At 62.8% G+C, this 55,495-nt stretch carries 57 protein-coding genes (1 of these 57 running past the window's edge); 22 read left to right on the plus strand and 35 right to left on the minus strand.

The features are described 5' to 3' along the window. Positions 1-78 precede the first annotated feature (78 nt). The gene (locus B3M58_RS14975; protein ID WP_296220255.1) at positions 79-2,223 is read right to left on the minus strand and encodes a 3-hydroxyacyl-CoA dehydrogenase NAD-binding domain-containing protein; all 2,145 of its coding nucleotides are present in this window, start codon (positions 2,221-2,223) and stop codon (positions 79-81) included. A gap of 164 nt (positions 2,224-2,387) precedes the next feature. After that, positions 2,388-3,593: an acetyl-CoA C-acetyltransferase gene (locus tag B3M58_RS14980; RefSeq protein ID WP_296220257.1), complete on the minus strand. Its 1,206-nt coding sequence runs from the start codon at positions 3,591-3,593 to the stop codon at positions 2,388-2,390. Positions 3,594-4,431: 838 nt separating this feature from the next. Between B3M58_RS14980 and B3M58_RS14985 the strand changes: the two genes are divergently transcribed. Together B3M58_RS14985 and B3M58_RS14990 are read left to right on the plus strand one after the other, a co-directional pair. Beyond that, positions 4,432-4,791 carry a rhodanese-like domain-containing protein gene (locus B3M58_RS14985; protein ID WP_296220258.1) on the plus strand — a complete coding sequence of 120 codons (360 nt, stop codon included), beginning with the start codon at positions 4,432-4,434 and terminating at the stop codon, positions 4,789-4,791. 2 nt (positions 4,792-4,793) lie between these two features. After that, on the plus strand, positions 4,794-5,609 hold the full coding sequence (locus B3M58_RS14990; RefSeq protein ID WP_296220594.1) for a cytochrome c: 816 nt from the start codon (positions 4,794-4,796) through the stop codon (positions 5,607-5,609). A gap of 9 nt (positions 5,610-5,618) precedes the next feature. Here B3M58_RS14990 and B3M58_RS14995 read toward each other — a convergent pair whose 3' ends face one another. The 5 genes from B3M58_RS14995 to B3M58_RS15015 all read right to left on the minus strand — a co-directional run bounded on the left by B3M58_RS14995 (position 5,619) and on the right by B3M58_RS15015 (position 11,091). Further along, positions 5,619-6,353 carry a proteasome-type protease gene (locus tag B3M58_RS14995; protein WP_296220259.1) on the minus strand — a complete coding sequence of 245 codons (735 nt, stop codon included), beginning with the start codon at positions 6,351-6,353 and terminating at the stop codon, positions 5,619-5,621. 78 nt (positions 6,354-6,431) lie between these two features. After that, positions 6,432-7,229 (minus strand): transglutaminase family protein, encoded by a 798-nt coding sequence (locus B3M58_RS15000; protein ID WP_296220261.1) that lies wholly within the window; start codon positions 7,227-7,229, stop codon positions 6,432-6,434. Beyond that, positions 7,226-8,176: an alpha-E domain-containing protein gene (locus tag B3M58_RS15005; RefSeq protein WP_296220263.1), complete on the minus strand. Its 951-nt coding sequence runs from the start codon at positions 8,174-8,176 to the stop codon at positions 7,226-7,228. Before B3M58_RS15005 ends, B3M58_RS15000 begins: the two co-directional genes overlap by 4 nt. A 2-nt stretch (positions 8,177-8,178) precedes the next feature. Beyond that, on the minus strand, positions 8,179-9,588 hold the full coding sequence (locus B3M58_RS15010; RefSeq protein ID WP_296220264.1) for a circularly permuted type 2 ATP-grasp protein: 1,410 nt from the start codon (positions 9,586-9,588) through the stop codon (positions 8,179-8,181). A gap of 870 nt (positions 9,589-10,458) precedes the next feature. After that, positions 10,459-11,091: a TetR family transcriptional regulator gene (locus B3M58_RS15015; protein ID WP_296220265.1), complete on the minus strand. Its 633-nt coding sequence runs from the start codon at positions 11,089-11,091 to the stop codon at positions 10,459-10,461. A 241-nt stretch (positions 11,092-11,332) separates the two neighbouring features. On the opposite strand from B3M58_RS15015, the gene B3M58_RS15020 reads away from it, so the two are divergent. From B3M58_RS15020 to adeC, 3 genes are read left to right on the plus strand one after another with little or no spacing between them, the layout of a single operon-like run. Then, positions 11,333-12,487: an efflux RND transporter periplasmic adaptor subunit gene (locus B3M58_RS15020; protein ID WP_296220266.1), complete on the plus strand. Its 1,155-nt coding sequence runs from the start codon at positions 11,333-11,335 to the stop codon at positions 12,485-12,487. A 3-nt stretch (positions 12,488-12,490) separates the two neighbouring features. After that, on the plus strand, positions 12,491-15,625 hold the full coding sequence (locus tag B3M58_RS15025; RefSeq protein ID WP_296220267.1) for an efflux RND transporter permease subunit: 3,135 nt from the start codon (positions 12,491-12,493) through the stop codon (positions 15,623-15,625). Next, entirely contained in the window at positions 15,622-17,073 is a 1,452-nt protein-coding gene (gene adeC / locus B3M58_RS15030; protein ID WP_296220268.1) for an AdeC/AdeK/OprM family multidrug efflux complex outer membrane factor, read from the plus strand. The genes B3M58_RS15025 and adeC overlap by 4 nt, the downstream gene beginning before the upstream one ends. Positions 17,074-17,142: 69 nt before the next feature. Here adeC and B3M58_RS15035 read toward each other — a convergent pair whose 3' ends face one another. The 5 genes from B3M58_RS15035 to B3M58_RS15055 form a co-directional block, all read right to left on the minus strand. Further along, complete coding sequence (locus B3M58_RS15035; RefSeq protein ID WP_296220270.1) at positions 17,143-17,850, minus strand: type 1 glutamine amidotransferase; 708 nt, start codon at positions 17,848-17,850, stop codon at positions 17,143-17,145. 127 nt (positions 17,851-17,977) lie between these two features. Continuing rightward, positions 17,978-18,319 (minus strand): ribonuclease E inhibitor RraB, encoded by a 342-nt coding sequence (locus tag B3M58_RS15040; protein WP_296220271.1) that lies wholly within the window; start codon positions 18,317-18,319, stop codon positions 17,978-17,980. A 325-nt stretch (positions 18,320-18,644) separates the two neighbouring features. Beyond that, a complete protein-coding gene (locus B3M58_RS15045) occupies positions 18,645-19,406 on the minus strand; it encodes an SDR family oxidoreductase (RefSeq protein ID WP_296220273.1) in 762 nt (253 codons plus the stop codon). Next, positions 19,406-20,335, minus strand: coding sequence for an alpha/beta hydrolase (locus tag B3M58_RS15050; RefSeq protein ID WP_296220275.1), 930 nt, complete (start codon positions 20,333-20,335; stop codon positions 19,406-19,408). Before B3M58_RS15050 ends, B3M58_RS15045 begins: the two co-directional genes overlap by 1 nt. Beyond that, positions 20,319-21,794, minus strand: a complete 1,476-nt coding sequence (locus B3M58_RS15055) for a flavin-containing monooxygenase (protein WP_296220277.1) — start codon at positions 21,792-21,794, stop codon at positions 20,319-20,321. The genes B3M58_RS15050 and B3M58_RS15055 overlap by 17 nt, the downstream gene beginning before the upstream one ends. 125 nt (positions 21,795-21,919) lie before the next feature. Between B3M58_RS15055 and B3M58_RS15060 the strand changes: the two genes are divergently transcribed. Both B3M58_RS15060 and B3M58_RS15065 read left to right on the plus strand, forming a co-directional pair. Further along, entirely contained in the window at positions 21,920-22,984 is a 1,065-nt protein-coding gene (locus tag B3M58_RS15060; protein WP_296220278.1) for an AraC family transcriptional regulator, read from the plus strand. Positions 22,985-23,192: 208 nt separating this feature from the next. Continuing rightward, positions 23,193-23,456 (plus strand): hypothetical protein, encoded by a 264-nt coding sequence (locus B3M58_RS15065; RefSeq protein ID WP_296220279.1) that lies wholly within the window; start codon positions 23,193-23,195, stop codon positions 23,454-23,456. Between the two features lie 130 nt (positions 23,457-23,586). Here B3M58_RS15065 and speE read toward each other — a convergent pair whose 3' ends face one another. Next, positions 23,587-24,447: a polyamine aminopropyltransferase gene (gene speE, locus B3M58_RS15070; protein ID WP_296220281.1), complete on the minus strand. Its 861-nt coding sequence runs from the start codon at positions 24,445-24,447 to the stop codon at positions 23,587-23,589. A gap of 193 nt (positions 24,448-24,640) precedes the next feature. Between speE and B3M58_RS15075 the strand changes: the two genes are divergently transcribed. Both B3M58_RS15075 and B3M58_RS15080 read left to right on the plus strand, forming a co-directional pair. Further along, positions 24,641-25,528: a DNA-3-methyladenine glycosylase family protein gene (locus B3M58_RS15075; RefSeq protein ID WP_296220282.1), complete on the plus strand. Its 888-nt coding sequence runs from the start codon at positions 24,641-24,643 to the stop codon at positions 25,526-25,528. A 4-nt stretch (positions 25,529-25,532) separates the two neighbouring features. Further along, complete coding sequence (locus B3M58_RS15080; protein WP_296220283.1) at positions 25,533-26,030, plus strand: methylated-DNA--[protein]-cysteine S-methyltransferase; 498 nt, start codon at positions 25,533-25,535, stop codon at positions 26,028-26,030. Positions 26,031-26,082: 52 nt separating this feature from the next. On the opposite strand, the gene B3M58_RS15085 is transcribed toward B3M58_RS15080, so the two are convergent. The 7 genes from B3M58_RS15085 to aroC form a co-directional block, all read right to left on the minus strand. Further along, on the minus strand, positions 26,083-26,646 hold the full coding sequence (locus B3M58_RS15085; protein WP_296220284.1) for a histidine phosphatase family protein: 564 nt from the start codon (positions 26,644-26,646) through the stop codon (positions 26,083-26,085). Between the two features lie 4 nt (positions 26,647-26,650). After that, complete coding sequence (locus B3M58_RS15090; protein WP_296220285.1) at positions 26,651-26,842, minus strand: PLD nuclease N-terminal domain-containing protein; 192 nt, start codon at positions 26,840-26,842, stop codon at positions 26,651-26,653. 337 nt (positions 26,843-27,179) lie between these two features. Further along, positions 27,180-27,863, minus strand: a complete 684-nt coding sequence (gene mtnC, locus B3M58_RS15095; protein WP_296220288.1) for an acireductone synthase — start codon at positions 27,861-27,863, stop codon at positions 27,180-27,182. Between the two features lie 52 nt (positions 27,864-27,915). Continuing rightward, on the minus strand, positions 27,916-28,464 hold the full coding sequence (locus tag B3M58_RS15100) for a 1,2-dihydroxy-3-keto-5-methylthiopentene dioxygenase (RefSeq protein WP_296220290.1): 549 nt from the start codon (positions 28,462-28,464) through the stop codon (positions 27,916-27,918). A 24-nt stretch (positions 28,465-28,488) separates the two neighbouring features. Then, the gene (locus tag B3M58_RS15105) at positions 28,489-29,103 is read right to left on the minus strand and encodes a methylthioribulose 1-phosphate dehydratase (protein WP_296220292.1); all 615 of its coding nucleotides are present in this window, start codon (positions 29,101-29,103) and stop codon (positions 28,489-28,491) included. Then, complete coding sequence (locus B3M58_RS15110; protein ID WP_296220294.1) at positions 29,100-30,251, minus strand: MFS transporter; 1,152 nt, start codon at positions 30,249-30,251, stop codon at positions 29,100-29,102. The genes B3M58_RS15105 and B3M58_RS15110 overlap by 4 nt, the downstream gene beginning before the upstream one ends. A 127-nt stretch (positions 30,252-30,378) precedes the next feature. Next, positions 30,379-31,470 carry a chorismate synthase gene (aroC, locus tag B3M58_RS15115; RefSeq protein WP_296220295.1) on the minus strand — a complete coding sequence of 364 codons (1,092 nt, stop codon included), beginning with the start codon at positions 31,468-31,470 and terminating at the stop codon, positions 30,379-30,381. Between the two features lie 173 nt (positions 31,471-31,643). Here aroC and B3M58_RS15120 point away from each other — a divergent pair, with 173 nt between their 5' ends. After that, complete coding sequence (locus B3M58_RS15120) at positions 31,644-32,633, plus strand: alpha/beta hydrolase (RefSeq protein ID WP_296220297.1); 990 nt, start codon at positions 31,644-31,646, stop codon at positions 32,631-32,633. Between the two features lie 52 nt (positions 32,634-32,685). Next, entirely contained in the window at positions 32,686-33,483 is a 798-nt protein-coding gene (locus B3M58_RS15125; RefSeq protein WP_296220298.1) for a hypothetical protein, read from the plus strand. 85 nt (positions 33,484-33,568) lie between these two features. Here B3M58_RS15125 and prmB read toward each other — a convergent pair whose 3' ends face one another. Together prmB and B3M58_RS15135 are read right to left on the minus strand one after the other, a co-directional pair. Continuing rightward, positions 33,569-34,489 (minus strand): 50S ribosomal protein L3 N(5)-glutamine methyltransferase, encoded by a 921-nt coding sequence (gene prmB, locus B3M58_RS15130; RefSeq protein ID WP_296220595.1) that lies wholly within the window; start codon positions 34,487-34,489, stop codon positions 33,569-33,571. A 97-nt stretch (positions 34,490-34,586) separates the two neighbouring features. Further along, positions 34,587-34,721, minus strand: a complete 135-nt coding sequence (locus B3M58_RS15135; RefSeq protein ID WP_296220299.1) for a hypothetical protein — start codon at positions 34,719-34,721, stop codon at positions 34,587-34,589. Positions 34,722-34,879: 158 nt separating this feature from the next. Between B3M58_RS15135 and B3M58_RS15140 the strand changes: the two genes are divergently transcribed. The 4 genes from B3M58_RS15140 (at position 34,880) to folE (ending at position 37,178) form a co-directional block, all read left to right on the plus strand. Next, positions 34,880-35,476, plus strand: coding sequence for a cysteine hydrolase family protein (locus B3M58_RS15140; protein ID WP_296220300.1), 597 nt, complete (start codon positions 34,880-34,882; stop codon positions 35,474-35,476). A gap of 118 nt (positions 35,477-35,594) precedes the next feature. After that, positions 35,595-35,915, plus strand: coding sequence for a hypothetical protein (locus B3M58_RS15145; RefSeq protein WP_296220301.1), 321 nt, complete (start codon positions 35,595-35,597; stop codon positions 35,913-35,915). A gap of 57 nt (positions 35,916-35,972) precedes the next feature. Then, entirely contained in the window at positions 35,973-36,545 is a 573-nt protein-coding gene (locus B3M58_RS15150) for a Smr/MutS family protein (protein WP_296220303.1), read from the plus strand. 84 nt (positions 36,546-36,629) lie between these two features. Beyond that, positions 36,630-37,178, plus strand: coding sequence for a GTP cyclohydrolase I FolE (gene folE / locus B3M58_RS15155; RefSeq protein ID WP_296220305.1), 549 nt, complete (start codon positions 36,630-36,632; stop codon positions 37,176-37,178). 57 nt (positions 37,179-37,235) lie between these two features. Here the strand turns inward: folE and B3M58_RS15160 are convergent, their stop codons facing one another. Then, on the minus strand, positions 37,236-37,466 hold the full coding sequence (locus tag B3M58_RS15160; RefSeq protein WP_296220307.1) for a DUF3820 family protein: 231 nt from the start codon (positions 37,464-37,466) through the stop codon (positions 37,236-37,238). Between the two features lie 169 nt (positions 37,467-37,635). On the opposite strand from B3M58_RS15160, the gene B3M58_RS15165 reads away from it, so the two are divergent. From B3M58_RS15165 to B3M58_RS15175, 3 genes are all read left to right on the plus strand, one after another. Beyond that, positions 37,636-38,007, plus strand: a complete 372-nt coding sequence (locus B3M58_RS15165; RefSeq protein ID WP_296220309.1) for a glutaredoxin family protein — start codon at positions 37,636-37,638, stop codon at positions 38,005-38,007. 207 nt (positions 38,008-38,214) lie between these two features. Continuing rightward, positions 38,215-39,480 (plus strand): tetratricopeptide repeat protein, encoded by a 1,266-nt coding sequence (locus B3M58_RS15170; protein WP_296220311.1) that lies wholly within the window; start codon positions 38,215-38,217, stop codon positions 39,478-39,480. A gap of 67 nt (positions 39,481-39,547) precedes the next feature. Continuing rightward, positions 39,548-41,908, plus strand: coding sequence for a bifunctional diguanylate cyclase/phosphodiesterase (locus tag B3M58_RS15175; protein WP_296220313.1), 2,361 nt, complete (start codon positions 39,548-39,550; stop codon positions 41,906-41,908). Between the two features lie 33 nt (positions 41,909-41,941). Here the strand turns inward: B3M58_RS15175 and B3M58_RS15180 are convergent, their stop codons facing one another. From B3M58_RS15180 to B3M58_RS15215, 8 genes are all read right to left on the minus strand, one after another. Continuing rightward, positions 41,942-42,265 carry a copper-binding protein gene (locus B3M58_RS15180; protein ID WP_296220314.1) on the minus strand — a complete coding sequence of 108 codons (324 nt, stop codon included), beginning with the start codon at positions 42,263-42,265 and terminating at the stop codon, positions 41,942-41,944. 86 nt (positions 42,266-42,351) lie between these two features. Beyond that, a complete protein-coding gene (locus tag B3M58_RS15185) occupies positions 42,352-42,855 on the minus strand; it encodes a cupredoxin domain-containing protein (protein ID WP_296220315.1) in 504 nt (167 codons plus the stop codon). Positions 42,856-42,948: 93 nt separating this feature from the next. Next, a complete protein-coding gene (locus B3M58_RS15190; protein ID WP_296220318.1) occupies positions 42,949-44,361 on the minus strand; it encodes a multicopper oxidase family protein in 1,413 nt (470 codons plus the stop codon). Between the two features lie 16 nt (positions 44,362-44,377). Then, complete coding sequence (locus B3M58_RS15195; protein ID WP_296220319.1) at positions 44,378-45,784, minus strand: TolC family protein; 1,407 nt, start codon at positions 45,782-45,784, stop codon at positions 44,378-44,380. A gap of 9 nt (positions 45,785-45,793) precedes the next feature. Beyond that, positions 45,794-46,105: a hypothetical protein gene (locus B3M58_RS15200; RefSeq protein WP_296220321.1), complete on the minus strand. Its 312-nt coding sequence runs from the start codon at positions 46,103-46,105 to the stop codon at positions 45,794-45,796. 157 nt (positions 46,106-46,262) lie between these two features. Continuing rightward, on the minus strand, positions 46,263-46,598 hold the full coding sequence (locus B3M58_RS15205) for a hypothetical protein (protein ID WP_296220323.1): 336 nt from the start codon (positions 46,596-46,598) through the stop codon (positions 46,263-46,265). Positions 46,599-46,700: 102 nt separating this feature from the next. After that, entirely contained in the window at positions 46,701-47,303 is a 603-nt protein-coding gene (locus B3M58_RS15210) for a glutathione S-transferase family protein (RefSeq protein ID WP_296220325.1), read from the minus strand. A 15-nt stretch (positions 47,304-47,318) separates the two neighbouring features. Next, the gene (locus B3M58_RS15215) at positions 47,319-48,503 is read right to left on the minus strand and encodes a PLP-dependent aminotransferase family protein (RefSeq protein ID WP_296220327.1); all 1,185 of its coding nucleotides are present in this window, start codon (positions 48,501-48,503) and stop codon (positions 47,319-47,321) included. 82 nt (positions 48,504-48,585) lie between these two features. Between B3M58_RS15215 and B3M58_RS15220 the strand changes: the two genes are divergently transcribed. After that, positions 48,586-49,065: a MarR family winged helix-turn-helix transcriptional regulator gene (locus tag B3M58_RS15220; protein WP_296220328.1), complete on the plus strand. Its 480-nt coding sequence runs from the start codon at positions 48,586-48,588 to the stop codon at positions 49,063-49,065. Here B3M58_RS15220 and B3M58_RS15225 read toward each other — a convergent pair. Beyond that, on the minus strand, positions 49,034-49,555 hold the full coding sequence (locus B3M58_RS15225; RefSeq protein WP_296220330.1) for a hypothetical protein: 522 nt from the start codon (positions 49,553-49,555) through the stop codon (positions 49,034-49,036). The two genes, B3M58_RS15220 and B3M58_RS15225, sit on opposite strands and share 32 nt — an antisense overlap. A 278-nt stretch (positions 49,556-49,833) precedes the next feature. On the opposite strand from B3M58_RS15225, the gene B3M58_RS15230 reads away from it, so the two are divergent. Further along, on the plus strand, positions 49,834-50,448 hold the full coding sequence (locus B3M58_RS15230; protein ID WP_296220332.1) for a LysE family translocator: 615 nt from the start codon (positions 49,834-49,836) through the stop codon (positions 50,446-50,448). After that, positions 50,448-51,644 carry a benzoate/H(+) symporter BenE family transporter gene (locus B3M58_RS15235; protein ID WP_296220333.1) on the plus strand — a complete coding sequence of 399 codons (1,197 nt, stop codon included), beginning with the start codon at positions 50,448-50,450 and terminating at the stop codon, positions 51,642-51,644. Before B3M58_RS15230 ends, B3M58_RS15235 begins: the two co-directional genes overlap by 1 nt. Positions 51,645-51,750: 106 nt before the next feature. On the opposite strand, the gene B3M58_RS15240 is transcribed toward B3M58_RS15235, so the two are convergent. Then, positions 51,751-52,635, minus strand: a complete 885-nt coding sequence (locus B3M58_RS15240) for a bile acid:sodium symporter family protein (RefSeq protein ID WP_296220334.1) — start codon at positions 52,633-52,635, stop codon at positions 51,751-51,753. A 151-nt stretch (positions 52,636-52,786) separates the two neighbouring features. Beyond that, on the minus strand, positions 52,787-53,548 hold the full coding sequence (locus tag B3M58_RS15245) for an SDR family oxidoreductase (RefSeq protein WP_296220335.1): 762 nt from the start codon (positions 53,546-53,548) through the stop codon (positions 52,787-52,789). 226 nt (positions 53,549-53,774) lie between these two features. On the opposite strand from B3M58_RS15245, the gene B3M58_RS15250 reads away from it, so the two are divergent. After that, complete coding sequence (locus B3M58_RS15250) at positions 53,775-54,782, plus strand: NADP-dependent oxidoreductase (RefSeq protein WP_296220337.1); 1,008 nt, start codon at positions 53,775-53,777, stop codon at positions 54,780-54,782. Positions 54,783-54,956: 174 nt separating this feature from the next. On the opposite strand, the gene B3M58_RS15255 is transcribed toward B3M58_RS15250, so the two are convergent. Beyond that, on the minus strand, positions 54,957-55,495 hold the final stretch of the coding sequence (locus tag B3M58_RS15255) for an efflux RND transporter permease subunit (RefSeq protein ID WP_296220338.1). Its footprint extends 2,527 nt past the window's final position; only the last 539 of its 3,066 coding nucleotides appear in the window; the start codon falls outside the window, past its right edge; the stop codon is at positions 54,957-54,959.

Here is a 55,495-nt window from a genome sequence, read left to right on the forward strand (position 1 = left end):
GGTCTGCATCAACATTTAACGGGCACATCGCCATAAAAAAACCGGCTCACCAGGAGCCGGTTTTTTCGTTAGACGCGCTTAGAAACCCTGGTTTTTCGCCGCTTTTTCCAGCAGCAGCGCCGGCGGCAGGAAGCGCTCGCCATACTGCTCGGCCAGGTACTGGGCGCGGGCAACGAAGTCCTGCACGCCATACTGGTTGATAAACTGCAGCGCACCACCGGTCCAGGCGGCAAAGCCGATGCCCATGATCGAGCCGATATTGGCGTCGGCAACCGACTTCAGCACGCCCTCTTCCACGCAGCGCACGGTTTCGATGGCCTGAATAAACAGGATGCGATCACGTACGTCGATCTGCGAGATCTGCGCATCGCGCTTCTCGAAACGCGCCTTGAGTTCTGGCCACAGATGCTTCTTGCCGCCTGCAGGGTAATCGTAGAAGCCGCTACCTGCCGCCTTGCCCGGCCGCTTGTACTCATTGAGCATCATGTCGACTACCGCGAATGCCGGGTGCGCAGGGATCTGTTTGCCCTCGGCGGCTAGGTCCTTGATGGTCTGCTGACGGATATGGTTCATCAGACTCATCGACACTTCGTCGCTGATCGCCAACGGGCCGACCGGCATACCGGCCTTGCGCGCCTCGTTCTCGATCATCGCCGCCGACACGCCTTCGCCCAGCATGGCCAGGCCTTCGTTGGTGAAGGTACCGAACACCCGCGAGGTGAAGAAGCCGCGACTGTCGTTGACCACGATCGGAGTCTTCTTGATCTGCATCACGTAGTCGAAACCACGTGCCAGGGTTTCGTCGCTGGTGTATTCGCCCTTGATGATTTCCACCAACGGCATCTTGTCCACCGGGCTGAAGAAATGCAGGCCGATAAACTTGTCCTGCTTCTGCACCGCGTTGGCCAGGCCGGTGATCGGCAGGGTCGAGGTGTTCGAGGCAATCACCGCATCGCTCAGCGCCGCGCGCTCGGCTGCCGCGGTGACGTTGGCCTTGAGGTCGCGATCCTCGAATACCGCTTCGATAATCAAATCACAACCTTCGAAGTCGGCATCGCTGACAGTCGGTTTAATCCGCGCCAGGATGCCATCGCGCTTCTCGGCGCTCATCTGGCCACGGCCGACCTTCTTCTCCAGCAGCTTGGCCGAGTAATCCTTGCCCTTCTCGGCCGCCTCGATGGAGATGTCCTTGAGCACCACCTCGATCCCGGCAACCGCCGACACATAGGCAATACCCGCGCCCATCATACCGGCACCGAGCACACCGACCTTCTTGGTCACATAGGGCTCGAAGCCTTGCGGACGGGAGCCGCCGGCGTTGATTTCATTGAGCTGGAACCAGAAGGTGCCAATCATGTTCTTCGCCACCTGGCCGGTGGTCAGCTCGGTGAAGTAGCGTGCTTCGATGATCTGCGCAGTGTCGAAGTCGACCTGGGCACCCTCGACGGCGGCGCACATGATCTTCTCCGGCGCTGGGAAGCAGCCCTTGGTCTTGTCGCGCAGCACGCTCGGGGCGATGGCCAGCATCTGCGCCACGTTCGGGCTCGACGGCGTGCCGCCGGGGATCTTGTAGCCAGACACATCCCACGGCTGTTTCGCCGTCGGGTTGGCGGCGATCCAGGCGCGGGCCTTGGCCAGCAGGTCATCCTTGTCGGAGGCCAGCTCATGGATCAAACCGGCCTTGAGCGCGGCATCCGGACGGACCTTCTTGCCTTCAGCCAAGTACGGCAGAGCCTTTTCCAGACCGAGCAGGCGCACCATACGCACCACCCCGCCACCGCCTGGCAGCAGGCCGAGGGTTACTTCCGGCAGGCCCAGTTGCACGCTGGAGCTGTCCAGGGCGATGCGATGGTGGCAGGCCAGGGCAATTTCCCAGCCGCCGCCCAGGGCCGCACCGTTGATGGCAGCCACCACCGGCTTGCCCAGGCATTCCAGGCGGCGCAGTTGGCCCTTGATATTGAGGATCATCTGGTAGAAGGCCGGCGCGTCGGCCTTGGTCACCTTGATCAGCTCATTCAGGTCGCCGCCGGCGAAGAAGGTCTTCTTCGCGGAGGTGACAATCACCCCGGCGATGGCGTCCTTCTCGGCTTCCAGGCGCTCGACAATCTTGCCCATGGCCTCGCGGTACACCGCGTTCATGGTATTGGCGCTCTGGCCAGGCATGTCCATGGTCAGAACGACGATATTGTCCTGGCCTTTTTCGTAACGGATGGCGTCAGTCATTTTAAATTCTCTTCCCAAATGTCGGGGGAGCGCTTCAGGGGCGTAGCGAGCGAAGGTCAGGCAAGGCGGAAATCATTCGGGAAGCGGAGTTTGCTGGTGCAAATGAGCATTCCCGGAGGATTTCCAACGCTGCATGGCCGAGCGCAGTAGCCCGTGATAGCTCCTTAGATTCGTTCAATGATGGTGGCGATACCCATGCCGCCACCCACGCACAGGGTGGCCAGGCCGTAGCGCAACTGGCGCTTCTCCAGCTCGTCGAGCAGGGTGCCGAGGATCGCGCAACCGGTCGCGCCCAGCGGGTGGCCCATGGCGATGGAGCCGCCGTTGACGTTGACCTTGTCTTCGCTGACGCCCATGTCCTTCATAAATTTCATCACCACCGAGGCGAACGCCTCGTTGACCTCGAACAGGTCGATGTCATTGACGTTCAACCCGGCCTTGGCCAGCGCCTTGCGCGTGGCCGGCGCAGGGCCGGTGAGCATGATGGTTGGGTCGGTACTGGTCACGGCGGTGGCAACGATGCGTCCACGCGGCTTCAAGCCCAGCTCCTTGCCCTTGGCGGCGCTGCCGATCAGCATCAGGGCCGAGCCATCGACGATGCCGGAGCTGTTGCCCGGGGTGTGCACGTGGTTGATCTGCTCGACATGGCTGTAAACCCGCAACGCAGTGCTGTCGAAGCCCATCTGGCCCATCATCTCGAAGCTCGGCTTGAGCTTGCCCAGGCCGTCGAGGGTGGAGTCACCGCGGATAAATTCGTCGTGGTCGAGCAGGACGATGCCGTTCTGATCGGCCACTGGAATCAGCGACTTGTTGAACGAGCCGTCCTTGCTGGCACGGGCGGCTTTCTGCTGTGAGCGCAGGGCAAAGCTATCGACATCAGTACGGCTGAAGCCTTCCAGGGTGGCGATCAGGTCCGCGCCGATGCCCTGCGGGGTGAAGTGGGTGTGCATATTGGTCGCTGGGTCCATCACCCAGGCGCCGCCGTCGGAACCCATGGGAATGCGCGACATCGACTCGACGCCGCCGACCACCACCAGGTCCTCGAAACCGGAACGCACCTTCATCGCGCCGAGGTTCACCGCTTCCAGGCCCGAGGCGCAGAAGCGGTTGAGTTGCACGCCCGACACGCTGACATCCCAATCGGCGACCATGGCCGCGGTCTTGGCGATGTCCGCGCCCTGATCCCCCACCGGCGTCACACAGCCGAGCACGATGTCATCGACCTGGCTGGTGTCCAGGTTGTTGCGCGCTTGCAGCGCCTTGAGCAGGCCGGCGATCAGGTCGACAGGCTTGACGCTGTGCAGCGCCCCGTCCTTCTTGCCTTTACCGCGGGGCGTGCGCACCGCATCGAAAATAAATGCTTCGGTCATGGCGTCCTCAGACCTCCAATGGAGGGTGGCTGGCGGCGCGTTGATGCCTCGCGCCGGTTCTTGTCGAGAGCCCCTACCATACGCCCCAGCCGGCCAGGCTCAATGACCGAAGCGCTCAGGGCCATTGACCACTGTGCTCAGACGAACGGTCGCTTGCTGGCGTTGTACTGGCACATATGAGAACGAGGTGTCTGGCTCAAGGGCTGCTGCCGGCTTTTGCGCTGCGCGGCATAACCCAACGTTGCAAACCCTCATAAGCTAACAACCAAGTCATCTAAAGGATCTGTGACGCGGGCCCTAGAGTTACTCGTAGCTGCAGTGACGCAGCGAATGCCGCCGCCGGGTTTTGCCGGGGCGGTTTTTCAGTCCACGCCCAGGCGTGACGCTGAGCCCGACAGGCCTTGAGAGCGGGCATTCGACGCCACACCAACAAGAACAAAAGGCATACGGCCATGTTTAAACAGCCCAAAGTCCGTCAAGCAAGCCTGATAGTGTTTGCCACCGCAGTCATTTTGATCCTTCCCAATCTGACCCGTTTGGTCGGCTGATCGTCCATCTCCTGTCGCTGCGTACCGCGCTGAAGCGGTCAACGCAGCGCAGGCAACCACCACGGCAATAAACCGAAGGCCAGCGCCGGAGAACAGCAGCGTTTACAGTTTCGGTGCCTGCCGCGCAGACCCAGCCATCGCCAATTCAGCCGCGCTCAATGTCGGCGCCACTGCCGCGAACCACTCAGCCAGCATGACCGGCACCTATCGGCAAAACAGCCTACTAGCCCTCTGCGCCGGGCCTAGGCAATTGTGCTAGGGTGCCATCGACATGACCTGAGGAGACGGCAATGCGCGGATTGATCGCCGCTTCGATCCTGTTACTGAGCCTGCCATTGACTGCCGCCGAGACCGATATGGCAGCGGCTGTCGCAGCGCTCGACAACCCCGCCAGCCAGTTGCTCGACGTGCGCAGCGCAGACGAATTCGCCAGCGGCGCCCTGCCCGGCGCCAAACGCATCGAGCACTCGCAGATTGCCGCGCAAATCACCAGCGTGGTACCCGACAAAGACACCGTCATCGTGCTCTATTGCCGCAGTGGCCGGCGCTCAAGCATGGCCCAGGACAGCCTCGCCGACCTGGGCTATCGCAACGTGATCAATGGCGGTGGCTACGACGAGCTGAGCGCGGCCCTGGAGCAACAGCAGTGAAGCTGCGTGCACTGCTATGCAGCCTACTGATCTCTGCCGGCGTTGCTCAGGCCGCCGAGCTGCAACTGGACATCGGCGCCTCCAGCCGTTCATGGACGACCGCCGAACTGCTTACCCATCCCCAGGCACAACGCATCGAAATTGCCGATGACGTCAGTTACCAACGCACCATGCACTACCGCGCCGTACCAGTGGCGGCGCTGCTCAGCGGCGTGCAACCCGGCGATCACCTGCAAGCGGTGGCGCTGGACGGATTTGCCGCCGAACTGCCGGCGGCGCCACTGCTTAGCCAGAGCGGCGCACAAGCGTGGTTGGCGGTGGAAGACCCAGATCAACCCTGGCCGCCCTTGGCCGCCAACAAACCCAGCGCGGGGCCCTTCTACCTGGTCTGGCAGCAGCCCGCGGCCAGCCAGATAGGCCCAGAACAATGGCCCTATCAGGTGGTGCGCATGCGCACACTGGCACCGGTGAACGAACGGTTCCCTGAGCTGCTGCCGGCGGCCGATGCCCAGGTACAAGTCCAGGCCGGCTTCGCGCAGTACCAGAAACACTGCATGGCCTGTCATCGCCTGAATGCGGCGGGTGATTCACAGTTCGGCCCGGACCTGAATACTCCGTACAACCCAACCGAGTATTTCGCCGGCGATTTTCTGCGCCAGTACATCCGCGATCCGCAACGCCTGAGGCGCTGGCCACAGGGTCAGATGCCAGGGTTTAAGCGCGAGGTGCTGAGTGACCAGGCACTGGCGCAGTTGCTCGCGTACCTGCACCACATGGCCGCCCGCAAGGTCGCCTCGCACGAGGCGGCCCCGCACTAAGCGCCGCGGCTACTTCCAGTAATCGTCCGGCGGCGCCGGCAACTGCCCAAGCAACTCGCGCAGCCCAGCGCACCATTGCTGACGGATACCTTCGAAGTAAGGATCGCCCTCCTGCACGCGGAAGCCGCGTGGCACCTCCAGGCTGTCGGCCTTGTACACCAACAGGTCCAGCGGCATACCGACCGAGAGGTTGCTGCGGATGGTCGAATCGAAGGAAATCAAGGCGCAGCGCAAGGCCTGCTGCAACGACGTTTGATGGCTGAGCGCACGGTCGAGAATCGGCTTGCCGTATTTGCTTTCGCCGATCTGGAAGTACGGCGTGTCGTCGGTAGAGGCAATGAAATTGCCCTGCGGATAGAGGTTGTAGAGCGCTGGCGCATCGCCGCGTATCTGCCCTCCGAGCAGGAAGGAGCAGCCCAGTTCGACGCCCTGAGTCAGCGTGGCGCCGCCGTCGCGGGCCAGCACTTCGCGCAGGGTATCGCCCACCAGCGTGGCCGCCGCGAACAAGCTGGGCACGCCATGCAGGTGCTCGCCCGCGCTGTTCAGGCGCTGACGCAGCAAGCTGATCACCGACTGTGAAGTCGCCAGGTTGCCGGCACTTTGCAGCACGATCAAACGCTCGCCGGGCACGCCGAAGACATGCTGCTTACGGAACGTCGCAATATGGTCGACGCCCGCATTGGTGCGCGAGTCGGAAACAAACACCAACCCCTCGACCAGGTTCATGGCAACGCAATAGGTCATGTTCCACCTGTATAACAAACACGCCCGGAGCAGCTGAAAACTGTTCCGGGCGCCGTTGGATATCCTGCTAACGCAGTGCTACTGCTGTTGTACCCGCAACAGCGGGGCCACTTCCACCTGCGCATGCATTTTTTCGCTACCGCCGCCACGGCGCATACCACGCACCGGGCACGCATCCAGGTAATCCAGGCCGACCGCCAGCTTCAGATGGCGCTCGGGTTTGGCCAGGCAGTTGGTCACATCGAAGCTGTACCAGGCACCATCCAGCCAGGCCTCGGCCCAGGCATGGCTGGCCAGGTGGTCGATGCTGTCGGTGTACAGGTAGCCGGACACGTAACGCGCCGGCACGCCAAGGCTGCGGGCGCAGGCGAGAAACGCATGGGCGTGATCCTGGCACACGCCCTGACGCCCAGCGAAGGCCTCGACAGCGCTGGTTTCGACCAGGGTGGAACCCGGTTGGTAACCGATGTGTGCATGCAATGCATGCATCAACTCGATCAGGCCACTGCGGTCGTTGCGGTTCTTGCTTTGCTCACGGGCGAACGCGCGCAGTGCCTCATCCGGCTCGGTCAGGCGGGTAAAACGCAAAAACGGCAGGGCCGACTGGCTTTCATGTTCGGCCTCGCGCAGTTCATCGATCTCGACCTGACCACTGGCGCCGATGACGATGGATTCATGCGGTTCATCCAGGGTCAGCACGTGCAGGATATTGCCGTATGGGTCGAGCTGAGCGCGCACCGGACGCGGCAGGTTGAGCTGCCAGCTGAGTACCTGTTGACGTTCGCTGTCGTGCGGCGTCAGGCGCAGGTACTGGATACTGGCACGCACCTGGTGTTCGTAGTGGTAGGTGGTGTCGTGACTAATTGACAGTCTCATGCGACCTCCAGGTAAGAACTGTGGATGGCTTGACCGAGCTGGCGCACCAGCAGAATGAAGTCGGTCAACCAGGCATGTAGGCCCTCATCCAGGACCTCGTTGATGCTGGTGTAACGCAGGCGCGCCTCCAACTCGGCCGCCAGACGCTGCGCCGGGCGGCCGTTCTCGCCCGGCAGACTGGAGAGCATCAGGTTCAGCTCATCCATGCAGGCACGCAACGAACGCGGCACATCGGCGCGCAGTAGCAACAATTCGGAGACTTTGCGGGTGCCCGGCGAGCCCCGGTAGATCTCGGCGAAGGCCTCGAACGAGGACAACGCACGCAACAGGGCATTCCACTGGTAATAACTGCGCGCCGGGCGGCCGTCGATTTCGTCGATGTCCTCGCCGAGCATTTCATAACGCGCATCGAGCAGGCGCAGGGTGTTGTCGGCGCGCTCGATAAAGGTGCCCAGGCGGATAAAGCGGTACGGGTCGCCGCGCATGATGGTGCCGAAGGTGGCGCCGCGAAACAGGTGCGAACGTTCCTTGACCCACTCGCAGAAGCGGCTGATGCCGTACTGCCCGAGCCCCTGCTCGGCGATGCCACGAATCTCCAGCCAGGTGGCGTTAATGTTTTCCCACATGTCCGCGGTAATCCGCCCGCGCACCGCATGTGCATTGCTACGCGCCACACCCAGGCAGCTGTAGATACTCGCCGGGTTCTCCGCATCCAGGGCGAAAAAATGCAGCATGCGCTCGGCATGCAGCGGGCCGTGGCGACTCAGGTAATCGTCCAGGGTGCCGGTGATCAGCAGTGGCATGGCCAGCTCTTCCAGACCATCGCCACGGCCATCCTGCGGCATCAAGGACAGCGAATAGCTGACGTCGAGCATGCGCGCGAGGTTCTCCGCACGCTCCAGGTAGCGCGACATCCAGTACAGGTCAGAGGCAGTTCTACTTAACATGATTAGTCCTCCACCACCCAGGTGTCCTTTGTACCGCCGCCTTGCGACGAGTTGACCACCAGGGAGCCTTCGCGCAGTGCGACGCGGGTCAAGCCGCCGGGGACGATGCGGGTTTCCTTGCCGGACAGCACGAAGGGCCGCAGGTCGATATGGCGTGGCGCGATGCCGTTTTCGACAAAGGTCGGGCAGGTCGACAAACACAAGGTCGGTTGGGCGATATAGGCCTCGGGTTTGGCGATCAGGCGCGCGCGGAAGTTTTCGATCTCCGCCTTGCTCGCCGCTGGCCCAACCAACATGCCGTAGCCGCCGGAGCCCTGGGTTTCCTTGACCACCAGGTGTTCCAGGTTGGCCAGCACGTGGTTTAACTCCACTGGCTTGCGGCACTGGAAGGTCGGCACGTTCTTCAGGATCGGCTCTTCATCCAGATAGAAGCGGATCATCTCGCCGACATAGGGGTAAATCGATTTGTCGTCCGCCACGCCGGTGCCAACGGCGTTGGCCAGCACCACGTTGCCGGAGCGGTAGGTCGAGAGTAACCCCGGCACGCCGAGCATCGAGTTGGGGTTGAACGCCAGTGGATCGAGGAAATCATCGTCGAGGCGCCGGTAGATCACATCCACCTGCTTGGCGCCGGCGGTGGTGCGCATGTACAGCTTGTCGTCACGCACGAACAGGTCGGCACCCTCCACCAGCTCCACGCCCATCTCGCGGGCCAGGAAGGCATGCTCGAAGTAGGCACTGTTGAAACGCCCCGGCGTGAGCACCACCACGTTGGGGTTATCCAGCGGGCTGGAGGTTTTCAAGGTGTCGAGCAACAGGTTCGGGTAGTGATCGATCGGCGCAATACGCTGGGCGGCGAACAGCTCGGGGAACAGGCGCATCATCATCTTACGGTCTTCGAGCATGTAGCTGACGCCGCTCGGCGTGCGCAGGTTGTCCTCCAGCACGTAGTAGCTGCCATCGCCATCACGCACCAGATCGACCCCAGCGATGTGCGCATAGAGGTCGCGATGCAGGTCCAGGCCCTGCATCGCCAACTGATAACCCTCGTTGGCCAATACCTGCTCGGCGGGAATGATCCCGGCCTTGATGATGCGCTGGTCATGGTAGAGGTCGGCGAGAAACAGGTTCAGCGCTTGCACACGCTGGATGCAACCGCGCTCGACAATCCGCCACTCGCTGGCCGGAATGCTGCGCGGGATAGTATCGAAGGGAATCAGCCGCTCGGTGCCCTGATCGTCGCCATACAGCGTGAAGGTGATACCGGCACGGTGAAACAGCAGATCAGCCTCGCGGCGACGCTGGGCCAGCAACTCCTTGGGCGTGTCGGCCAACCAGCGGGCAAATTCCCGGTAGTGCGGGCGACATTCGCCACTCGCCTGGTACATCTCGTCATAAAAGGTGCGGGCCATGCCGTACTCCTTGTCACCCGGATGCACCAAAGCATTGCAAGGCCCGAGCCAGCGTAATTATTCTTTATAAATCAAATAATTAAATAAACCCGAAAAACAAAGCGCACCACTGTAGAGCAATCCCCTGCGCGCCACGCCACCTCGCGCCCTATGCCGTTGCAAGCCTGGTGCAGCCTATCGGAGGCATAGTCAGGCTCGATTTCCCTCAGGGCTCGCTGACGCGCACACTCCACCGCAATTCAGCAGACTTGCCGCGCACTGACGGCGTTCGACCTGCTTGCCATGGATGCCGACAACGCCAGAAGAGCCACACCGAACCGACCTTCAAGCAGTTGAACAGGGCAAAGGGACGTCTTGCTGTATGGCAACCTGGGATACCAGCGGCGTTCGGACGATGTGGGACGCGCCCGGTTTATTGCCGGTGCGGATAACCCAGAGGAAACGCTACGTGTCTTCGACGCTCTGCACACCGTCGAGTCATGGTCTTACCCGCAACCGCCACACTGTTTTACCCGCACGGCTCACAAGGCTTAGCGGCGCTCCACTCTCCTTCGGCCGATGCCTCCCCTTGTCGGCCATTTGCACAAGACCGCCCACAAGGCGGTCTTTTTTTGGCTTCTGCGGCCGTCAACTGTTGCTGCGCTCCAGCGCCTCAAGCGGCTTTGAGCGCAAAAGAGCGGCAGGTAATCCGCACGCAGAAGCCGTGCGCGGGCTGGGTCAGAGGGGCCTTGGCCGTGCGCTCTTTGGGCCGCCTCGATTCAACTGCGCTGCGTCGTGCCTGAACAGCTCGCGGTCAACAACGCCCCACAGCAGCCTGACGGCTGATGCAACACATCATTCGGGCAACGCGTTGCCCGGCAAGCAGCCCGCTCACCCGCACAGGCTCGGGCTGTGCCGCAGCATGTCCAAGGCTACATCGACCAGACGCTCGGCATCGTCATGCAGCGAGAAGCTTTCTGGAAGCAACAGCCACTGGCCGAGCATGCCGTCAATATAGGCATGCAGGCAGATTGCCGCGCGCGCTGCGTTCAAGGTGGGCGGCAGTTGTCCGCGGTGTACCGCATTGCGCAACGACAACTCGACCCGCCCATTGCAGTCCACGCAGGCCGATTGCCGCTGCTGACGCAGGTCGCACATTTCATCGGTGAACTCGCACTTGTGGATCAGGATTTCATTGATTCGGCGAATTTTCGGGTCCAGTGCAACCTGACGAAACAATTCAATCAACAGCGTGCGCAAACACCCCAGAGGGTCCACTTCGTCTTCGCTTTCGCTGGCCTTGGCCAGCGCCTCAAACGGTTCGTGCAAGCTGTCGAGCATGGCCTGCACCAAATCGGCCTTGTTGCTGAAATGCCAATAGATCGCCCCGCGGCTCACCCCCGCCATCACCGCGATATCCGACAGCGTGGTGCGTGACATGCCGCGTTTATAAAACGCTTTCTCGGCGGCTTCAAGTATCTGACTTCGCGTGCGTTGGGCGTCCTCTTTAGTGCGACGAACCATGGCAGTGAACCTCTAACTAGATGGTCAAGTCGATCACGCAAGCCCCCAGGCCATGCCCTGGGTGAAGGCTTGCACAAGCCTTGAACCGGAATATTTTTCCGCTTCGGCGCAGCAAGGGATGCCGAAGGGTATTTACAAACAATCATGAACGTAAGTATATTTCTTAGCATACTACTTATTCACGTATCGTCTCACTCATACGCCGTGAAGCGCTCTAGCGCGCTCCTGACCGAGGATATTCATGCAATTCAAGCCCGCTTTTTCCGCTCTGGTTACCGCTGTCGCCTTAGCCGCGCTACTCAGCGGCTGCGAACAGCAAGAGGCGGCGCCTGCCGCACAACCCCCTAAAGTCGGCGTGGTAACCCTGCAATCGCAAGCCTTCACCTTGACCTCGGAACTGCCAGGGCGCACCACCGCCTACCGCATGGCCGAGGTTCGCCCACAGGTCAACGGCATCATCCTCAAGCGTCTGTTCACCGAGGGTGGCGAAGTCAAAGCCGGGCAGCAGCTGTACCAGATCGACGCCTCGGTCTATGAAGCGACGCTGAAGAGCGCGCAAGCCACCTTGCAGTCGAGCAAGTCCTTGGCCGAACGCTACAAGCTGCTGGTGGATGAACAGGCGGTCAGCCGCCAGGAATTCGACGAGGCGCAAGCCAAGCGACTGCAAGCCGAAGCTGCTGTGCAAAGCGCGCAGATCGATCTGCGCTACACCAAGGTTCTGGCGCCGATCTCCGGGCGCATTGGCCGTTCGGCAATCACCGAAGGTGCGCTGGTCAGCAATGGCCAGAGCAACGCCATGGCAGTGATTCAGCAGTTGGACCCAATCTATGTCGACGTCACCCAGTCGGCGGTGGAGATGCTCAAGCTGCGCCGTGAACTGGCCAGCGGGCAGTTGCAAAAAGCCAGCGAGAACGCCGCCCAGGTCAAACTGATCCTGGAGGACGGCAGCGAATACGCCGAGCAAGGGCAACTCGAATTCTCCGAAGTCTCGGTCGATGAAGGCACCGGCTCGGTCACCCTGCGCGCGGTGTTCCCTAACCCGAATCACAACCTGTTGCCGGGCATGTTCGTTCACGCGCAATTGCAGGCTGGGGTCAACAGCCAGGCCATCCTCGCCCCGCAACAAGGCATCACCCGTGACCTGAAAGGTCAACCCACGGCGCTGGTGGTAAACCAGGACAACAAGGTCGAGCTGCGTGAGCTCAAGGCCGACCGCACCATTGGCAATCAATGGCTGATCAACGAAGGCCTGAACAGCGGTGACCGCCTGATCACCGAGGGTTTGCAATACATCAAGCCAGGCGATGAAGTCAGCGTCAGCGAAGCGAGCAATGTCCAGGCAGCCACTCCGGCCCCGGTTCCAGCCACCGAAGTTGCTGGCGTCCAAGGGGAATAAAGCATGTCGAAGTTTTTTATTGATCGGCCGATTTTCGCCTGGGTGATCGCCCTGGTGATCATGCTGGTCGGCGCCTTGTCGCTGCTCAAATTACCGATCAACCAGTACCCGAGCATCGCCCCGCCGGCCATCGCCATCGCCGTGAACTACCCGGGCGCATCCGCGCAGACCGTGCAGGACACTGTGGTTCAGGTGATCGAGCAGCAACTCAACGGCATCGACAACCTGCGCTACGTGACCTCGGAAAGTAACTCCGACGGCAGCATGAGCATCACCGCCACCTTCAACCAGGGCACCAACCCGGATACCGCCCAGGTCCAGGTGCAGAACAAACTCAACCTGGCCACCCCGCTGCTGCCGCAAGAAGTGCAGCAGCAAGGCATCCGCGTGACCAAGGCGGTGAAAAACTTCCTGATGGTGATCGGCCTGGTTTCCGCCGACGGCAGCATGACCAAGGACGACCTGGCCAACTACATCGTCTCCAATATGCAGGACCCTATTTCGCGCACCGCCGGGGTTGGCGACTTCCAGGTGTTCGGCGCGCAGTACGCCATGCGTATCTGGCTCGATCCAGCCAAGCTGAATAACTTCCAGCTGACGCCGGTGGATGTGAAAAGCGCCATCGCCGCACAGAACGTTCAGGTGTCTTCCGGTCAGCTCGGCGGCCTGCCGGCGGTACAGGGGCAACAACTCAACGCCACCATCATCGGCAAGACCCGTCTGCAAAACGCTGAGCAATTCAAGGACATCCTGCTCAAGGTCAACCCGGACGGTTCGCAAGTGCGCTTGGGCGACGTTGCCGATGTTGCCCTGGGCGGCGAGAACTACAGCATCAGTGCGCAATTCAACGGCAAACCGGCGTCCGGCCTGGCCGTCAAACTGGCCACCGGCGCCAACGCGCTGGATACCGCCAAGTCCTTGCGCGCCACGATTGCCGAGCTGGAGCCGTTCTTCCCGCCAGGTGTGGAAGTGGTATTTCCGTACGACACCACCCCGGTGGTCACCGAGTCGATTTCCGGCGTGGTGTACACCCTGATCGAAGCCGTTGTTCTGGTCTTCCTGGTGATGTACCTGTTCCTGCAAAACTTCCGCGCCACGGTGATCACCACCATGACCGTGCCGGTGGTGCTGCTCGGCACGTTCGGCGTGCTCGCGGCCTTCGGCTTCAGCATCAACACCCTGACCATGTTCGGTATGGTGCTGGCCATCGGTTTGCTGGTGGACGACGCCATCGTCGTGGTGGAGAACGTCGAACGGGTGATGACCGAAGAAGGCCTGTCGCCGAAAGAGGCCACGCGTAAATCCATGGGACAGATCCAGGGCGCGCTGGTCGGCATCGGTCTGGTGCTCACGGCCGTGCTGCTGCCGATGGCGTTCTTCGGCGGTTCGACCGGGGTGATTTACCAGCAGTTCTCGATCACTATCGTCTCGGCCATGGTGCTCTCGGTGATCGTCGCCTTGATCTTCACCCCGGCACTCTGCGCGACCATGCTCAAACCAGTCGCCAAGGGTGAACACCACGCGCCCAAACGCGGCTTCTTTGGCTGGTTCAACCGCAGCTTTGACCGCGGCGTACAGCGTTACGAGCGTGGCGTCGGCAATATGCTGCGGCACAAGATGCCCTACCTGCTGGCGTACCTACTGATCATCGTCGGCATGATCGTGCTGTTTACCCGCATCCCTACCGCCTTCCTTCCGGAAGAAGACCAGGGCGTACTCTTCGCCCAGGTACAGACACCGGCAGGCTCCACCGCGCAACGCACCCAAGTGGTGGTCGACGATATGCGCCGCTACCTGCTCGACGAGGAAGCGGACACGGTCAACTCGGTGTTCACTGTCACCGGCTTCAACTTCGCCGGTCGTGGGCAAAGCTCGGGCATGGCCTTCATCATGCTCAAGCCCTGGGACGAGCGTTCGGCGGAGAACAGCGTGTTCAACCTGGCAGAACGTGCGCAACAACATTTTTCCAGCTTCCGCGATGCCATGGTGTTCGCCTTCGTACCACCGGCGGTGCTTGAGTTGGGCAACGCCAGTGGCTTCGACGTGTTCCTGCAGGACCGTGCCGGGGTCGGCCACGACAAGTTGATGGAAGCACGTAATCAGTTCCTTGAAATGGCCGCGCAGAGCAAGGTCTTGGCCGGCGTGCGCCCGAACGGGCTGAACGATGAACCGCAATACCAACTGAGCATCGACGACGAACGCGCCAGTGCTCTGGGCGTGACGCTGGCGAACATCAACGAGACCCTGTCGATTGCCCTGGGCGGCAGCTACGTCAACGACTTCATCGACCGCGGCCGGGTGAAGAAGGTCTACATCCAGGGGCAGTCCAGCTCCCGCATGACCCCCGAAGACCTGAACAAATGGTACGTGCGCAACGACAGCGGCGAGATGGTGCCCTTCTCCGCTTTCGCCAGCGGCGAGTGGATCTACGGCGCGCCCAAGCTGACTCGCTACAACGGAGTCGCGGCCATGGAAGTCCTCGGCACACCGGCACCGGGCTACAGCTCCGGCGAAGCCATGGCGGAAGTCGAAGCACTGGCGCAGAAACTGCCGGCGGGCATCGGTTATTCCTGGACCGGGCTGTCCTACGAGGAACGCCTCTCCGGCTCGCAAGCGCCGGCCCTGTATGCGCTGTCGCTGCTGATGGTCTTCCTCTGCCTGGCGGCCCTGTATGAGAGCTGGTCGATCCCGATTGCGGTGATGCTGGTGGTGCCGCTGGGCATCATCGGCGCCCTCGCGGCCACCAGCATGCGTGGGCTGTCGAACGATGTGTACTTCCAGGTCGGCTTGCTGACGACCATCGGCCTGGCAGCGAAAAACGCCATTCTGATCGTCGAGTTCGCCAAGGAACTGCATGAGCAGGGACGAAGTTTGACCGATGCGGCGATCGAAGCCTGCCGCATGCGCCTGCGCCCGATCATCATGACCTCGCTGGCCTTCGGCCTTGGCGTGGTGCCGCTAGCCATCGCCAGCGGCGCCGGCTCGGGTAGCCAGCACGCCATCGGCACCGGGGTGATCGGCGGCATGGCCACCGCAACCATCCTGGCGATCTTCTGGGTCCCGCTGTTCTTCGTCACGGTTTCTTCGCTGTTCACAGGCAAGAAGAAAGCAGCCATCCACGCGCAGGTGAGCCAATGAGCAAGTCCCTGTTGTCCCTCGCAGTCGCCACGTTGGTGCTCAGCGGCTGCTCGCTGATACCGGATTACCAGCAGCCAGCCGCGCCGATGGCGGCGCAGTGGCCGCAGGGCGCAGCCTACTCGCCACACGAGACGGCCGAAATCGCCGCCGCCGAGCAAGGCTGGCGTCAGTTCTTCCACGACCCGGCCTTGCAGCAGTTGATCGAAACCGCCCTGCTGAATAACCGCGACTTGCGCGTCGCGGCCTTGAATATCGAGGCCTACCGCGCGCAATACCGCATCCAGCGCGCGGAGTTGCTGCCGGCGGTTTCCGCAGATGGCAGCGGCAGCCGTCAACGCCTGCCGACGGACGTGGTGCAAACCGGTAGCGCGGGCGTCAGCGGCCAGTACTCGGCAACGCTCGGCGTCAGTGCCTATGAGTTGGACCTGTTCGGCCGCGTACGCAGCCTCAGCCAGCAGGCGCTGGAAATCTACTTGTCCAGCGAAGAAGCGCGCCGTTCCACGCAAATCAGCCTGGTCGCCAGTGTCGCCAATGCCTACCTGACCTGGCAGGCCGACCAAGCGTTGCTGCAGCTGACGCAAGACACGCTCAAGGCCTTCGAAGAGAGCTACCAACTGACCGTGCGCAGCAGCGAGGTCGGGGTGGCCTCGGCGCTCGATCTGAGCCAGTCCCGCACCTCGGTCGAAGGCGCGCGGGTCAGGCTGGCGCAATACCAGCGGCTGGTCGCGCAAGATCGCAACGGCCTCGCCTTGCTGCTGGGCACGGGTTTGCCGGTCGATCTCCCTAGCGGCCAATCGCTCGACGCCGACCTGCTCAGCGAAGTACCGGCAGGGCTGCCGTCAGACCTGCTGCAACGCCGCCCGGACATCCTCGAAGCCGAACACCTGCTCAGAGCGGCCAACGCCAACATCGGCGCGGCACGCGCGGCGTTTTTCCCGAGTATCAGCCTGACTGCCAATGCCGGCAGCATCAGCCCCGATCTGTCGGGCCTGTTCAACGGGGGCTCGGGCACCTGGTTGTTCCAGCCGCAGATCAACCTGCCGATTTTCAATGCCGGCAGCCTGCGTGCGAGCCTGGATTACTCGAAAATCCAGAAAGACATCAGCGTCGCGCAGTACGAGCAAACCATCCAGACGGCGTTTCAGGAGGTCTCCGACGGCTTGGCCGCGCGCCAGACGTACAACCAGCAATTGCAGGCGCAACGCGATCTGGTCGAGGCCAACCAGGACTACTACCGCCTGGCCGAGCGCCGCTACCGCATCGGGGTCGACAGCAACCTGACCTTCCTCGATGCCCAGCGTTCGTTGTTCAGCGCGCAACAGGCGCTGATCACCGATCGCCTGGCGCAGTTGACCAGCGAAGTGAACCTGTACAAGGCCTTGGGTGGCGGCTGGCTCGAACGCACCGACCAAGCGGCAGGCACAGCCGCGGCAGCGCCGCAGGGCTAATCTGGCAGACGCTCGGCGGCGCGGGAGCGATCTCAGCGCCGCCAGGCTCAGGAAAGCCCACGAGCCCGCTCAGGCAAATGCCAGGTTCAGCCAGTGCCGGTAAACGCCTTCCGCCAGCCGATTGAGGGCGGCCACTCTGCCCGGTAGGTCATCGAGCATCTGCGCCGGGCTTTGCTGACTGGGCTGGCTGTCGTCGAGCAAGTGCGCCCAGTCCCTGAGCCAGTCACGCACCAGCGCCTCGGTCATCTCGGGATGGCCTTGCAAGGCGAGGATCTTGTCGCCCCAGACAAACCCCTGGTTCTCGCACCACTGGCTGGCAAGCAGCGGTTGTGCGCCAGCGGGCAAGGCGAAGGTATCGCCGTGCCATTGAAACATCGAGAACTGCGCTGGCAGGTGCGCCAGCCACGGGCTTGGCACTGCGGCGCGGACCTGGTGCAGCGGCTGCCAGCCACTTTCGGTATAGGGCATGCGCTTTATTTCAGCGCCCAGCGCTTTGGCCAGTAACTGGCCGCCCAGGCAATGACCGATCAGCGGAATGTCACGGCGGATGAAATGCTGCAACGCCGCAATTTCCGCGGCCAGCCACGGTAACGGGTCGTTGACGCTCATCGGTCCGCCCATGATCGCCACGGCTTTGGGGCGATCCAGATCGATGCCGTCCAGCTCGCCAAGATCCACGCGCAGCACCTGAAAGTCGCGCTGCGCGGCGTCCAGTACCGCGGCCAAATGGCCCGGCGGACAGTAATCGATGTGGGTAAGAATCAGGATATCGCTCATTACAGCCTCCGCCGCCGAGTGTGCGGCAAAGCGAATGCTGAGGTCGAGCCTGACAAGACCGGAGGCGGTGGGTGAACATCGACCAGCCACGGGCTGGTCGATGCTTATCGCCGGCACTGAAGGGACATCAAGGTTGCAGGCCTTTGACCTCCTGCGTCACACCCCAGCCATCCAGTTTGCCGCCCAGCGGCGCCACGACGGACTCCAAGTCATGCTCGAAGTCGCCAATACCGTGGTAGGTCGCATACATCACTTTACTCACTTGCAGGTGCCAGGCACCGTCATCGCGCTCAGTCACCAGGGCATGCAAGGATTCGCCACGAAAATTCCGCGTCGCCATACGAGCCCGTTCCTCGTCCGGGAAAATGGCGTAGAACTCAATTGGATGAAAGCTGGAAAAATCGAAACCACCCTCTTTCATCCGCCGTAAAACACTGCTGCTGACATCATCGTGCGTGGCTGTGCTCATGAACCGACCTCCTCAGGCGATGGATGGATTAACCGCTTTCCCATTGCAACCGCCGGAACCTCAGCGGTGTCGCGACACCTGAAGCGATGTCGCCCGAGAATCAAGCAAGGAGCTACTTGATGTGTCATAAGCCAGACCTGAAGCCAGGGCTGGTCGACGTTGCGTTATTCAGAGCAAATAACCCAGAACCGTCTCTTGCAGGGTAGCGCTAGGCGCAGCACTTTGCCGGCCAGCGAGACAACTTGTGACAAACCCGGCGACCGGCGGCATTTTGCCAGCGCGCCTGGCCGCCCATGCCCAGGCGTTTACCGCGCCAGCCACGTCCCTACTCGCGGCTCAGCCAGCGCATGACCAGTCGGTTGAGCCAGGCCGGCGACACCTGCCCGGACCAGTACATCAATTTGAATTGCCGGCTGATGGGTCGATGCACCGCCGCCCCCTGTGCTTGCTGCCAAGCGGCTTCGGCCACCGCCTGGGGCTGGAGGTTGACGCCCAGACGCTGCATCACCGGCGCGACGAAGCGCTGGTTGGCGACCATCGGCGTGCTGACGAACGGGGGCATCAGGTCGCCCACGCGAATGCCGTACTTGGCCCACTCCAGATCGAGGGCCTCGGTCAGCCCGCGCACGGCGAACTTGGACGCCGAATAGCTGGCCAGGTGCGGCACGCCATACACCCCGGAAGCCGAGCCCATATTGATCACCTGGGCATTCGGCGTGGCCTGCAAGTAGGGGAACGCCGCGTGGGTCATGTTCAGCAAGCCGAGTACGTTGATCTGCATGATGCGCGCGTGCTCGGCCAGCTCGATCTGCTCGAAGTGACCGCAGTGCAGAATCCCCGCGCAGTTGAACAGCAGGCGCAACTGGCCGTTGTACAAGGCGCAAAAGTCGGCCAAGGCCACTTGCACCGCCGCCGGGTCGGCCACATCCAGCTCGGCATGCCAGACATCGCCCAACTCGGCGGCCAATTCGGCCAGGGCGCGGTGGTTGATATCGAGCAGGCCGACCTTCCAGCCACGCGCATGGAACAACCGCGCCGTAGCCGCGCCGATACCCGAAGCGGCGCCGGTAATCAGGATATTGTCCATCAGCAACCTCGCTCACGCAGAAAGCCGACCACCCGCCCGAGCGCGAAATCCGCCGCTTTGAGCATCCCGGCGTGGGCCTGAAACACATGCCACAGGCCGGGATAACGCTCCAGGCGCACCTGCACGCCCGCCGCCTGGGCTTGCTCAACGAAGCGCAGGCTGTCGTTGAGCAGAATTTCGTCTTCGCCGACTTGCAGCAGCAGCGGCGGCAAGCCCTGCAAATCGGCGAACAACGGCGACAGACCCGGATCGCTGCGCGCAACGTTTGCCGGACAATACAGACCAATCGCCTGTTCGACCCATTTGGGATGAATCAACGGATCGCCCGCCGGCGGGTTGTGCAGGTGCTCACCGGTGAAATCGGTGACCGGGGAAAAACACACCAGCGCCGCCGGCAGCGGCAAACCCAGATCGCGCAGGCGCAGGCAGGTGATCAGGCTCAGGTTGCCGCCGGCCGAGTCGCCGCCGATGACGATCTGCTCAGCGCGGTAACCGCTGGCGAGCAGTGCCTGGTAAGCCGCGACGGCATCGTCGCGCGCCGCCGGGTAGCGAAACTCCGGGGCCAGGCGGTAATCCAGGGCGCACACCTCAAACTGGCCGCGCCGAGCCAGGCTGCCGCAGATCGCCCGGTGCGTGTGCGGCGCGCCGATCAGGAAGGCGCCGCCGTGCAGGTACAGCAGCACGCTGCCGCGCGGTTGCGCCGGACGGTGCCACTCGCAGGGACGCCCGCCCAGGCTCTCGGCCGTGCGCGCGACGCCGCGCTGTGGCGGGCTGACGGCGGTGAGCAGACGAATCACCAGGCGCTGCCCGGCGATCGGCATCGGCGGCCGTACCAGACCACGAAACAGCACCCGCAGTACGCCGCGCAACAGGCTGCGCAACACGGCCTGCTCGGCGGCGGGGGCGGTGAATTCAACGGGTGCATTCATAGTCGTTCAGCTCCGGTGCGCGGGTCAGGCGGCGATAGGTGAAGGTATAGCCCGGCCAGTTATTGGTGTTCTTGCCGGCGGCGGTTTTGTACCAGCTGGTGCAGCCTTGCTCCCATATCGTTCGATGGGCCGACGCCTGAAGCCGCTGGTTGAAGACCTGCTGCACCGCCGGTTTCACATCCACATAACGCAACCCGTGACGTTGCAGCGCCTGGATGCAGCCCAGCACATAGCTGAACTGACTCTCCAACATATAGATGATCGAGTTGTGGCCCAGGTTGGTGTTCGGCCCGTAGAGCATGAACAGGTTGGGGAAACCGCTGACGCTGATGCCCTTGTAGGCTTCGGCGCCGTCTTTCCAGACCTGATTCAGGTCTAGACCATGGCGCCCGCTGATGTGCATCGGCGCGAGGAAATCGGTGGCGGCGAAACCGGTGCCGTAAATCAACACATCGCAGGGATGTTCCTGGCCATCGACGGTGATCACGCCCCGCTCGCTTATCTCGCCAATCGCCTGGTTGACGAGGCTGACATTGGCCTGGGCCAGCGCCGGGTAGTAGTCATTGCTGATCAGGATGCGCTTGCAGCCCATCGGGTAGTCCGGCAGCAGCTTGGCGTGCTTGTCCGGGTCGCGGACGGCGCGGGCCAGGTGGCGGACGAAATTCAGCCGCAGCGGCTTCATCAGCCAGGGCAAGGAGACGAACGCCAGCGCCCGCGTCTCGTGCTGGATGTATTTGAGGCTGCGGTCGATGCGTTGCAACCACGGCAAGCGCCGCATCAGCGCTAGCTCCCACGGTCGATAGGCACGATCGGGCTTGCCCAGCACATAGGCCGCCGAGCGCTGGAACAGCGTCAGTTGGGCCACGTGCGGCTGGATCTGCGGAACGAACTGAATCGCCGAGGCGCCGGTGCCGATCACCGCCACCCGCTTACCGCGCAGATCCAGATCATGACGCCAGCGTGCCGAATGGAAGGCCTCGCCCTTGAACCGTTCGATACCGGCAATCTTCGGGTAAGCCGGCTGGTTGAGCTGCCCGCAGGCGCTGACCAGCACCTGCGCACTGAGCGTCTCGCCGCTGAGCAACGTCACCTGCCACAGCCCACTCGACTCCTCGAAGGCGGCCGAGCGCACTTCGCTGTTCAGGCGAATGCGCGGGCGCAAGTGGTATTTCGCCATGCAGTGCTGCATGTAGGCGTGGATTTCCGCCTGGGGCGCGAACTTGCGCGTCCAGTCGGTCTTCAGCTCGAAAGAGAAGGAATACAGGTGCGAAGGCACATCGCAGGCTGCGCCGGGGTAACTGTTGTCGCGCCAGGTACCGCCGACATCGGCGGCTTTCTCCAGCAGCAAAAAATCCTCGATACCGGCTTTCTGTAGCTGGATCGCCATGCCCAGACCAGCAAAGCCGGTGCCGATGATCAGTACGCGCAACGGCGTATGCGGGGGTGTCGTTGTGGTCATTGTTGTTATGCCCCTGATGGTTGCCACAGGCTGAAGCACCAGTGAGTGCGCTGGTTCGAATGCTACTGCGGCGCCAGCCCTGACGTTATGGCATAGTCGGCCATAAATTGTGAGTTTCGGACAATATGCCCAACGCCACTCTCTGGCCTACCCGGCGCAGCGCCATCAGCGCCCAGTTGCTGACCCAGTTCGGCCTCGACCACGGCTTGTCGCTGGGGGCCTGCCTGAAAGGCACCGAGTTGAATATCGGCCTGCTCGGCGACCTGGGCGCGGAAATCGATGCCGAACAGGAGCTGCGCCTGATCCGCAACCTGGTGCAGCACCTCGGCCACTTGCCCGGTATCGGCCTCAAGGCGGGCCTGCGTTATCACCTCAATACCTACGGCATCTGGGGCTTTGCCCTGCTCAGCAGCCCGACCTTCCGCAGTGCCGCGCAACTCGGCCTGCGCTACCTCGACCTGACCTATGCCTTCCATGGCATGCGCCTGGAAGAAGCCGACGAACACGCCCACCTGATTCTCGACGAGCGCGGCATACCCGAAGACCTGCGCGACTTTATCGCCCAACGCGACGCCGCCGGTATCCTCAGCATTCAGCGCGGCCTGACCGCGACCCGCCTGCCGCTGCTCAGCGTCAGCTTCAGCGGCCCGGCGCCAAGCTACCTGGACACCCACCACGAGTTATTGGGCCTGACGCCGACCTTCAATGCGTCACACAACCGCATCAGCTTTGCCCGCAGCCTGCTCGACCAGCCGTTGCCCGATGCCAACCCGCAGGTCGCCCAGCACTGCGAGTCGCAGTGCCAGGCGCTATTGGCCAAACGCCGGGTGCGCGCGGGCCTGGCCGGACGGATTCGCGACCGTTTGCTCAGCCACCCAGGACAGTTGCCGGACATGCAACAGTTGGCCGGCGAACTGCACATGACCTCGCGCACCCTGCGCCGCCGCCTGGAGGAAGAAGGCACCGGTTTTCGCCAGTTGCAGGAGGAAGTGCGCCAGGCCCTGGCCGAAGAGCTGCTGGCCATCGGCGGCCTGACCCTGGAGGAAATTGCCGAACGCCTGAGCTATGGCGAGGTGTCGAACTTCATTCACGCCTTCAAACGTTGGAAAGGCCTGACGCCTGGGCAATACCGCCTCCAACAGGTGAGCGAACAAGCCGGCGTGGCGAGTTCAGGGCGGCAATGTCGCTGATCCTGCGGCCCGCACAGCCAGTGCCCGCCTGTCTGCCGGGCTCGTGAAAGGCGCTAAGTGCTCTATCATCGCCAAAGGACGAACGAGCACGCAGCGTTCAGTGCCGGTACTCAGCAGGGATAGCCAAGCCGAATCATCAGGCCGGCTGACCGAGTCGAACCCAGTCGCGCAGACCTGATGGCGGCCTCACAGCAGAGAGGTTGACTCCATGAGCACGATGCAATGTACCCACCGCGAGCACACCATTACCGCTGACGTGATGGAACACCCAGGCATCCCCACGCCCTGGGCCGGCGGCTGCCATATCACCACGCCCGATGGCCGCACCAGTAAACGGCTGCCGCTGCCGCTGAGCGTCGCCTTTCTCGCCGAACTGGACAGTGCCCAGCGCGCGTCGCTTGCCCACGGCAAATGGCTGGTCGATAAGAGCCTGGATCACGGCCAGGCACTGTTCGCCAGCGCGTCACCGTAAAAAGCCTAGGCCCCCGTGACATGTTGATGCAGACCGCTCCCACAAAAGCGCGGCCTCTGCTGCAACACGTAACGGGACATCGCCATGAAAAAGCCCGCAGTTAGCGGGCTTTCATCACGCAGCAAGCGCCTCAGTCATTACTCGGCTTGTTGATTGCCTGCAGCACGTATTGCGGCAGGGCGAAGGCGCCGATGTGGATTTCCGGGTTGTAGTAGCGGGTGACGATGCTGCTGCCGGCAAAGCGCTGGCGCAGGGTGTCCAGGGACAGCTTGCGGTAGGCCGCGTCGGTGCTGCCCCAGGCGAAGGTCATGCCGCCGCCGATATAAGTCGGCACGGCGGCCTGGTAGAAGTGCCAGTCGGCGAACAGGCCGTGCATGCGCCCGGCGGTGGTCTGCACTTCGCCCAGCTGCATGAACGGCGTGCCGTTCTGCGTGACCAAGATGCCGCCATCGTTCAGGCAGCGGCGACAGGCCTGATAGAAGTTCTCGGAGAACAGCACCTCGCCCGGACCGATCGGATCGGTGGAGTCGGAGATGATCACGTCGAACTTCTCCGTGGTGTTGGCCACGAAGGCCATGCCGTCGTCGATCACCAGGTTCAACCGCGGGTCGTCGTAAGCGCCCTTGGAGTGGTTGGGCAGGAATTCCTTGCACATCTCGACCACGGTGCCGTCGATCTCGACCATGGTGATGTGCTCGACGCTGCGGTGCTTGCTGACTTCGCGCAGCATGCCGCCGTCGCCGCCGCCGATGATCAGCACGCGCTTGGCCAGGCCGTGGGCGAGGATCGGCACGTGGGTGAGCATCTCGTGGTAGATGAACTCGTCGGCCTCGGTGGTCTGGATCACCCCGTCCAGCGCCATGACCCGGCCCATGCGGGCGTTCTCGAAGATCACCAGGTGCTGGTGCTCGGTACGCACTTCGTGCAGCAGCTTGTCCATGCGAAAACGCTGGCCGTAGCCGTCGTAAAGCGTTTCTTGGTAATCGCTCATGGGTGTTTCCCCCGCAGAAAGTGAACAATGGCTGGTGGATACGGACGGAAACCGGCCATGCCGCCCGCCCATGAAGAAAGGCGCGCATTCTACGTCGCCGTGCATGACAGGTCGAACCTTGCAGCCCAGCTGCACGCAGTTTGAAAGTCAGTTTTGCGCTGACAAGCACGCACTGCGCGGTTATCGTCGCCGCATGACTAGCGCCCTGCCCCCCGCTGTTTTGCTCGCGTACCAAACCCCGTGGAACTGGCAACAATTCCACGGGCACTTCGCCCTGCGCGCCCTGGCCGGCGTAGAACAACTGCACCACGACGGCTATTGCCGCAGCTTCCGGCTTGGCGCGCTCAGCGGCTGGTTCAGCGTGCACCCGGCAAGCGGGCAGAACCACCTGGAGTTGCGCCATAGCGCCTCGGCCAACGCCTGCCTGCCCGAACTGGTGGCACGCGTGCGCAAGATGTTCGACCTGGATGCCGAGCCCCGGCGCATCGCCGTGCACTTCGCCGACGATGCGCAGCTCGGCCCGCTGGTCGCACGCAACCCAGGCCTGCGCCTGCCCACGGCGTTCGACCCGTTCGAACAGGCGGTGCGCGCCATTGTCGGCCAGCAGGTCACGGTCAAGGCGGCGGTCACCATCAGCGGGCGCCTGGTCACCCGCCTGGGCGAGCCACTGACGGACAGCGGCATTGTCGGCATCGAGCGGCTGTTCCCCAGCCCCGCGGCGCTGGCCGAGGCCAACCTGGAGGGTATCGGCATGCCCGGCAAACGCGTGCAGACCCTGCAACACTTCGCGGCCCAGGTCGCCAGCGGCGCCTTGGCGCTGAGCATGGCGGACGGCAGCGCGGCACTGATCGAGCGCCTCTGCGCCCTACCCGGTATCGGCCCATGGACGGCCGAATACATCGCCCTGCGCGCCTTCGGTGAGCCCGACGCCTTTCCCGCCAGCGACCTGGGCCTGCTGAAAGCCCCGGTGTGGGGCGCAGACGGCATCGATGCCAAGCGCCTCAAGGCCCGTGCCGAGGCCTGGCGTCCCTGGCGCGCTTATGCTGCCGCGCACCTGTGGCACAACTACTCGGAGGGCTGAACAGATGTTCTACCGCTACCACGACAGCCCTCTCGGCCGTCTGCTGCTCGCCGGCGACGCACAGGGCTTGCAGCAACTGTATATGCAGCTCGACAGCAAACCCTGGCGCATTGGTGAACACTGGCACGCCGCAAGCTCCGAGCTGGATGCGGTGTGCCAGCAACTGGACGAGTATTTCGCCGGCCGCCGCCAGCGCTTCGAACTGCGCTTGGCGCCGCAGGGCACGGTCTTTCAGCAGGCGGTGTGGCATGCCTTGCAACGCATCCCTTTTGGCCAGACCACCTGTTACAGCGCGCTGGCTGAGCAGATCGCCCGGCCCAGGGCGGTGCGCGCGGTTGGCACGGCCAACGGCGCCAATCCGATTGCCATCATCATTCCCTGCCATCGGGTGATCGGTCGCGACGGCAGCCTCACCGGGTATGCCGGCGGCTTGCCACGCAAGGCCCTGCTGCTGAAGCTGGAGGGCGCGCAACTGCCGGAGCAGGTGGCGCTGGCGCTCTAGCAGGCCGTTGAAAAACTACCTACGTTGCCGATACGGCGTTAAAAACGGCCTGCTAAGGCGCTGCAATCCGCGCCAATACCCGGGCCGGTACGCTGAGCGGCAAGGCCAGAATCAGGCCTTCGCCGGAGGCGGGGTAAAGCTGGGTCAGCGCGGTGATATTCACCTGATGCGAGATCAACAGCAGCGGCGCGCCCGGGGCCATGCCGTTGACCTGTTCGATCAGTTCACTCGTCTGTTGCTCGGCCTTGGCGCGGGTGGCAAAGAAGGAATCCAGCGCCGGCAATGGCTGCACCGCGCCCAGTGCCATCGCCACCCCGGTATCGCGCGCGCGACACCAGCGGCTGGTGAAAATCCGTGGCTGTGCGAGCCGTTGGCTGCGCAGCAATATGCCCCAACGCTGCGACTCCTCGCGGCCCTGCTGGCTGAGGTTGCGCTGGGTGGTGCAGTCGCCGAGCTGAAAGTTGGCCGGATCGCCAATACCCGGCGCCGTGGCGTGGCGCAACAGCAATACCGCACGGCCGTCGCGCAAAGCATCCCAGGCGATGACATCACTGGCGTGAACGCTACAGGCCAGAGCCAGCCAGGCGAAGACGACACCTGCGACCAGCCGGCCCATGGCGTTACAGCCTGACATTGCCGCGCGGGCCGAGCAGCGCCCAGATGATCAGGCCGATCACCGGCAAGAACACGATCAGCAACACCCAGAGCACTTTCTTCCCGGTCTGCGCGTTGCTTTTTACGATGTTGACGATGGCCCAGATATCCAGAGCCAGAATGATCAGGCCAAGCAAACCGTTCAAGGTAGAACCCATGGTGACACTCCTGTGCGAAGGGTTGCCCACCCAGGATAGACGCTGATTGTCAGGGTTCGGGATTTAAAGATGCGGCCGAGCGCCGGGCATCGAGCCCAGCCGGGTTACCCGGCGGCTATTAGCAGGCCGTTGAAAAACTACCTACGTTGGCAATACTGCGTTAAAAACGGCCTCGGATGCGAGCCCAGTCGGAATGCTCATTTACAGCTCGTAAACTGCGCTTGACTCGCTGCGCTCACCCTGCGGGCCAGCCATTGGCTGTTACTCCGCTACGCTGCGCTTCCTCGGCCGTTTTTGCCTTGTCTTGCCTGCCTCGCCTACGTTTTTCAACGGCCTGCTAGAACCGGTTGAGGTCAATCACCGCGAAGCTGGCCAGCGTCTCGTGCCCAGCCAGGCTGCCGCCGTCACGGGCCAGACCGATGGTCTGCATGCCTGCCTGCTGCGCGGCGTCCAACTCCTCGACGATATCGGAGAGAAACACAATCTCCTCGGCTGGATGGCCAATCGCCTGGGTAATCTTGCGGTACGAACCCGCCTCGCGCTTGGGCCCGCTGGTGGTGTCGAAGTAGCCGGAAAACAACGGGGTCAGGTCGCCGGCCTCGGAGCAGCCGAAAATCAGGCGCTGCGCCTGGATCGAGCCGGAGGAATAGACGTACAGCTCGTAGCCTTCCTGCTTCCAGCGTGTCAACGCCTCCACTGCGTCCGGGTAGACATGCCCTTTCAACTGGCCAGCCCGATAGCCTTCGGCCCAGACCATGCCCTGCAAGGCTTTCAGCGGTGTGGCCTTGCGGTCGGCGGCAATCCATTCCAGCAGAATTTCGACGACCCGCACGGTATCGGCCTCCGCCTCGCCACTCTCCGCCCGCACCGCGTCCAGTTGCTCGGCCACCAGCGGCGTCTCGGCATGTTGCAGGACGAAATCCGGCAAATGCTTGGCGGCATAGGGAAACAGCACGTCGAAGACGAAACTCACCGCGCTGGTGGTGCCTTCGATGTCGGTGAGGATGGCTTTGATCGGCATGCAAACTCCAAAAATCGAGCGGTAGGCGCGGGCCATGTGCCCACGCACGCGTTTAAACGTCGTCCAGGCGCGGAAAACGGCTGGCGATGTCTTCGCCAGTAAACTGGGCGACCCAGCCTTCCGGGTTGTTGAACAGGCGAATCGCCACGAAATGTGGATGCTCACCCATGTCGAACCAGTGCCGCGTGCCGGCCGGCACCGAGATCAAATCGCCCTTCTCGCACAGCACCGCGTAGATGTAATCGTCGATGTGCAGGGTGAACAGGCCACGGCCGGCGACGAAGAAACGCACCTCGTCCTCGGCATGCCGGTGTTCATCGAGGAACTTGGCGCGCAGTTCGGCCTTCTGCGGGTGGTCGCTGCTCAGGCTGACCACATCCACCGTGACGTAGCCGCGCTCGCTGATCAGTCGATCGATCTGCGGACGGTAGGCAGCGATCACCTCCTCCTGGCTGGCGCCGGGGGCAATCGGCGCCACCGCCTGCCAGCGCTCGAAACGCACACCGACCTCGGCCAGGGTGCTGGCGATGTCTTCCAGGTGGGTCAGGACCTTGTTCGGCTGTTCGGCAAGTGACTCGTGGTAGACGCTCAGGCTGCTCATGGTCTGGGTTCTCGTATTGTCAGGTTATTGCAAGGCGCGCATTTTCAGCTCGCACTCGAAGAGAAACTCGAAGGCTTCGATCTGGCGCAGGGCATCGCTCATCTGTGCGCCCCAGGTGTACAGGCCATGGCCACGGATCAGGTAACCGACGCACGCCGGGTGCTGCTCCAGCCAAGGCTGCACCTTGCTGGCCAGGCGGGCAATATCCTGGTCGTTATCGAAGATCGGCACCGTGACCCTGGATTCGTGGCTGACGATGCCGCTAAAGGCTTTCTGCAACTCGTAATCCTCGAACACCAGGCAGTCTTCGCGGGTCAGGCGCGACAGCACCGTGGCGTTCACCGAGTGGGTGTGCAGCACCGCGCCAATCTCGGCTTTCCAGCTGTACAGTTGGGTGTGCAGCAGGGTTTCGGCGGAAGGTTTCTTGCCCGCCTCCAGGCTCTGGCCCTGCATGTCGGTGGCCAACACATCGTCCAGACCGAGCTGGCCTTTGTGCTTGCCGGAGACAGTGAGCAAGGCCTCGCTGGCCGACAGGCGGGTGGAATAGTTGCTGCTGGTCGCCGGCGACCAGCCACGGCCATACAGGAAACGGCCGGCATCGACGATCTGCTGGGCGAGTTGTGCGCGGCTCGGGCTCATGGCCTCTCCTCTTGCAAACGGGTGGCGGTGATAACGGCAGCCGCCAGGGCTGCCAGGCTGGCGAGGGCAAAGGTCCAGGCCGGGCCGAGGGTGTTCCAACTGTAGCCGGAGTACAGCGCGCCCAGCGCGCCACCAACCCCGGCCAAGGTGGCGTACAGCGCTTGGCCCTGACCTTGTTGGCGGTCGGCGAAACTACGCTGCACGAAATGAATGGCAGCGGCATGAAAACTGCCAAAAGTCGCCGCGTGCAGCAATTGGGCGAACAACAACACCGCCAGATGATCGGCCAGGTTACCCAGCAATAGCCAGCGCACGGCGGTGATCAGAAAACTCGCCAGCAGCACGCTGCGCAGCGAGTAGCGCGCCAACAGCCTGGCCATGACCATGAACAGGACGATTTCCGCCAGCACGCCCAAGGCCCAGAGCTGGCCGATCAGCCCGCGCGAGTAACCCAGCGCTTCCAGGTGCAAGGTGAGAAAGGTGTAGTACGGGCCATTGCTCAGCTGCATCAGGCCGACGCTGAGGTAAAACGCCAGAATCCCCGGCCGCCGCAGCTGGCGGATAAAGCCGCCCTGCGCCGCAGTATTCGGGTGCATCTGCGGCTGTGCGTTGGGCACCCAGAAACTGCTCAGCACAATGCCGCCCATGATCAGAATCAGCGCCCAGGGGTAGGCGTCCAGGCTGAGCAGCTCGAACAGTTGGCCCAACCCCACCACCGCGACGATAAAACCGATGCTGCCCCACAGGCGGATCTGGCTGTAACGCGCGGCCTGCTCCTGCAAATGCGCGAAGGTGATCACTTCGAACTGCGGCAGTACCGCATGCCAGAAGAACGCATGCAGCGCCATGATCAACGCCAGCCAGGCATAGCTCTGGCTGACGAAGATGCCGGCGAAACACAGCAACGTGCACAGCGCACCGAAACGCACGATGGCCAGGCGCTGCCCCGTGTAGTCGCCCAGCCAGCCCCACAGGTTTGGCGCCACGCAGCGCATCAGCATGGGAATCGCCACCAACTCACCGATGCGCGCAGCGGAAAACCCCAGGTGATCGAAATACAACGCCAGGAACGGCGCCGTGGCGCCGAGCAGCGAGAAGTAGAAAAAGTAGAAACCGGACAGCCGCCAGTAAGGCAAGGCGGGGGTCATGGCGTGCACAGGCGCAGGTTGGGTTGAGGAACCCGTGACGACGCCCAACAGCTGTTGGGCCGACGTCTGCGTGGTCGAGCCGAGCAGCGTTGGGCTTCGCTACGCGCCACCCGACCTACGCGCGCCATCACAGCTGCGGCAGCACCGGCGTCGCTACACGCACCTCGGCATTCTGCGCGCGGTGGCGCAGCAGATGATCCATCAGCACGATGGCCATCATCGCCTCGGCGATCGGGGTGGCGCGGATGCCCACGCAGGGGTCGTGACGGCCCTTGGTGATCACATCCACCGGGTTGCCATCGACATCGATGGAACGCCCCGGCGTGGTGATGCTGGAAGTCGGCTTCAGCGCCAGGTGCGCGACGATCGGCTGACCGCTGGAGATGCCACCGAGGATGCCGCCGGCGTTGTTCGACAGGAAGCCTTCCGGGGTCAGCTCGTCGCGGTGCTCGGTGCCGCGCTGGGCGACGCTGGCGAAGCCGGCGCCGATTTCCACGCCCTTGACCGCGTTGATGCTCATCAGCGCGTGGGCCAGCTCGGCGTCCAGGCGGTCGAAAATCGGCTCGCCGAGACCCGGCATCACCCCCTCGGCGACCACGGTGATCTTCGCCCCGACCGAATCCTGGTCGCGGCGCAGTTGGTCCATATAGGCTTCCAGCTCCGCCACCTTGTCCGGGTCGGGGCTGAAGAAGGCGTTCTGCTCGACGCTGTCCCACGTTTTGAACGGGATTTCGATGGGGCCGAGCTGGCTCATGTAGCCACGAATGACGATGCCCTGGCTCGCCAGGTACTTCTTGGCGATGGCGCCAGCCGCCACGCGCATGGCGGTCTCGCGCGCCGAACTGCGGCCGCCGCCACGGTAGTCGCGGATGCCGTACTTGTGGTGGTAGGTGTAGTCGGCGTGGGCCGGGCGGAACAGATCCTTGATCGCCGAGTAGTCCTTGGACTTCTGGTCGGTATTGCGGATCAACAAACCGATGGCGCAGCCGGTGGTCTTGCCCTCGAATACCCCGGCGAGGATTTCCACCTCGTCGTCTTCCTGACGCTGGGTGGTGTGGCGGCTGGTGCCCGGCTTGCGGCGGTCGAGATCGCGCTGCAGGTCTTCCAGCGACAGTTCCAGCCCCGGCGGGCAGCCGTCCACGATGGCGACCAGCGCCGGGCCGTGGCTTTCGCCTGCGGTGGTGACGGTGAACAACTTGCCGTAGGTATTGCCGGACATGTGCAGGATACTCCGCGTGAATCAGCATCGCGCCTGGCGCCGCGCACAGTCGCGCCGGCCAAATCGCCACTCAATAAAGGCCGCGAGTATACCCGCGGCGCCAGCCCAGTTCACCCTCGAACCTTATGCCGATGCGCGCGTCCAACAGATTCCTACCGCCACAGTGCCTCTCCATGCTGCGAGCTTTTCTATTGACTCTGCCCTTGCTTGCCGGCCTGGCCCAGGCCGCCCCGCACACCATCCTGCAACGCCCAGTGAGCCTGACCACCGACCAGGGCACTCTGCATGGCACCTTGGTACAGCCGCAAAGCGACCAGCCAGTGGCGGTCGCCCTGCTGATCGCAGGCTCAGGGCCGACCGACCGCGACGGCAACAATCCCGCCGGCGGGCACAACGACAGCCTCAAACGCCTCGCGCAAACCCTGGCCAAACACGGCATCGCCAGCCTGCGCTACGACAAACGCGGGGTCGCCGCCAGCCGCGCGGCAACCCCCGATGAACGCAACCTCAGCGTCGAGCAGTATGTGGCGGACGCAGCGGCCTGGGGCCGCCAGCTCAAGGCCGATCCCGGCTTCGACCGGCTGATCCTCATCGGCCACAGCGAAGGGGCACTGATCGCCAGCCTGGCCGCGCCTGAAGCCAGTGCCGACGCGCTGATCGCGCTGGCCGGCAGCTCGCGGCCCATCGACCAGGTCTTGCGCGAGCAACTGCATTACCGCCTGCCGCCCACGCTGTTGGCGCAGAGCACTGTGCTGCTCGACCGCCTGCTGGCCGGCCAGGTAACGTCTGAGGTGAACGAGGAGTTACAGGTGCTGTTTCGCCCCAGCGTGCAGCCTTACCTGATCTCGCTGTTTCGCCACAACCCCAGCGAAGCCTTCGCTCGCCTGGCGATACCGGCGCTGATCGTCCAGGGTAGCCATGACATTCAGGTTGGGGTTGCCGATGCCGAAGCGCTGCATGCCGCCAAACCAGACGCCGAACTGCTGATCGTCGAAGGCATGAACCATGTGCTGCGCATCGTGCCACTGGATATAAAGGCGCAACTGGCATCCTACGACAATCCTCGGCTACCGTTGGCGCGGGTGCTGACCGAGCAGATCGTCAGCTTTATCCAGCACGCTGGCACCACGCCAGCCTCCAGCAACGCGCATATCGGCCGATAAACCCAGGGCTGGCGCGAGGTGAGTGCTGGCAGCGTGCACAGGACTGCCGTACATGACCGACACCGATGACCCGCAACCCACAGCCGATGCCACCGGCGAAACGCAAGCACCGGCCGAGAAAGCCCACCCCTGGGCGGAACTTGACCCGGAGCAGTTTCGCTTGCTGCGCCTGGCGCCCTTGCCGACCGACCGCCACACCGGCGCCCGCCCGCTGCGTTTTGTGCAACTGGGCCGCCTCGAACGGCATAGCAAGGAGCAGAGCCTGCTGCGCCTGAGCGTGCAACTGCCCGGTCAACGCGTGCGCAAGGAGCAGAACCTGCTGGAGGTGTGGATCGATCACCGCGACAAAGAGGTTCGTTTCGGTGCGGAAAAAGGCCTGCACATCGAGCCCGACAATCGTGGGCTGGGACGCTTCCTGCTGGCCCAGGGCATCGCCTGGGCTCGGCAATACTGCGGTCATTACCGGGTCGAGGGTGGCGCCCTACCCGCCAAGGACGCCCTCAGCGAAGATGCCCGCGCGCGCCGCGACCATTGCCTGCAAGCCCAAGGCTTTGTCGTCGAGTACCTCGACCCGCTGCAACTCAAGGCAAGCTACAGCGCCGCGCGGGTCAGTGCCCTGCACAGCGACTGGCACACGGAAAAAGTCCAGTTGATCGACCAGCTCGACGCCGCCAGCATGTTGCAACAGGCGGACCGCAACCTGCACGAGCAGGCGGTGAAAATTCGCCAACTGGAAGAGCGCATCGAACACTTCAAACGCGAAGACGGCAGCCTGCGCTTCACCATCGCCTGCCTGGTGGCGTTCAGCCTGTTTCAGGCTGGCCTGCTGATCTGGATCGCCACGCGCTGAGCAGTGAAAAACCACCGTTCTCTTGTGGGAGGGACTTTAGCCGCAACAACCGGGCCGCAACTAAAGCCTCGCCCTCCGGTCGCGGCTAGCCGTTGAGCCTGGCACGGAACAACGCCTGATGCTCACGGCATTGCTGGGCCGCCAGGAGAAACACGCCGTGACCGCCGCGCTCGAACTCCAGCCAGGTGAAATCGACTTCCGGGTAAAGCGCCTCGACGTGCACCTGGCTGTTGCCCACCTCGATGATCAGCGTGCCCTTCTCGCTCAGGTGATCGGCCGCTTCGGCCAACAAGCGCCGTACCAGGTCCAGACCGTCGTCGCCGCAGGCCAGGCCCATGGCCGGCTCATGCTGATACTCGGCCGGCATGTCGGCGAAATCCTCGGCATCGACATACGGCGGGTTGCACACGATCAAGTCAAAACGCTGCTGGGGTAGTCCGGCAAAGCCATCGCCCTGCACGGTGTAGACGCGGGCTTCCAGAGCATGCCGCTCGATGTTCTGATTGGCTACTTCCAGGGCCTCGAACGACAGATCGCCGAGCACCACTTCGGCCTCGGGAAACTCATACGCACAGGCAATGCCGATGCAACCAGAACCGCTGCACAGGTCGAGAATACGAACCGGCTCGACGGCCAGCCAGGGCTGGAAGTGCTGCTCGATCAACTCGGCAATCGGCGAACGCGGCACCAGCACACGCTCATCGACAATAAATGGCAGGCCACAGAACCAGGCCTCGCCGAGCAGGTAAGCGGTTGGCACACGCTCTTCGATGCGTTGTTTGAGCAACTGTTGCAGGTGGGCGTGCTCATCGTCTTCCAGGCGGCAATCGAGGTAGCTGTCGGCGATTTCCCAGGGCAAGTGCAGTGCGCCCAGCACCAGCTGCCGCGCTTCGTCCCAGGCGTTGTCCGTGCCATGGCCAAAAAACAGCGCTTCGTCATGGAAGCGGCTGACCGCCCAACGAATGTAGTCGCGCACGGTGCGCAGGCGAGTTTGGCGGGCGGGCATAGCGTCGGTCACAGGGCATCTCCATGCAAAAGATGCGGCAGTTTAACAGGCTATGCCGATGCCAGCGGGCGCATGCGCAGGTATTCGGGGCTGCCGCTCAACGCTTTTTGCGCCGCCCCAGGCGCATGGGTGGCTCGTCGCGAGTACGCCTCAACTCACGGATCACCGCGATGGATACCGCCAAGGAAAATAACAGCCAAAAATGCGCGGAAAACTGCGAAAACAGGTTCATAAGCAACTCCTTTTGCTCTCCGACTCCAATGCCTTTGGAGTGGTTCGATTTTGCGCGCGCCGACGGTCGCCTGCAAGGCAGTGCATCGAAGAGGTTCACAGCAGCGCCGCACAGGCGGACAATGGCTGCTGTCGTCCGCGCCAGCGAGGAATGTGTTCATGTCCCATCCGCAAACCCTATTTCAGCTCACCGGCCGTAGCCATGCGCCGGCCAGCCTGAACAATGCCACCCTGCTGATCATCGATGCGCAGGAAGAATACCGCAGCGGCGTGCTGCAACTGCCCGGCCTGGATGCCGCACTCGCGGAGATCGCCAAACTGCTGGCAGCGGCGCGCGCGCAGGGCCGGCCGATCGTGCATGTCAAACACCTGGGCATCCCCGACGGCCTGCTCGATCCGCGTGGCCCACGCGGCCATCATCTCCCCGAAGCAGCCCCGCTGCCCGGCGAGATCGTCGTTGAGAAACGCATGCCCAATGCGTTCAGCGGCACCGACCTGCACGAGCGCCTGCAGGCGCTCGGCCACCTCGATCTGATTGTCTGTGGTTTCATGACCCACTCCAGCATCAGCACCACAGTGCGGGCCACCAAAGACTATGGTTACCGCTGCACCGTGGTCGACGCCGCCTGCGCCACCCGCGACCTGCCGACGCCAGATGGCAAGGTGCTCAGCGCCGCCGAGATGCACCGCGCGGAAATGATCGCCTTGGCCGATAACTTCGCCGCGGTGGTGCCGCAGGCCAGCGCGTTGATCTGAGCCCAGCGGGCAGACGCAAATACTCGGCTGCATCACATCACGCAGCCGTGCATGGCGCTGAGTTGAACCCCAGCGCCGCCTGCCGGTCATACCGCCGATACCCACAGAGGAAATCGGAATGAAGTTATCCGATGGTTTCGATGCTCGCCGCCTGCGTCCCCGCGGCCAAGGCAACTGGCGTTTGCGTTTTGCCGCTGCACTGGCCGCGCTGTTCGCCACCTTCGGCGTGCTCCTGGCCATGGCTGGCGCCGCCACCTTGCTTGGTCGTCCGCCCGCGCTCGGCACACTCAACGATTCACCTGGCGCAGCGGCCGTGCTGCTGGTCGTCGGCCTATTGCTGCTCTGGAGCGGTATCGGCGCATGGCGCATGTGTCGGCGTCGGTTGCGCCGCCCCAGCGACCTCAGCCTCTCGCCACACCTGATGAAAAAACGCGACTGATCAAGCCTCACCAAAGCAGCCGCCTTGGTTACACTAGCGGCCTTCGCGGAGGCCCATATGCAAGACGATGCCGGAAAAGATAACGAAAGCGCCCTGTTCAAAGCCGAGTTGCGCGGCGTCAAGCCGATCAAGCATGACCGCGCCGACACCGGCAAAGCCAAACCCGACCGCAAACAACTGGCGACCCTGCGCCAGGCGGCCAGCATTCGCGCCGATTCGCTCAAGGTCGATGGCCTGTCCGATCAGTTCGTCATCGACGTAGGCGCCGAAGACCCACTGTACTGGGCCGCCAACGGCGTGCAAGAAGGCCAGATGCGCAAACTCAAGCTGGGCCAGATTGCCTTCGATGGCAGTCTTGACCTGCATGGCATGAGCGTCGAGAAAGCCCGCGATACGCTGTGGGAGTTCCTCGCCGAAGCGGCCAAGCTCGAAGTGCGCTGCGTGCGCATTACCCATGGCAAGGCCGTGCGCATGGATGGCCGCAAGCCGATGATCAAAAGCCACGTCAACACCTGGTTGCGCCAGCACCCGCAGGTGCTCGGCTTCACCTCCTGCCTGGCCAAGCACGGCGGCACCGGCGCGGCCTATGTGATGCTCAAACGCACCATGATGGACGGCCGCGACGAGTAACCCACGCGCGTCGCGCCCTTGCCAGCGCGCTAGCGGCGCCCTACCCTGCGCGTCTGTGCATACCGAGTCCCCACAGGAAGCCCCATGTCCCTGGAACAGAATTACACCGCGATTCTCGGCCAACTCGGCGAGGACGTCGCTCGCGAAGGCCTGCTCGACACCCCCAAGCGGGCTGCCAAAGCCATGCAGTACCTCTGCCGCGGTTACCAGCAGACCCTGGAAGAAGTCACCAACGGTGCATTGTTCAGCTCCGACAACAGCGAAATGGTGCTGGTCAAGAACATCGAGTTGTACTCGCTGTGCGAGCATCACCTGCTGCCGTTTATTGGCAAGGCCCATGTCGCCTACATTCCCAGCGGCAAAGTGCTAGGCCTGTCGAAAGTCGCACGGATCGTCGACATGTATGCGCGGCGCCTGCAAATCCAGGAAAACCTCAGCCGGCAGATCGCCGAAGCCGTGCAGCAGGTTACCGGTGCCCTTGGCGTCGCGGTGGTGATCGAAGCCCAGCACATGTGCATGATGATGCGCGGCGTAGAGAAGCAGAACTCCTCGATGGTGACCTCGGTGATGCTCGGCGAATTTCGCGAGAATGCCGCCACCCGTAGCGAGTTCCTCAGCCTGATCAATAACTGATCACGACGCTCTGCCCCCAAAACCGGCCTTGCGCCGGTTTTTTTGCATCAGCGCCCTTTACTCGGGCGGTAAGCGCGGCTTGTGCCGCAACGGATCGAGCAAAGGCGACAGGCCGTTGTGATCGATCTCCTGCATCAAGGCCAGCAAGCGGCCAATTTCGCCACTGGGAAACCCCTCGCGCGCAAACCAGTTGAGGTAGCGCCCCGGTAGGTCGGCGAGTAAACGGCCCTTGTATTTGCCAAAGGGCATTTCTCGGGTCACCAGCAGTTGCAGGTCTTCAGGTTTCATTCAGCGCTCACCTATGCCGCCCCATGCGCCAGGCGGGCAGCGATTAAAACAGAGCTGCGGATTATGCCTAAAGCGCGCCAGGATGCACCGTTCGACCGTCGCCCAGGCCAGCGCAGGCAAACTCGGGTAAGCTGCGCACCCGTATTTTTCACCCAAGGTTATCCTCGCGATGCTTATCAAGGCTCTCAGAATCGGTCTCGGCCAGTTAATCGTGTTTCTCGACTTCATCAGCCGCCCGCGCAAACTGCAGCGCACGGCCGCCGCCCAAGCGAGCGTCGAGCAAGCCGCCGCAAGCCTGGCGCTGTATCAGTTCCACGCCTGTCCGTTCTGCGTGAAAACCCGCCGCACCCTGCACAAACTGAATGTGCCGGTCGCCCTGCGCGATGCCAAACACAACGCGCAGGACCGGCAAGCCCTGCTGGAACAAGGCGGCAAAATCCAAGTACCGTGCCTGCGCATCGAAGAAAACGGCCAGAGCACCTGGCTGTACGACTCCAAAGCCATCGGTGCCTACTTGAACCAGCGTTTCGCGGCGAATTAATACCCGCAACAGAGTTGGTGCGCCCCCGCCCGCGCGCCCACCCCGTTATGTTTTTTGATCTACAGTGAAAGCCACTGGCCACCTTCCGGCCACGCACTGTAGCAATCTAGCGATGCACCAATAGCCCGCCTGAGAAGCGCCCTGCGGCGCCGCTCATGGCAGCTGTGGGTCATGTGAGCGCAGTAATCCGATAACGGGGAATGAACCGTGCGTAAGCCGATAGCCGTTGCGCTAAGCCTGGCGCTCCTGGGCGGTTGCGAGAGCCTGCCGGAAAAACAGCAGATTCTGGATACGTCCGCCAACTTCCTGAACAAGACCAGCGCGATGATTGCGCAGCAAGCGCAAGCACTGAGCAACTGGGGCGCCAGCGAGAACAACCAGATATATGACCGCGAGATCGCCGCGCTCTTCGAGCAGCCGCGGATCGATCCGCTGAGTCACTACCTCGAACAGCACAATAACGACGAGAGCCGGGCGCGCCATTTGCGCCGAGTGCTCGAGGAACGCGAGCGCCGCTGCGAAAACATCGCCGGGGAATATGCCGCACAGGCGAAAACCGCAGCCAACCTGAGTCGCTTCAGCCGTGGTTATGACTATTCCTGCCCGGCACAGGTGCAACGTTTTGCCGAACAGATCGAGCGACCCACGCCCAGCAGCGCGGCCGTACTGGTCAGCACCACGGCAACGCCCCAGCCACGCGCGCACCTCCCGGCGCCGACAGCCAGCCCGACAGCCAGCACGCAGCTCGAGCGCCAGCAGGTGAATAACTGTTACCTGCTGTTCACCATCAAGAACTACCGCCAAGCCCAAGACGCCTGCCGCGCCCCCGCCGAAGCCGGCGACGCCAAGGCCCAGTACAAAATGGCGGTGATCGCCAACGCCCTCAAGCAATACCCCGAAGCCCTGAAATGGGCTCGCCTGGCGGCGAAGAACACCGCCGAAGGCCGCTATCAGCTGGGCCTGTTGTACTACCGCGGACATGGCGTCGAGCAAAACCACGCCGAAGCGCTGAAGTGGTACGAGCAGGCTGCCACACAAGGCTTGGCCAGCGCGCAATACCAGAGCGGCAGAATGTATGCGCAAGGCCAGGGCACCGCCGCCAATCCGCGCAAGGCCAGAAGCCGCTTGAGTCAGGCCGCCAACCAGGGCCATCGCGAAGCGCAGACCCGGCTCGGGCACATGTACCTGGCCGGCGACGGCGGCACAGCGGACGTTACCAGCGCCAGGCAATGGTTCCTCAAGGCCGCCCGGCAAGGCGCTGCCGAGGCGCAGTACCAGCTCGGCCAGATGTATGCCCGCGGCCAAGGGGTGCCGCAGAACAATGCCGAAGCCTATGTCTGGCTGAGCCTGGCTGAGCAAAGTGGCGAAGCACAGGCCGCGCCATTGCTGGAACGTTTGCGCCCCGAGATCGACGAGGCGCAAATCGCCCAAGCGCAGCAAAACGTGCGCAAAACCCTGGAAAGCCAACGCTAAACAGACGGATTCGCTCTACGCTGAATATATACCGACTCACCTCCTGCAACGGGCGCCCGGCAAGCCGATGAAGTCGCTGAAAAAGTCGATCATGATTGTGCTCTTGCTGCTCGTGGCGCTGTTCATCAGCGGCATGTGGATCATGTCTTCTCTCAACCTCGGCTATTCGCAGCAGGCCATGTCGGCGTTGCGCAAGACGCAGATCGAAGAAACCTTCGGCGCCAACCTCGAACGCATCGACGCCCACCACCAACTGATGGAACAAAATACCGAGGACCTGGGCCGTCTCGGCGAGTTGTTCTACCGCCTGCAAAACGGCATCGACACCGGCCATGAGCTGGAAAAAGCCTTGAGCACCCAGGTGCGCGATTTTCCCGAGGCATTCGGCGGCGGCATCTGGTTCGAGCCGCAGGTGTTCGGCGCATCCGGCATGGCCTACGGGCGCTACGCTTACTGGGGAGCGAACAACCGCATCGCGCTGATTCGCCACAACCAGAGCAAGGATTACAGCCAGCAAGACTGGTACCGCAACGCACTGCCGCCGGACTGGAACCGCAACCAGACGCGGCCGCAGCAATACTACTGGACCGCCGCGTATTACAACCCGCTGTCGGAAGCCGCGGTGATCACCCTGGCCAGCCCGATGCACAGCGACAGCGGGCGGATTATCGGCTTGGCCACCACGGATTGGCGCACCGACGAAGTGATCAAACTGATCGGCCGGGTCAAGGTCACGCCCAACACCTTCGCCTTCCTGCTCGACAGCAATAACCGCAACCTCTCTAGCCTGAGCCAGCGCGACGACACCCTGGCGGCCCAGTCGATCATGGATGCGATTCTCGATTTGCAGTTGATGCAAAACCAGGCCATCGCCCCGAAAACCGCGCGCATGCTCGAACGGCCATTACGCTCGCCCATGCAGAGCCGCACGCTGGGTGTCGACGGGCTCGACTACGCGCTGTTCTATGCCAAGACCCAGGCCGGCATGCTGTTTGGCATTGGCGTGCCGCAGCATGAAATCGACTCGGTGCTGGAACCCATGCGCCAGAGTAACTACCGAATCGTCGCCATCACCGGCGTGATCTTGCTCCTGCTCTCCGGGCTGATCCTCTATTTCGTCGCGGGGATCATGCGGCAGTTGGAAGCCTCCTACACCGACCCGCTGACCCAGCTGCCGAATCGGGTGAAGCTACTACAAGATCTGCAGCGGCGCCCGCGCAGCAGCCTGATATTGATCAATATCGACTCATTCAAAGAAATTAACGGCTTCTTTGGCCATGACTGTGGCGACTACGTGCTCATCACCCTGGCCCAGCAACTGGCCCACTTGCTCGACAGCGAACCCAGCAACGAAAAAACCCAGCTGTACAAGATGACCGCCGACGAATTCGCCGTGCGGATCGACGCCCGTCTCGACGCCAGGCAACTGGAGATCCGCCTGCAAGCCATCTCGGCGTTTATCCAGGCGCGGCTATTGCTCTGGCATGAGCAGGAAATCAACCTCAACGCGACCCTCGGCGCCGCCGCGGCCTCAGGCAGTCATCACCCGCACCAGCATGACGCTGTGCTTTCATCCGCCAGCATCGCCCTGAAACTGGCGCGATTGCAGCAGAAAAACCATCTGGTCTACGACCCGGCGCTCAAAGTCCGCGAGGCTTACGAGCACAACCTGCTGTGGGCCAATCGACTCAAGCAGGCGTTGCAGGATGACCGCATCATTCCCTACTTCCAGCCGATCATGGACAACCGCAGCGGGAAGATCGGCAAATACGAATGCCTGGTGCGCATGCTCGACGAGGATGGTCAGGCGGTAAATCCGGGGCTGTTTCTCGGGGTGGCGAAGAAAATCCGCCTGCACCGACAGATCACTCGGATCATGGTCGACAAATGCTGCCGGGTGTTTCACGACCAGCCTTATGAGTTCTCCATCAATCTATCCTATGAAGACCTGATCGACCCGGAACTGACCCAGTTCATCAAGCTCAAGCTGCTGCAAAGCGGTATCGGCAAACGCCTGATTTTTGAGATTCTCGAATCCGAAGGCATCGAAAACTACCGCGAGGTGCGCCGCTTTATCGATGAGGTCAAAGCCCTGGGTTGCCGCTTTGCCATCGACGATTTCGGCACCGGCTACTCGAATTTCGAACACCTGCTGCGCCTGAACATCGACCTGATCAAGATCGACGGCAGCCTGATCAAACAGCTCGATAACGACCCGAACGCCTACAGCGTGACCCTGGGCATTGTGCAGTTCGCCCGCAGCTTGCAGATGCACACCGTCGCCGAGTTCGTGCACAGCGCCACGGTGCAGGAGAAAGTCCTGGCGCTGGGCATCGACTATTCGCAGGGCGCGCATATCAGCATGCCGCAACCGCACTTGGTCTCCACCCCCGCCTTTCAGCCTTGCGACAGCGAGACCTTGCGCTGAAGCCAGGGCTGCCGGCAGCCCTGGCGTAACCCCTTACGGCGCGGCTTGCAGCTCGGTCACCACAAACTGGCTGCCTTGCTTTGCCGCCTGAAAGCGCACCTTGTCGCCGACCTTCAGCCCTTCCAGCAGCGCGGCGTCGCGCACGGTGAAGACCATGCTCATCGGCGGCATGCCGATGCTCTGGATCGGCCCGTGGCGCAGGGTGATCTTTTGCGTGGCCAGGTCGATCTTGCGCACTTCGCCCTGACTCAGCGCGGCGCTGACCTCAGTGCCGCTCGCCGGCGCGTCGTGCTGGGTGGCGAATGCCGGAAAAGCCAGGGTGCTGCCCAGGAGGGCGGTAATCAGTAGTTTTTTCATGCTGTCTATCCTCGGTGTCATGGCACCGCGCGCGGCGCGGTTTCGGTAATGCTGGCGGGCCTCTGGGCCCGCGCTAGCAACAGGCGTTACTCGGCCACCACGCTGATCTGGCCGAGCATGCCGGCCTGGTAATGGCCGGCGATCAAACAGGCGAATTCGAATTCGCCCACACGGTTGAAGGTCCAGATGATTTCCCCGCGCTGACCCGGAGCAACATGCGCCATATACGGCTCGTCATGCTCCATGCCGGGGAACTTGGCCATCAGCTCGGCATGCTTATCCAGCTCGGGTTTGCTCCCGAGCACGAACTCATGAAGGATCTGGCCATCGTTGCGGTGAACGAAGCGGATGGTTTCGCCGAGCGTCACCTGCAAACGATCGGGACTGAAACGCATGGCGTCGCTCATGCTGATCTCGATGGTACGACTGACCTGCTCACGGTCACCGGCGATGCCCCAGGGCTTCTGCTCCTTGATCACCGCCGCGCTGTGGGGCGCGCTAGGTTGCTCGCCATGGGCCAGCACCGGGCTGGCGGCAAAGGCGCTGAAAATGCCTAGAATCAGGACGCTAAGGTTTGACGGTAGCTTCATGGGTAATTCCTCGAATTGAATAGACGTTGCACAGGGCTTGCCCGCGATGCTTTAAAACTGCAGCCATCGCGGCCAAGGCCGCTCCTACTTGAATCAATGGCCGGCATGGCCGCTGGGTTTACGCACCTGCACTTCAACCGCCTCGCTGTTCGGCTGTTTAAGCGGCATCGACTGCCCGCCGGCCTCGCTGGAGCGTGCCGGTTTGGCCATCTCCCCTGCCCACTCGTACGCCACCGTGCCCGCCGGATGCTTGAACCAGCCGGGGTCGCGGTAATCGCCTGCGGGCTGATCCTTACGGACCTTGAGCACGGTGAACATGCCGCCCATTTCCACGGAGCCGAACGGGCCGTCGCCGCTCATCATCGGCGCGGTGTTGTCTGGCAACGGCATCTGCATTTCCGCCATATCGGCCATGCCGCGCTCGCCCATCACCATGTAGTCGGGAATCAACTTGGCGATCTTGCGGGTCATGTCGCTGTGATCGACGCCGACCAGGGTCGGCACGTCATGGCCCATGGCGTTCATGGTGTGGTGGCTCTTGTGGCAGTGGAAGGCCCAGTCGCCCTCCTCGTCGGCGAGAAATTCGACCTGACGCATCTGTCCGACCGCCACGTCGGTGGTCACTTCCGGCCAGCGCGCGGCCAAAGGCCACGGCCCGCCATCGCTGCCGGTCACCTCGAATTCGTGGCCGTGCAGGTGGATCGGGTGATTGGTCATGGTCAGGTTGCCAACGCGAATCCGCACGCGGTCGTCCTTGCGCACCACCAGCGGGTCGATACCAGGGAAAATGCGGCTGTTGAAGGTCCACAGGTTGAAATCGAGCATGGTCATGATCTTCGGCGTGGCGGCGCCCGGCTCGATGTCGTAGGCGTTGAGGAGAAAACAGAAGTCGCGGTCCACCTCGCTGATCAACGGGTGATGCGCCTTCGGGTGGGTCACCCAAAAACCCATCATGCCCATGGCCATCTGCACCATTTCGTCGGCATGCGGGTGGTACATGAAGGTGCCAGGACGGCGCGCGACGAATTCGTAGACGAAGGTCTTGCCCACCGGAATCGCCGGCTGGGTCAGGCCCGCTACGCCGTCCATGCCGTTGGGCAGGCGCTGACCGTGCCAGTGGATGCTGGTGTGTTCGGGCAGTTTGTTGGTGACGAAGATGCGCACCCGGTCGCCTTCCACCACCTCGATGGTCGGCCCCGGCGACTGGCCGTTGTAGCCCCACAGGTGAGCCTTGTAGCCCGGCGCCAATTCGCGCACCACCGGCTCGGCAATCAGGTGGAACTCCTTGACGCCGGCGTTCATGCGCCACGGCAAGGTCCAGCCGTTCAATGTCACCACCGGGTTGTAGGGCCGGCCATTTTGCGGCTGCAACGGCGGCATGGTGTCGGCCTTGGTCTGGATAACCGCTTCCGGCAAACCGGCAAGCGAAACCCGGCTGACCGCCGTGGTGGCGACCGCAGCGGTAATCGCGCTGGCGCCGAGAAAGAAATCACGTCGAGAAACCATATTCGTTATTCCTTGATCAGTGCCCAGCAGGGGCTTCGGCAACTGCGCCTGCGGCAGTGCTAGCAGAGAGGTTCGGCGTGCCCAGCATCGCCATGTCCAGATCGGCGTGGGCCAGCCAGAAATCGCGTTGCGCTTGCAGGTAGCCATCCACCGCGAGGATTTGCCGACGAGCATCGGCCAGCAATTCGAAGGTGCTGATAAACATGCCGTTGTAGCGCAGGAGATTTTCTTCGGCGATGCGTTGGCGCAGCGGCAGCACTTCGTCGCGGTATTGGCGGGCAAGGTCATGCGCCGACTGGTAGCCCAGGTAGGCTTCGCGCACTTGCGAGCGAGCATTGATCGCCGTCTCGGCGGCCCGGTTGAGCATCTGTCGGTACATCGCCTCGGCCTTCGCCACCTTGGCGCCACTCCAATCGAACAGCGGCAACTCGACGCTGACCTCGTAACCGCGCTGGGTTGGTTCCTCGTTAGAGCGATTGTTCACCACGCCCAGCTCCAGCACGTTGATCAAGCGCGTGCTCTTGCTCAGCCCCAGGTTGCTCGCCAATCGCTCGGCATCCAGGCGCATGGCCTGGATATCCAGGCGCTGACGCATGGCCAAGCGTTCGACGTCCGGCAACGGTTCGGCGCGCGCCGGCAGCTCCGGCAGACGCTCGGGCAGGCGAAAGTCGATCTGTTCGCCCCACAGGCCCAGCAAGCGGGTCAATTGCTCGCGGCTTTGCACCCGCGCTTGTTCGGCGCGAATCAGATTGAGGCTGGCGTCGGCATAGAAGCTCTGTTCTTGGGCCTGTTGCAGCGTGCTGTAGTTGCCCACCGCCGCCAGACGCCGCGCCAGCTCGGCGCCGGTTTGCGCCGCCGCCATCACCTGCTGCATGAAGCCCAGACGCTCCTGCGCCGCCACCGCGTGGTAGTAAGCCTTACGGGTTTGCGTGGCCAACTCGAAGACCGCCAGGCTGGTTTGCCGCTGCACCTGCTCGAAACGCTTGGCCTCCATGCCGGAGGTCATCGGCATGGCGATCAGCCGCGCCAGGTTGACGTGCAAACCGCGCTCGTATTCCACCTCGCTGCCTTTTTCCAGGCGCCCGAACGAGAAACCGGGGTTGGCAATCCGCCCAGCCTGAACGCGCTCGGCCTCGGTGATCCCCAACTGGTCGAAGGCCGCTTGCAGCCCTGGGTTATTGAGCAAGGCGATCTGCACCGCGTCATCTACCGACAGGGCTTGCGCCAACAGCGCATTCACCTGTTCGGCAATCAGGGCGCGGTCATCCTCGGTTTTGGCCCAGGTCAGTTGTTTGTCCAATTGCTGTTCGGCGCTTTGTTCGACCACCGCAAAGCCGCCATCCGGGGTAAAGCTGGCGCAACCCGCCAGTACCAATAGTCCGCCGAGCAGACAGGCATGACGGACATGCTTGAGCATTCTCATCGCGCCTCCTTAGCGGCCATGGCCGGCATGTGGGTTGACGGCTGGCGCACGTTCGGCCGCCGGGCTGTCGTCAGTCAGAGGCTCCTGCGCATAGGTTTGCCAGCCACCGATGCGCCCCACCCGATCATTGGCTTCACGCCAACTTTGTACCGGCTCGGCGTTGAAACCTCGGTAATCGTCTAGCGGGGATTGATAGACCAGAGCCGCTGTCGCAGCCTCGGCATCCAGCGGATCGGGCTGCTGCGCCCAGGCGCCGATAGGCAGCGCCAACAAGATCAGACAGCCAAGGGCCTGCCGACCTGAAAACAGGAAACGAATCATGAAGTGCTCTCGCGTTAAGCGGGCACGCCGGCATCAGGCAGGCGAACGCCGCAGATAAGCTGAAGGCGCCGCTCAGCCGTGGCTGTAGGCGCGCGTTGGCTTAAACGAGAAGCGAGCGTGGGGGACGTTCGGGGGTGTCGGCGATAAAACCAACGAATTAATCGAGGCGCGCCAGAGACGGCTCGCCTGCTTGCAGCGGGGAATTGCTGATAACCACGGAACTCAGCGCCACCGCACCGACGCAAAAGGCGCAGAGGCTACAAAGGCTGTTGTCGACCTGCTGAACAGTATCGCTGGTTTGCCCGGAGGCAGCGGCATGGTGGGCCATGGACATGGCTCCGGGATGGTGCGCGCGGACCTGTGAGCTATCGAGGCTAACCGCACCACTCCGATACGCCACATCGCACAACTGCATGGCAATCGCCGCCATGCTCTGTGCCGGAAGGGCGAGCATCAGCATCCAGATCAAGGCGATGCGTAGCGGTTTGGTCATGGTCGTTCTATCGAACAAGCAGGTCATGTGACGGTGGACGGATTATGCGGCAATTTATCCGCTTGTCCATCACTCCCCCGCTTCCAGCGATTGCGCCCTCGCTCAATCGAGCATGCCGACATGCTTGGGATGACTGGCTACACGTTCCAGCCAGCCACGCACCGCCGGGTAGTCGCTCAAGTCAAAACCGCCCTCGTCGGCCACATGGGTGTAGGCATACAGGGCGATGTCGGCGATCGAGTACTGCTCACCGACCAGGTACGGCGTGCGCCGGAGCTGCTGTTCCATCACCTTGAAAGCCTTGTAGCCGCGCACGTGGCACATCCGATATTCCTCGAGGCGCGCCTCGGGCAGGCCCTGGTACAGCTGGATAAAGCGCGCCACCGCGACATACGGCTCATGGCTGTATTGCTCGAAGAACTGCCACTGCAGCACCTGGGTGCGCAAGCGCGGTTCGCTCGGCAAGAACTCACTGCCATCGCCGAGGAAGTTGAGGATCGCGTTGGATTCCCACAGGCAGGTGCCGTCTTCCAACTCCAGCACCGGAATCTTGCCATTGGGGTTCTTCGCCAGGAACGCCTCGCTTTGGGTTTCGCCCTTGAGGATATCGACCGGTATCCATTCGTAGGCGATACCGCGCAGATGCAGCATGAGCTTGACCTTGTAGCAGTTGCCTGACCGGTAATCGCCGTAGACCTTGAGCATCGTCCTGTCCTCTCTTTACATCGCTGTCATGTGCGGCGCCGCCAGGCTGGCCTGGGCCTCGCGAATCACCCCGGCCAGACGTTTGAGCCCTTCGCTCAGGCGCTCCGGCGCGACGTGGCTGAAGTTAAGCCGTAAATGTCCCGGATGCTGGTCCGGGTCGATAAAGAACGGCTCGCCCGGCATAAACGCCACGTTCTGCGCCAGTGCTGGCGCTAGCAGGGTGCGCGTATCCAGTGGTTGCTTGAGGGTCAGCCAGAAGAACAGCCCACCCTGGGGCACCTGCCAGTCGGCCAGGTCGCTGAAATGCGCCTCCAGCACCGCCTGCATGGCATCGCGACGAATCCGGTAGAAGTCGCGCAGTTCGGCCAGATGGCCGCGGTATTTCTCGCTGCCCAGCCACTGCAACGCCTGCCATTGGCCGATGCGGTTGGTGTGCAGGTCGGCCGACTGCTTGAGACGCAGCAGGTAGGGGAACAGATCCGGGGTGGCGATCAGGTAACCGACGCGCAGGCCCGGCAGCAGGGTCTTGGAGACGGTGCCGGTGTAGATCCAGCTGGCTTTCTGCAAACGGCTGACGATCGGCGTGGCGCTGCCGGCGTCGAACACCAGCTCGCGGTAGGGTTCGTCTTCGATCAGGGTCACGCCAAACTCGTCGAGCAACGCCGCCACGGCATCGCGCTTGGCTTCGCTGTAACGCACCGCCGACGGGTTCTGGAAGGTCGGGATCAGGTAGGCAAAGGCCGGCTTATGATGTTCCAGGCGTTGGCGCAGCGCAGCGATTTGCGGGCCATCGGCTTCCTGCGGCACGGCGATGCAATTGGCACCGAACAGCTGGAAGGCTTGCAGCGCGGCCAGGTAGGTCGGCGCTTCGAGCAGCACTTCGGTGCCCGGGTCGATAAACAGCTTGCTGGCCAAGTCGAGGGTCTGCTGCGAGCCGCTGACGATCAGCACCTGGCTGGCGTCGCAAGGTACGCCCAGCGCGCGCGCCTCGGCGGCAATCGCCTCACGCAGCGCCGGCTCGCCTTCGCTCATGCCGTACTGGCCCATACTCGCCGGCATATCGGCCCACTCGACCTTCGGCAACATCGGCTCGGCGGGCAGCCCGCCAGCGAACGACATGACTTCCGGACGCTGCGCCGCGGCAAGAATTTCACGAATCAAGGAGCTTTTCAGGCGGGCAACGCGTTCGGAGAAGGCCATGGAGGTCACCGGTAGCAAAGGCAAGGAAAAATAAGTCAAACTGGTTGACCGAAACTACGACGCCTCAGGCAGATACGTCAATATGCTTGACCTTAAAAACCCAACCACTCAGCAGGCGGCCATGGAGGCCTTCTTCTTCGGCTATCAGGCCTTTACCGCCAAAGCCGACGAAATGCTGGCGCGCCGTGGGCTATCGCGGGTGCACCACCGCATTCTGTTTTTCATCGCCAAATACCCCGGCCTGAGCATGAAAGAACTGCTCGGCTACCTCGGCGTGAGCAAGCAGGCGCTGAGTACCCCACTGCGCCAATTGCTGGAAATGCACCTGGTCGAAAGCGTGACCGCGGCGGACGACAAACGTAAACGCCTGCTGGGCTTCACCCCGGAAGGCGCCAAGCTGGAACTGGCCCTACGCCGCGAGCAAGCCAAGTTGCTCAAGCGAGCCTTCAGCGAGGCCGGGGAAGCAGCTGTCAGCGGCTGGCTGCAGGTCAACCTGACGCTGGGCAACAGCCGCCCGCCCGGCATCGCGATCAGTGCCGCCGCCACTCCGCCGCTGCCTTGAAAAACACCCAGGCCATCGCCAGATTGGCGCCGATCAGCGGCAGCATGGCCAACACCAACAGAATGATCGACGCCAGCATGATGCCGCCGATGATGTCCATCCAGGCCATGAGGTTGAACACCGGATAGACGTTCTGTACCTGGCGCAAGCGGATGCCCAACCAGGTCAGCAATGCACCATAGCCCGCCAGCACGCCGAAATAGCTGAGCATTTGCCAACCCAGTTCGCTGGTGGCCGGGCCCCAGAGCACATCAAGGACTCCCAGCAGCAGGCTGCACACGATCACCGCCCACACCGGCCAGGCCAGACGTTGCGCGGCAAAGCGCTGTTCGGCGAAGCGCTTCAATTGAATCAGCAGGTAGCAGCCCAGGAGAATCAGCACCGGGCTGAGCCAATCACTGACACGCCCAACGGCTTGGCTGCCCTGCAGCCCCTCGGCGAGCGCCAGCGCCAGCAGCAGCAACGAGCCCACCGCCGAGACCAGGCTCAACCAGGCTCAACCAGGCCAACAGTCGTAGTTGTCCAGCACTCCAGCCGTCGAGCGAGGGCGGTCCACTGTTTTCCGTCAGGCTGACGTGAGGGGTGGCGTAGGGATTATTGTGCGGTTCCATCGCAGGTCCTTGTGCGGAGTATTCGGTGAGGCGACGACACTAACCATTGCCGATGCTTCTGCCAATCGACTGTATCGCCTTTTACGCGCTTTGCTGTACCGCGACGCCCAGCGATGCCCCGCTTAGTCTTACAGGCACTGTCCGCGAGTACCCTGCCATGACCACCGAACTGCTGATCGCCTTTATCGCCTTTGCCTTCGTCACCTCGGTGACCCCGGGGCCGAACAACATGATGCTGCTCGCCTCCGGGGTGAATTTCGGCCTGCGCCGCAGCCTGCCGCATATGCTCGGCATCAGCCTGGGCTTCATGCTGCTGGTGATGGCGGTGGGTTTTGGCCTTGGCCAGCTGTTCGAACAACTGCCGATGTTCTATACCGTGTTGCGTTACCTGGGTGCGGCGTACCTGCTGTACCTGGCCTGGAAAATCGCCAACGCCGGTGCACCCGACAGCCAGAACGGACAGCGCGGCAAGCCCTTCAGCTTTCTCCAGGCGGCGGCGTTCCAGTGGATCAACCCCAAGGCCTGGGTGATGGCCATCGGCGCGATCACCACCTACACCCCGCAGGAAAACTTCGTGGTCAATGTGCTGCTGATCGCAGCCCTGTTCGCCTTGGTCAACTGCCCCAGCGTCGGCCTGTGGACAGTGGCCGGCAGCCTGCTGCGCAACTGGCTGAATAACCCGCGCGTGCTGCGCTGTTTCAATGTTGGTATGGCGCTACTCTTGGTCGCCTCGCTGTACCCGATCCTGGCTGATGTACAAGGAGTGCTGTAATGCCCCAAGCGACCCAGGCGCGCCTGCGTCCGCTGGCCGACACGTCGACCTCGGCGGTGGTCGCCGGCTTTATCGCCATGCTCACCGGCTATACCAGCTCGCTGGTGCTGATGTTCCAGGCCGGCCAGGCCGCGGGCCTGAGCAACGGGCAGATTTCCTCGTGGATCTGGGCGCTGTCGATCGGCATGGCCGTCACCTGCATCGGCCTGTCGCTGCGCTACCGCGCGCCGGTGATGATCGCCTGGTCGACGCCTGGCGCCGCGCTGCTGATCACCAGCCTGCCGAACGTGCCCTATAGCGAAGCCATCGGCGCCTATATCCTCGCCTCCGGACTGATCGTGCTGATCGGCCTGACCGGCAGCTTCGACCGCTTGATGCGGCGCATTCCCGGCTCCATCGCCGCCGCGCTGCTGGCCGGCGTGCTGTTCAAGATCGGCCTGGAAATCTGCGTGGCCGCCGAGCAGCAGCCGCTATTGGTGGTGGCCATGCTGCTCGCCTACCTGCTCGGCAAGCGCCTGCTGCCGCGCTATGCGGTGCTCGCCGCCTTGCTGGTTGGCTGCCTGTTGGCGGGACTCTTCGGCCTGCTCAATTTCAGCCAGTTCGAACTGCAACTGGCCACCCCGGAGTGGACCACGCCGAGCTTCTCCCTGGCCGCGGCGATCAGCATCGGCATCCCGTTGTTCATCGTCGCCATGGCTTCGCAGAACCTGCCGGGGATGACCGTGCTGCGCGCCAATGGCTATGACGTACCGGCATCGAAGCTGCTCACCAGTACCGGCCTGGCCTCGATCCTACTGGCGCCGTTCGGCTCCCACGGCATCCACATGGCCGCCATCAGCGCGGCGATCTGCGCCGGCCCGGAAGCCCATGAAGACCCGCGCAAACGCTACACCGCAGCGGTCTGGTGCGGGGTGTTCTACGGCATCGCCGGAATCTTCGGCGCCACCCTCGCCGCACTGTTCGCCGCCCTGCCCAAGGCGCTGATTCTGTCGATTGCCGCCCTCGCCCTGTTCGCCTCGATCATCGGCGGCCTGACCCAGGCCATGAGCGAACCCAAGGAGCGCGAAGCGGCGCTGATCACCTTCCTCGTCACCGCCTCGGGGATGAGCCTGTTCTCGGTCGGTTCGGCGTTCTGGGGCATCGTCGCCGGCTTGCTGACCCTGGCGATTCTCAATTGGGGCAAGGCTGACATATAGATAGCCTGCTGTTGGGCCTCGCTGCGCCGAGCACCAAGCTACGGGATCGATCCAACCGATAACCATCGACAAAAAGGCGCCTCGGCGCCTTTTTGTCGACTGTCGCTCAGGCTTCGACAGCCAACTGCTTGCCGTGGGCGAAGTTGACCCACCAGCCGAACAGCGCAGCGGTGAAGAACATGATGATGCTGTAGATCGCCGCGGGAATCGCCATGGTCGAGTTGTTCAACAGCATCGGGCTGAGCGCCAGGGCGATGGCCAGGGTGCCATTGTGGATGCCGATTTCCATGCCGATGGCCACGGCCTGGCGCAGACTCAGGTTGAACAAGCGCGGCACGCAATACCCCACTGCCAGGCTGATCAGGTTGAACGCCAGCGCCGCGCCGCCGACCAAGGGCGCGTACTCGACGAAAGTCTGCCAGTCCTTGACCACCGCAAGCAGGATGATGATCAACAGAAACAGCGCCGAAACGATCTTCACCGGCTTCTGCATGCGCTCGGCAAAACCCGGAAAACGACTGCGCAACCAGATGCCGATGGCCACCGGCCCGAGGACGATGATGAACACCTGCACCACCTTGGCGAATTGCAGCGGAATCGCCTGGTCGCCTTCCATGAAATAGGCCAACGACAGATTGACGATCAACGGCATGGTGAGGATGGCGATCACCGAATTGACTGCGGTCAAGGTGATATTTAGCGCCACATCGCCGTGGGCCAAATGGCTGTAGAGATTCGCCGTGGTGCCGCCCGGCGAGGCGGCCAGCAGCATCAGGCCGACCGCTAGCGCCGGCGCCAGGCCGAAGGCCTTGGCCAGGAAAAAACACACCAGCGGCAACAACAGCAGCTGACAGGTCAGACCGATCAACACCGGCTTGGGAAACTTCACCACCCGGGCGAAATCCGCCAACGTCAGCGACAGGCCGAGACCAAGCATGATGATGCCCAGCGCCACGGGTAGAAATACGGTCAGTAAGGGGTCAGCAGTCATGAGTGTTCTACTCCGGATTCAATGCCCAGCGATTCTGGCGAGAGCCCGATGGCCTTCGCAGTGACTTTAGCGGCCAATCGCTTGACCCACACTCAATCCAGAAAAAAAGGCGCCTGATTAGGCGCCTTGGTGGACTCATGCGGCGACGCACTCAGATCGCTGTCGCTCCGCCGTCCACGGCCAGGGCATGCCCCGTGGTGAACGCGGCGTTGTCGCAACACAGGTAAAGCACCGCGGTGGCGATTTCCTCGACCCTGCCAATGCGCCCGACCGGGTGCATGGCGGCGGCAAACTCGGCCTTCTTCGGGTCGGCTTCATGGGCGCGACGGAACATGTCGGTGTCGATCACCGCCGGACACACGGCATTGACGCGGATTTTCTTCTTCGCATACTCGACCGCCGCCGATTTGGTCAGGCCGATTACCGCATGCTTGGACGCGCTGTAGATGCTCATCTTCGGTGCCGCACCCAGGCCGGCCACCGATGCGGTGTTGACGATGGCGCCACCGCCCTGGGCGAGTAACAGCGGGATCTGGTGCTTCATGCACAGCCACACGCCTTTGACGTTGACGCCCATGATCGCGTCGAACTCGCTTTCGCTGCCCTCGGCCAACTTGCCCTTCTCGATCTCGATACCGGCGTTGTTGAACGCATAGTCCAGGCGACCATAGGCCGCCACGGTGCGTTGCATGAGTACCTGCACATCGGCATCGCGGGTCACGTCGCAGCGCACGAACGTCGCCTCGCCACCGGCGGCACGAATCAGTTCGACGGTGTCTTCGCCACCGGCCACATCGACATCGGAAACCACCACCTTGAGGCCTTCGTTGGCGAAAGCCAGGGCAGTCGCGCGGCCAATGCCGGCAGCACCGCCAGTGACCAGGGCGACCTGGCCGGAAAAGGTCAAGCTCATCTGTGCATCCTCGTGAAGGGGGAACGTCTGCGCGGAGTCTAGTCAGAGCCACAGCCGAGACGGCAGCACTATTCGAACAGCAGTTAGGCCTTCATCCAAAATAATGATTAATACCCCCAACCAGCTATCACTCGAATGGATCGGCACCTATTCGGCCGCCGGGCAACACTTGCCCGGCGGCGTGGCAAGGGCTATCACCAAGCTTTCCGCTCAACGAGTACTGTCCATGACTGCCCCACTCAACCGTCAATTCCTGCTTGCCCAACGCCCGGTCGGCCTGCCCAGCCGCGACACCTTCAACTATGTGGAAAACCCGGTCGGCGAACCCGGCCCCGGCCAGATCCTGGTGAAGAACGCCTACCTGTCGCTCGACCCGGCCATGCGCGGCTGGATGAACGAAGGCAAATCGTATATCCCGCCAGTGGCCATCGGCGAAGTGATGCGCGCCCTCGGCGTGGGTCAGGTGATTGCCTCGCAGCACCCGAACTTCGCCGTTGGCGACTACGTCAATGGAGCAATCGGTGTGCAGGACTACTTCCTCGGCGAACCGCACGGCTTCTATAAAGTCGACCCGAGCCGCGCGCCCTTGCCGTTGTACTTGTCGGCGCTAGGCATGACCGGGATGACCGCCTATTTCGCCCTGCTCGATGTCGGCGCACCGAAAGCCGGAGAAACCGTGGTGATTTCCGGCGCCGCCGGCGCCGTGGGTAGCGTCGCCGGGCAAATCGCCAAACTCAAAGGCTGCCGCGTGGTCGGCATTGCCGGTGGCGCCGACAAGTGCAAGTTCCTCGTCGACGAACTCGGCTTCGACGGCGCCATCGACTACAAAAACGAAGACCTGCACGCCGCACTGAAACGCGAATGCCCGAAAGGCGTGGACGTGTATTTCGACAACGTTGGCGGCGACATCCTCGACGCGGTGCTCACTCGCCTCGCCTTCAAGGCGCGGGTAGTGATCTGCGGCGCGATCAGCCAGTACAACAACAAGCAAGCGATCAGGGGCCCGGCCAACTACATGCAACTGCTGATCAACAGCGCACGCATGGAAGGCATGGTGGTGATGACCTACGCCCCGCGTTTCGCCGAAGCGGCCCAGGAAATGGGCGGCTGGCTGGCCAGCGGCCAGCTGAAATCCAAGGAAGACATCGTGGACGGCCTGGAAACCTTCCCGGAAACCCTGCTCAAGCTGTTCAGCGGGGAGAACTTCGGCAAGCTGGTGCTTAAAGTCGATTGACACACCACCTGTAGGAGCGGGCCGTGCCCGCGAGATACACGCATCGCACGCATTCGCGGGCATGGCCGGCTCCTACGAAAATCAGACTTCAGGCGGCCACGGCCTCGGGCGTTTCCCGCTTTGCGCTAGCCCTCCTACGCAGCCAACGGTGGACAAGGCTTCGCCATGTCCACCCTACGCAACCGCCATTTCCTCACCCTGCTGTTTGATCGGCTGCCAGCGGCGCAGCAGCATGTACAGCGTCGGGATCACGAACAAGGTGAAGAACGTCCCCACCAGCAAACCGCCGACGATGACGAAGCCGATCTGCTGCCGGCTCTCGGCACCGGCGCCACTGGCGATGGCCAGCGGCAAGGAACCGAGCACCATCGCCCCGGTGGTCATCAGGATCGGCCGCAGACGCTGTACCGAAGCGTCGATCACCGAACTGCGCAGCTCCTGGCCTTCACGCTGCAAGTGGTTGGCGAACTCGACGATCAGAATGCCGTGCTTGGTGATCAAACCGATCAGGGTCACCAGACCGATCTGCGAGTAGATATTCAGGGTGCCGCCGAATAGTGTCAGCGCCAGCAAGGCGCCGGCCATCGACAAGGGCACGCTGAACAGAATGATCAGCGGATCGGTGAAGCTCTCGAACTGCGCCGCCAGCACCAGGAAGATAAACGCCAAGGCCAGGACAAAGATCAGCGCGATACCGGAACTCGACTCCTTGA

Origin of the sequence: Pseudomonas sp. UBA2684, from assembly GCA_002354655.1 — a bacterium.
Classification (GTDB): Bacteria; Pseudomonadota; Gammaproteobacteria; order Pseudomonadales; family Pseudomonadaceae; genus Aquipseudomonas.

Bases quoted from the DNA above. Each gene is read 5' to 3' on its own strand.
- B3M58_RS14975 (WP_296220255.1), bottom strand. From the start codon at position 2,223: ATGACTGACGCCATCCGTTACGAAAAAGGCCAGGACAATATCGTCGTT.
- B3M58_RS14980 (WP_296220257.1), bottom strand. From the start codon at position 3,593: ATGACCGAAGCATTTATTTTCGATGCGGTGCGCACGCCCCGCGGTAAA.
- B3M58_RS14985 (WP_296220258.1), top strand. From the start codon at position 4,432: ATGCGCGGATTGATCGCCGCTTCGATCCTGTTACTGAGCCTGCCATTG.
- B3M58_RS14995 (WP_296220259.1), bottom strand. From the start codon at position 6,353: ATGACCTATTGCGTTGCCATGAACCTGGTCGAGGGGTTGGTGTTTGTT.
- B3M58_RS15000 (WP_296220261.1), bottom strand. From the start codon at position 7,229: ATGAGACTGTCAATTAGTCACGACACCACCTACCACTACGAACACCAG.
- B3M58_RS15005 (WP_296220263.1), bottom strand. From the start codon at position 8,176: ATGTTAAGTAGAACTGCCTCTGACCTGTACTGGATGTCGCGCTACCTG.
- B3M58_RS15010 (WP_296220264.1), bottom strand. From the start codon at position 9,588: ATGGCCCGCACCTTTTATGACGAGATGTACCAGGCGAGTGGCGAATGT.
- B3M58_RS15015 (WP_296220265.1), bottom strand. From the start codon at position 11,091: ATGGTTCGTCGCACTAAAGAGGACGCCCAACGCACGCGAAGTCAGATA.
- B3M58_RS15020 (WP_296220266.1), top strand. From the start codon at position 11,333: ATGCAATTCAAGCCCGCTTTTTCCGCTCTGGTTACCGCTGTCGCCTTA.
- B3M58_RS15025 (WP_296220267.1), top strand. From the start codon at position 12,491: ATGTCGAAGTTTTTTATTGATCGGCCGATTTTCGCCTGGGTGATCGCC.
- adeC (WP_296220268.1), top strand. From the start codon at position 15,622: ATGAGCAAGTCCCTGTTGTCCCTCGCAGTCGCCACGTTGGTGCTCAGC.
- B3M58_RS15035 (WP_296220270.1), bottom strand. From the start codon at position 17,850: ATGAGCGATATCCTGATTCTTACCCACATCGATTACTGTCCGCCGGGC.
- B3M58_RS15040 (WP_296220271.1), bottom strand. From the start codon at position 18,319: ATGAGCACAGCCACGCACGATGATGTCAGCAGCAGTGTTTTACGGCGG.
- B3M58_RS15045 (WP_296220273.1), bottom strand. From the start codon at position 19,406: ATGGACAATATCCTGATTACCGGCGCCGCTTCGGGTATCGGCGCGGCT.
- B3M58_RS15050 (WP_296220275.1), bottom strand. From the start codon at position 20,335: ATGAATGCACCCGTTGAATTCACCGCCCCCGCCGCCGAGCAGGCCGTG.
- B3M58_RS15055 (WP_296220277.1), bottom strand. From the start codon at position 21,794: ATGACCACAACGACACCCCCGCATACGCCGTTGCGCGTACTGATCATC.
- B3M58_RS15060 (WP_296220278.1), top strand. From the start codon at position 21,920: ATGCCCAACGCCACTCTCTGGCCTACCCGGCGCAGCGCCATCAGCGCC.
- B3M58_RS15065 (WP_296220279.1), top strand. From the start codon at position 23,193: ATGAGCACGATGCAATGTACCCACCGCGAGCACACCATTACCGCTGAC.
- speE (WP_296220281.1), bottom strand. From the start codon at position 24,447: ATGAGCGATTACCAAGAAACGCTTTACGACGGCTACGGCCAGCGTTTT.
- B3M58_RS15075 (WP_296220282.1), top strand. From the start codon at position 24,641: ATGACTAGCGCCCTGCCCCCCGCTGTTTTGCTCGCGTACCAAACCCCG.
- B3M58_RS15080 (WP_296220283.1), top strand. From the start codon at position 25,533: ATGTTCTACCGCTACCACGACAGCCCTCTCGGCCGTCTGCTGCTCGCC.
- B3M58_RS15085 (WP_296220284.1), bottom strand. From the start codon at position 26,646: ATGGGCCGGCTGGTCGCAGGTGTCGTCTTCGCCTGGCTGGCTCTGGCC.
- B3M58_RS15090 (WP_296220285.1), bottom strand. From the start codon at position 26,842: ATGGGTTCTACCTTGAACGGTTTGCTTGGCCTGATCATTCTGGCTCTG.
- mtnC (WP_296220288.1), bottom strand. From the start codon at position 27,863: ATGCCGATCAAAGCCATCCTCACCGACATCGAAGGCACCACCAGCGCG.
- B3M58_RS15100 (WP_296220290.1), bottom strand. From the start codon at position 28,464: ATGAGCAGCCTGAGCGTCTACCACGAGTCACTTGCCGAACAGCCGAAC.
- B3M58_RS15105 (WP_296220292.1), bottom strand. From the start codon at position 29,103: ATGAGCCCGAGCCGCGCACAACTCGCCCAGCAGATCGTCGATGCCGGC.
- B3M58_RS15110 (WP_296220294.1), bottom strand. From the start codon at position 30,251: ATGACCCCCGCCTTGCCTTACTGGCGGCTGTCCGGTTTCTACTTTTTC.
- aroC (WP_296220295.1), bottom strand. From the start codon at position 31,470: ATGTCCGGCAATACCTACGGCAAGTTGTTCACCGTCACCACCGCAGGC.
- B3M58_RS15120 (WP_296220297.1), top strand. From the start codon at position 31,644: ATGCTGCGAGCTTTTCTATTGACTCTGCCCTTGCTTGCCGGCCTGGCC.
- B3M58_RS15125 (WP_296220298.1), top strand. From the start codon at position 32,686: ATGACCGACACCGATGACCCGCAACCCACAGCCGATGCCACCGGCGAA.
- prmB (WP_296220595.1), bottom strand. From the start codon at position 34,489: ATGCCCGCCCGCCAAACTCGCCTGCGCACCGTGCGCGACTACATTCGT.
- B3M58_RS15135 (WP_296220299.1), bottom strand. From the start codon at position 34,721: ATGAACCTGTTTTCGCAGTTTTCCGCGCATTTTTGGCTGTTATTTTCC.
- B3M58_RS15140 (WP_296220300.1), top strand. From the start codon at position 34,880: ATGTCCCATCCGCAAACCCTATTTCAGCTCACCGGCCGTAGCCATGCG.
- B3M58_RS15145 (WP_296220301.1), top strand. From the start codon at position 35,595: ATGAAGTTATCCGATGGTTTCGATGCTCGCCGCCTGCGTCCCCGCGGC.
- B3M58_RS15150 (WP_296220303.1), top strand. From the start codon at position 35,973: ATGCAAGACGATGCCGGAAAAGATAACGAAAGCGCCCTGTTCAAAGCC.
- folE (WP_296220305.1), top strand. From the start codon at position 36,630: ATGTCCCTGGAACAGAATTACACCGCGATTCTCGGCCAACTCGGCGAG.
- B3M58_RS15160 (WP_296220307.1), bottom strand. From the start codon at position 37,466: ATGAAACCTGAAGACCTGCAACTGCTGGTGACCCGAGAAATGCCCTTT.
- B3M58_RS15165 (WP_296220309.1), top strand. From the start codon at position 37,636: ATGCTTATCAAGGCTCTCAGAATCGGTCTCGGCCAGTTAATCGTGTTT.
- B3M58_RS15175 (WP_296220313.1), top strand. From the start codon at position 39,548: ATGAAGTCGCTGAAAAAGTCGATCATGATTGTGCTCTTGCTGCTCGTG.
- B3M58_RS15180 (WP_296220314.1), bottom strand. From the start codon at position 42,265: ATGAAAAAACTACTGATTACCGCCCTCCTGGGCAGCACCCTGGCTTTT.
- B3M58_RS15185 (WP_296220315.1), bottom strand. From the start codon at position 42,855: ATGAAGCTACCGTCAAACCTTAGCGTCCTGATTCTAGGCATTTTCAGC.
- B3M58_RS15190 (WP_296220318.1), bottom strand. From the start codon at position 44,361: ATGGTTTCTCGACGTGATTTCTTTCTCGGCGCCAGCGCGATTACCGCT.
- B3M58_RS15195 (WP_296220319.1), bottom strand. From the start codon at position 45,784: ATGAGAATGCTCAAGCATGTCCGTCATGCCTGTCTGCTCGGCGGACTA.
- B3M58_RS15200 (WP_296220321.1), bottom strand. From the start codon at position 46,105: ATGATTCGTTTCCTGTTTTCAGGTCGGCAGGCCCTTGGCTGTCTGATC.
- B3M58_RS15205 (WP_296220323.1), bottom strand. From the start codon at position 46,598: ATGACCAAACCGCTACGCATCGCCTTGATCTGGATGCTGATGCTCGCC.
- B3M58_RS15210 (WP_296220325.1), bottom strand. From the start codon at position 47,303: ATGCTCAAGGTCTACGGCGATTACCGGTCAGGCAACTGCTACAAGGTC.
- B3M58_RS15215 (WP_296220327.1), bottom strand. From the start codon at position 48,503: ATGGCCTTCTCCGAACGCGTTGCCCGCCTGAAAAGCTCCTTGATTCGT.
- B3M58_RS15220 (WP_296220328.1), top strand. From the start codon at position 48,586: ATGCTTGACCTTAAAAACCCAACCACTCAGCAGGCGGCCATGGAGGCC.
- B3M58_RS15230 (WP_296220332.1), top strand. From the start codon at position 49,834: ATGACCACCGAACTGCTGATCGCCTTTATCGCCTTTGCCTTCGTCACC.
- B3M58_RS15235 (WP_296220333.1), top strand. From the start codon at position 50,448: ATGCCCCAAGCGACCCAGGCGCGCCTGCGTCCGCTGGCCGACACGTCG.
- B3M58_RS15240 (WP_296220334.1), bottom strand. From the start codon at position 52,635: ATGACTGCTGACCCCTTACTGACCGTATTTCTACCCGTGGCGCTGGGC.
- B3M58_RS15245 (WP_296220335.1), bottom strand. From the start codon at position 53,548: ATGAGCTTGACCTTTTCCGGCCAGGTCGCCCTGGTCACTGGCGGTGCT.
- B3M58_RS15250 (WP_296220337.1), top strand. From the start codon at position 53,775: ATGACTGCCCCACTCAACCGTCAATTCCTGCTTGCCCAACGCCCGGTC.